Annotated in this window: 52 protein-coding genes and 1 pseudogene (1 of these 53 running past the window's edge); 21 read left to right on the top strand and 32 right to left on the bottom strand. The window is 70.9% G+C overall.

Features of this window, described 5'->3' with window-relative positions; all coding sequences use genetic code 11:
* The 4 genes and pseudogenes from E1286_RS12390 to E1286_RS12375 form a co-directional block, all read right to left on the bottom strand.
* On the bottom strand, nt 1-1907 hold the 5' portion of the coding sequence (locus tag E1286_RS12390; protein WP_132611848.1) for a UPF0182 family membrane protein. It extends 1093 nt beyond the left edge of the window; 1907 of the gene's 3000 nt are visible here — the first part of the coding sequence; the start codon lies at nt 1905-1907; the stop codon falls past the left edge of the window.
* Between the two features lie 243 nt (nt 1908-2150).
* A pseudogene (locus E1286_RS52010) lies at nt 2151-2666 on the bottom strand (PDZ domain-containing protein); the annotation flags it as partial.
* 427 nt (nt 2667-3093) lie between these two features.
* Nucleotides 3094-3519, bottom strand: a complete 426-nt coding sequence (locus E1286_RS12380; protein WP_132611844.1) for a molybdenum cofactor biosynthesis protein MoaE — start codon at nt 3517-3519, stop codon at nt 3094-3096.
* 17 nt (nt 3520-3536) lie between these two features.
* Nucleotides 3537-4613: an NAD-dependent epimerase/dehydratase family protein gene (locus E1286_RS12375; protein WP_132611874.1), complete on the bottom strand. Its 1077-nt coding sequence runs from the start codon at nt 4611-4613 to the stop codon at nt 3537-3539.
* A 130-nt stretch (nt 4614-4743) separates the two neighbouring features.
* Between E1286_RS12375 and E1286_RS12370 the strand changes: the two genes are divergently transcribed.
* The 3 genes from E1286_RS12370 to E1286_RS12360 all read left to right on the top strand — a co-directional run bounded on the left by E1286_RS12370 (nt 4744) and on the right by E1286_RS12360 (nt 7520).
* Nucleotides 4744-5952, top strand: a complete 1209-nt coding sequence (locus E1286_RS12370; protein WP_132611872.1) for a zinc-dependent metalloprotease — start codon at nt 4744-4746, stop codon at nt 5950-5952.
* A complete protein-coding gene (locus tag E1286_RS12365; RefSeq protein WP_132611842.1) occupies nt 5949-6503 on the top strand; it encodes an NUDIX hydrolase in 555 nt (184 codons plus the stop codon). The genes E1286_RS12370 and E1286_RS12365 overlap by 4 nt, the downstream gene beginning before the upstream one ends.
* A gap of 117 nt (nt 6504-6620) precedes the next feature.
* Nucleotides 6621-7520, top strand: a complete 900-nt coding sequence (locus E1286_RS12360) for an endonuclease/exonuclease/phosphatase family protein (protein WP_246074784.1) — start codon at nt 6621-6623, stop codon at nt 7518-7520.
* Here the strand turns inward: E1286_RS12360 and E1286_RS12355 are convergent.
* The 5 genes from E1286_RS12355 to E1286_RS12335 all read right to left on the bottom strand — a co-directional run bounded on the left by E1286_RS12355 (nt 7507) and on the right by E1286_RS12335 (nt 11502).
* The gene (locus E1286_RS12355) at nt 7507-8091 is read right to left on the bottom strand and encodes a DUF2064 domain-containing protein (RefSeq protein ID WP_132611838.1); all 585 of its coding nucleotides are present in this window, start codon (nt 8089-8091) and stop codon (nt 7507-7509) included. The genes E1286_RS12360 and E1286_RS12355 overlap by 14 nt on opposite strands.
* Nucleotides 8088-8603: a M48 metallopeptidase family protein gene (locus E1286_RS12350; RefSeq protein ID WP_165969702.1), complete on the bottom strand. Its 516-nt coding sequence runs from the start codon at nt 8601-8603 to the stop codon at nt 8088-8090. The genes E1286_RS12355 and E1286_RS12350 overlap by 4 nt, the downstream gene beginning before the upstream one ends.
* A gap of 67 nt (nt 8604-8670) precedes the next feature.
* Nucleotides 8671-9453: an enoyl-CoA hydratase/isomerase family protein gene (locus E1286_RS12345; RefSeq protein ID WP_132611836.1), complete on the bottom strand. Its 783-nt coding sequence runs from the start codon at nt 9451-9453 to the stop codon at nt 8671-8673.
* On the bottom strand, nt 9434-11197 hold the full coding sequence (locus E1286_RS49185; protein ID WP_425464754.1) for a PH domain-containing protein: 1764 nt from the start codon (nt 11195-11197) through the stop codon (nt 9434-9436). The genes E1286_RS12345 and E1286_RS49185 overlap by 20 nt, the downstream gene beginning before the upstream one ends.
* Nucleotides 11158-11502, bottom strand: coding sequence for a hypothetical protein (locus E1286_RS12335; RefSeq protein ID WP_425464753.1), 345 nt, complete (start codon nt 11500-11502; stop codon nt 11158-11160). The genes E1286_RS49185 and E1286_RS12335 overlap by 40 nt, the downstream gene beginning before the upstream one ends.
* A 309-nt stretch (nt 11503-11811) precedes the next feature.
* On the opposite strand from E1286_RS12335, the gene E1286_RS47775 reads away from it, so the two are divergent.
* From E1286_RS47775 to E1286_RS12320, 3 genes are all read left to right on the top strand, one after another.
* Nucleotides 11812-13395 carry a ThiF family adenylyltransferase gene (locus E1286_RS47775; protein ID WP_165969701.1) on the top strand — a complete coding sequence of 528 codons (1584 nt, stop codon included), beginning with the start codon at nt 11812-11814 and terminating at the stop codon, nt 13393-13395.
* Between the two features lie 61 nt (nt 13396-13456).
* Nucleotides 13457-14791: an ABC1 kinase family protein gene (locus tag E1286_RS12325; RefSeq protein ID WP_132611834.1), complete on the top strand. Its 1335-nt coding sequence runs from the start codon at nt 13457-13459 to the stop codon at nt 14789-14791.
* An 801-nt stretch (nt 14792-15592) separates the two neighbouring features.
* A complete protein-coding gene (locus E1286_RS12320; RefSeq protein WP_132611832.1) occupies nt 15593-15784 on the top strand; it encodes a hypothetical protein in 192 nt (63 codons plus the stop codon).
* Between the two features lie 725 nt (nt 15785-16509).
* Here E1286_RS12320 and E1286_RS12315 read toward each other — a convergent pair.
* From E1286_RS12315 to E1286_RS12295, 5 genes are all read right to left on the bottom strand, one after another.
* Entirely contained in the window at nt 16510-16692 is a 183-nt protein-coding gene (locus E1286_RS12315; RefSeq protein ID WP_132611830.1) for a hypothetical protein, read from the bottom strand.
* Nucleotides 16693-16762: 70 nt separating this feature from the next.
* Complete coding sequence (locus E1286_RS12310; protein ID WP_080045300.1) at nt 16763-17032, bottom strand: WhiB family transcriptional regulator; 270 nt, start codon at nt 17030-17032, stop codon at nt 16763-16765.
* A gap of 130 nt (nt 17033-17162) precedes the next feature.
* Nucleotides 17163-17426, bottom strand: coding sequence for a hypothetical protein (locus tag E1286_RS12305; RefSeq protein WP_132611828.1), 264 nt, complete (start codon nt 17424-17426; stop codon nt 17163-17165).
* A gap of 148 nt (nt 17427-17574) precedes the next feature.
* Nucleotides 17575-18444, bottom strand: coding sequence for an acyl-CoA thioesterase II (gene tesB / locus E1286_RS12300; RefSeq protein ID WP_132611826.1), 870 nt, complete (start codon nt 18442-18444; stop codon nt 17575-17577).
* A gap of 138 nt (nt 18445-18582) precedes the next feature.
* Nucleotides 18583-20616, bottom strand: a complete 2034-nt coding sequence (locus E1286_RS12295) for an ATP-dependent DNA helicase UvrD2 (protein ID WP_132611868.1) — start codon at nt 20614-20616, stop codon at nt 18583-18585.
* Between the two features lie 158 nt (nt 20617-20774).
* Between E1286_RS12295 and E1286_RS12290 the strand changes: the two genes are divergently transcribed.
* Both E1286_RS12290 and E1286_RS12285 read left to right on the top strand, forming a co-directional pair.
* Complete coding sequence (locus tag E1286_RS12290) at nt 20775-21677, top strand: alpha/beta hydrolase (RefSeq protein ID WP_246074781.1); 903 nt, start codon at nt 20775-20777, stop codon at nt 21675-21677.
* Nucleotides 21678-21764: 87 nt separating this feature from the next.
* Nucleotides 21765-22010: a mycoredoxin gene (locus E1286_RS12285; RefSeq protein ID WP_132611824.1), complete on the top strand. Its 246-nt coding sequence runs from the start codon at nt 21765-21767 to the stop codon at nt 22008-22010.
* 4 nt (nt 22011-22014) lie between these two features.
* On the opposite strand, the gene nudC is transcribed toward E1286_RS12285, so the two are convergent.
* Nucleotides 22015-22989, bottom strand: coding sequence for an NAD(+) diphosphatase (nudC, locus tag E1286_RS12280; RefSeq protein WP_132611822.1), 975 nt, complete (start codon nt 22987-22989; stop codon nt 22015-22017).
* A gap of 147 nt (nt 22990-23136) precedes the next feature.
* Between nudC and E1286_RS12275 the strand changes: the two genes are divergently transcribed.
* Genes E1286_RS12275 through E1286_RS12260 form a run of 4 tightly spaced genes read left to right on the top strand, consistent with a single transcriptional unit; the run spans nt 23137 to nt 28375 of the window.
* The gene (locus E1286_RS12275; RefSeq protein WP_132611820.1) at nt 23137-24273 is read left to right on the top strand and encodes an ATP-grasp domain-containing protein; all 1137 of its coding nucleotides are present in this window, start codon (nt 23137-23139) and stop codon (nt 24271-24273) included.
* Entirely contained in the window at nt 24270-25757 is a 1488-nt protein-coding gene (locus tag E1286_RS12270; protein ID WP_132611818.1) for an IucA/IucC family protein, read from the top strand. Before E1286_RS12275 ends, E1286_RS12270 begins: the two co-directional genes overlap by 4 nt.
* The gene (locus E1286_RS12265) at nt 25758-27308 is read left to right on the top strand and encodes an IucA/IucC family protein (protein ID WP_132611816.1); all 1551 of its coding nucleotides are present in this window, start codon (nt 25758-25760) and stop codon (nt 27306-27308) included. It begins immediately after the preceding gene.
* Nucleotides 27305-28375: a type III PLP-dependent enzyme domain-containing protein gene (locus E1286_RS12260; protein WP_132611814.1), complete on the top strand. Its 1071-nt coding sequence runs from the start codon at nt 27305-27307 to the stop codon at nt 28373-28375. The genes E1286_RS12265 and E1286_RS12260 overlap by 4 nt, the downstream gene beginning before the upstream one ends.
* Here the strand turns inward: E1286_RS12260 and E1286_RS12255 are convergent.
* The 11 genes from E1286_RS12255 to E1286_RS12205 all read right to left on the bottom strand — a co-directional run bounded on the left by E1286_RS12255 (nt 28335) and on the right by E1286_RS12205 (nt 45170).
* The gene (locus tag E1286_RS12255) at nt 28335-31619 is read right to left on the bottom strand and encodes an ATP-dependent helicase (RefSeq protein ID WP_132611812.1); all 3285 of its coding nucleotides are present in this window, start codon (nt 31617-31619) and stop codon (nt 28335-28337) included. The two genes, E1286_RS12260 and E1286_RS12255, sit on opposite strands and share 41 nt — an antisense overlap.
* Nucleotides 31613-35032 carry an ATP-dependent helicase gene (locus tag E1286_RS12250; protein ID WP_246074780.1) on the bottom strand — a complete coding sequence of 1140 codons (3420 nt, stop codon included), beginning with the start codon at nt 35030-35032 and terminating at the stop codon, nt 31613-31615. The genes E1286_RS12255 and E1286_RS12250 overlap by 7 nt, the downstream gene beginning before the upstream one ends.
* Nucleotides 35033-35226: 194 nt before the next feature.
* Nucleotides 35227-37974, bottom strand: coding sequence for a CDP-glycerol glycerophosphotransferase family protein (locus E1286_RS12245; protein WP_132611810.1), 2748 nt, complete (start codon nt 37972-37974; stop codon nt 35227-35229).
* 206 nt (nt 37975-38180) lie between these two features.
* Entirely contained in the window at nt 38181-38495 is a 315-nt protein-coding gene (locus tag E1286_RS12240; protein WP_132611808.1) for an MGMT family protein, read from the bottom strand.
* Nucleotides 38483-38842: a hypothetical protein gene (locus E1286_RS12235; RefSeq protein ID WP_132611806.1), complete on the bottom strand. Its 360-nt coding sequence runs from the start codon at nt 38840-38842 to the stop codon at nt 38483-38485. The genes E1286_RS12240 and E1286_RS12235 overlap by 13 nt, the downstream gene beginning before the upstream one ends.
* A gap of 23 nt (nt 38843-38865) precedes the next feature.
* Entirely contained in the window at nt 38866-40017 is a 1152-nt protein-coding gene (locus E1286_RS12230) for a S8 family serine peptidase (protein ID WP_132611804.1), read from the bottom strand.
* On the bottom strand, nt 40011-40916 hold the full coding sequence (locus tag E1286_RS12225) for a hypothetical protein (protein WP_246074778.1): 906 nt from the start codon (nt 40914-40916) through the stop codon (nt 40011-40013). The genes E1286_RS12230 and E1286_RS12225 overlap by 7 nt, the downstream gene beginning before the upstream one ends.
* 76 nt (nt 40917-40992) lie before the next feature.
* A complete protein-coding gene (mycP, locus tag E1286_RS12220) occupies nt 40993-42210 on the bottom strand; it encodes a type VII secretion-associated serine protease mycosin (protein WP_246074776.1) in 1218 nt (405 codons plus the stop codon).
* The gene (locus tag E1286_RS12215) at nt 42198-42917 is read right to left on the bottom strand and encodes a hypothetical protein (RefSeq protein ID WP_246074774.1); all 720 of its coding nucleotides are present in this window, start codon (nt 42915-42917) and stop codon (nt 42198-42200) included. Before E1286_RS12215 ends, mycP begins: the two co-directional genes overlap by 13 nt.
* 127 nt (nt 42918-43044) lie before the next feature.
* The gene (moeZ, locus tag E1286_RS12210; RefSeq protein WP_132611802.1) at nt 43045-44226 is read right to left on the bottom strand and encodes an adenylyltransferase/sulfurtransferase MoeZ; all 1182 of its coding nucleotides are present in this window, start codon (nt 44224-44226) and stop codon (nt 43045-43047) included.
* A gap of 44 nt (nt 44227-44270) precedes the next feature.
* Complete coding sequence (locus E1286_RS12205; protein WP_132611800.1) at nt 44271-45170, bottom strand: alpha/beta fold hydrolase; 900 nt, start codon at nt 45168-45170, stop codon at nt 44271-44273.
* Between the two features lie 236 nt (nt 45171-45406).
* Here E1286_RS12205 and E1286_RS12200 point away from each other — a divergent pair, with 236 nt between their 5' ends.
* From E1286_RS12200 to E1286_RS12190, 3 genes are all read left to right on the top strand, one after another.
* A complete protein-coding gene (locus E1286_RS12200; protein ID WP_132611798.1) occupies nt 45407-46372 on the top strand; it encodes a metallophosphoesterase in 966 nt (321 codons plus the stop codon).
* A 728-nt stretch (nt 46373-47100) separates the two neighbouring features.
* Nucleotides 47101-47496 carry a hypothetical protein gene (locus E1286_RS12195; protein ID WP_132611796.1) on the top strand — a complete coding sequence of 132 codons (396 nt, stop codon included), beginning with the start codon at nt 47101-47103 and terminating at the stop codon, nt 47494-47496.
* 518 nt (nt 47497-48014) lie between these two features.
* Nucleotides 48015-48344 carry a hypothetical protein gene (locus tag E1286_RS12190; RefSeq protein WP_132611794.1) on the top strand — a complete coding sequence of 110 codons (330 nt, stop codon included), beginning with the start codon at nt 48015-48017 and terminating at the stop codon, nt 48342-48344.
* 196 nt (nt 48345-48540) lie between these two features.
* Here E1286_RS12190 and E1286_RS12185 read toward each other — a convergent pair whose 3' ends face one another.
* Nucleotides 48541-49122, bottom strand: coding sequence for a TetR/AcrR family transcriptional regulator (locus tag E1286_RS12185; RefSeq protein ID WP_132611792.1), 582 nt, complete (start codon nt 49120-49122; stop codon nt 48541-48543).
* Between the two features lie 155 nt (nt 49123-49277).
* Here E1286_RS12185 and E1286_RS12180 point away from each other — a divergent pair, with 155 nt between their 5' ends.
* The gene (locus E1286_RS12180) at nt 49278-49622 is read left to right on the top strand and encodes an SDR family NAD(P)-dependent oxidoreductase (RefSeq protein ID WP_223189850.1); all 345 of its coding nucleotides are present in this window, start codon (nt 49278-49280) and stop codon (nt 49620-49622) included.
* Nucleotides 49623-49938: 316 nt separating this feature from the next.
* On the opposite strand, the gene E1286_RS12175 is transcribed toward E1286_RS12180, so the two are convergent.
* From E1286_RS12175 to ku, 5 genes are all read right to left on the bottom strand, one after another.
* Nucleotides 49939-50268, bottom strand: a complete 330-nt coding sequence (locus E1286_RS12175) for a hypothetical protein (RefSeq protein WP_132611790.1) — start codon at nt 50266-50268, stop codon at nt 49939-49941.
* 483 nt (nt 50269-50751) lie between these two features.
* Nucleotides 50752-51129, bottom strand: a complete 378-nt coding sequence (locus tag E1286_RS12170; RefSeq protein WP_132611788.1) for a hypothetical protein — start codon at nt 51127-51129, stop codon at nt 50752-50754.
* 266 nt (nt 51130-51395) lie between these two features.
* Nucleotides 51396-52130 carry an ABC transporter permease gene (locus tag E1286_RS12165; protein WP_132611786.1) on the bottom strand — a complete coding sequence of 245 codons (735 nt, stop codon included), beginning with the start codon at nt 52128-52130 and terminating at the stop codon, nt 51396-51398.
* A complete protein-coding gene (locus E1286_RS12160) occupies nt 52127-53032 on the bottom strand; it encodes an ABC transporter ATP-binding protein (RefSeq protein WP_132611784.1) in 906 nt (301 codons plus the stop codon). Before E1286_RS12160 ends, E1286_RS12165 begins: the two co-directional genes overlap by 4 nt.
* Nucleotides 53033-53116: 84 nt before the next feature.
* Complete coding sequence (gene ku, locus E1286_RS12155; protein WP_132611782.1) at nt 53117-54034, bottom strand: non-homologous end joining protein Ku; 918 nt, start codon at nt 54032-54034, stop codon at nt 53117-53119.
* Between the two features lie 62 nt (nt 54035-54096).
* Here ku and ligD (E1286_RS12150) point away from each other — a divergent pair, with 62 nt between their 5' ends.
* The 5 genes from ligD (E1286_RS12150) (at nt 54097) to E1286_RS12130 (ending at nt 57178) form a co-directional block, all read left to right on the top strand.
* Nucleotides 54097-54999: a non-homologous end-joining DNA ligase gene (gene ligD / locus E1286_RS12150; RefSeq protein ID WP_246074772.1), complete on the top strand. Its 903-nt coding sequence runs from the start codon at nt 54097-54099 to the stop codon at nt 54997-54999.
* Nucleotides 54996-55868, top strand: a complete 873-nt coding sequence (ligD, locus tag E1286_RS12145) for a non-homologous end-joining DNA ligase (RefSeq protein ID WP_132611778.1) — start codon at nt 54996-54998, stop codon at nt 55866-55868. Before ligD (E1286_RS12150) ends, ligD (E1286_RS12145) begins: the two co-directional genes overlap by 4 nt.
* A 43-nt stretch (nt 55869-55911) precedes the next feature.
* Nucleotides 55912-56118, top strand: a complete 207-nt coding sequence (locus E1286_RS12140) for a hypothetical protein (protein ID WP_111184499.1) — start codon at nt 55912-55914, stop codon at nt 56116-56118.
* 119 nt (nt 56119-56237) lie between these two features.
* A complete protein-coding gene (locus E1286_RS12135; protein WP_165969699.1) occupies nt 56238-56858 on the top strand; it encodes a TetR/AcrR family transcriptional regulator in 621 nt (206 codons plus the stop codon).
* Nucleotides 56859-56947: 89 nt separating this feature from the next.
* Nucleotides 56948-57178 carry a DUF3107 domain-containing protein gene (locus E1286_RS12130; protein WP_132611774.1) on the top strand — a complete coding sequence of 77 codons (231 nt, stop codon included), beginning with the start codon at nt 56948-56950 and terminating at the stop codon, nt 57176-57178.
* Nucleotides 57179-57383: the final 205 nt, after the last annotated feature.

Raw genomic sequence — 57383 nt, 5'->3', positions numbered from 1 at the left:
GTGCCGTCGTAGGCGTCGACCGTGGCCTTCACCGAGTTGCGGATGTAGTTGACGTGGTCGATCGGCTGCTGGGCGATCACCCGGCGGTCGGTGGACGTGTCGCGCGTCATCTCGCCCAGGCTCTCGCTCTGGGAGTACGGGTAGTCGTTGGACGTGGTGTAGCCGTCCACGATCCACTGGATGCGACCGTCGACGATGGCCGGGTACGGGTTGCCGTCGAGGGTCAGGAACGGCGCGGCCTTCTGGACCCTGTCACGCGGGTTGCGGACGTACAGGATCTTGGAGTTGTCGTTGACGTCGCCGGACAGGACGATGTTGGCCTCGCCGTACTTGGCGGCGTAGAGCAGGCGGTTGAAGAACGAGCCCACGGGGACGCCGCCGGCGCCGGTGTAGGTGGTGTTCTTCTGGCCGGTGCCGCCGGTCTCCGGGTAGTCGAGCTCCTGCGGCTGTTGCGGGTTGCCGCCGGCGATGACGTAGTCGTCGCCGATGGAGCTCTCGCCGTAGTAGACGCGCGGTTCCTTGAGCTTGGTGCTCTGGACCAGCGGGCCGGTGACCGGCATGTCCTTCGCGTCGTAGGCGGGCAGGCCGCTGGAGTCGACCTGGTTGCCGGGCGCGGCGACGAAGCCGTAGCCGTGGGTGTAGACGAGCGCCCGGTTGATCCAGTTGTCCTGGCCCTGGGGCGGACCGGTCAGCTCGCGGATGCCGACGATGTGGTCGATCAGCTTGCCGGTGCCGTCGGGGTAGCGGTCGACGTCGAGCGGGTCGGCGAAGCTGTAGAAGCCCCTGATGCGCTGCGTCTGCTCATACGTCGAGGAGACCAGGGCAGGGTCGAGCAGGCGCACGCCGGACACCGAGGTGTCGCCGTTGGCCTGAACCTTCGTCGGGTCGGCCTGCGCGTTGTAGGTCTCGACCTCGGTCTTGTCGACGCCGTACGCCTCGCGGGTGGCCTCGATGTTGCGCTGGATGTACGGCGCTTCCTTGCCCTGCTGGTTCGGCTTGACCTGGAACTGCTCGACCAGCGCCGGGTAGACGCCGCCGATCAGGATGGCCGAGAGCACGAGCAGGCCGAAGGAGACGCCGGGCAGCATGCCGCCCGAGCGGAAGACGCCGGCGAAGAACAGCACGGCGCAGATCAGCGCGATGATCGCGAGGATGGTCTTGGCCGGCAGCACGGCGTTGACGTCGGTGTAGGACGCGCCGTGGACGAAGCCCCGGTCGGAGAAGACCAGACCGAACCGGTCCATGAAGTACGCGATGGCCTTGAGCAGCACGAAGACGCCCAGCAGCACCGACAGGTGGATGCGGGCGGCCTTGGAGGCGTGCACGCCTGGGGACTGCAGGCGGAAGCCGCCGTAGAGGTAGTGGGTGATCGCCGACAGCACGATCGAGATGATCACGGCGGTGAACAGGAAGTTCAGCACCATCCGGATGAACGGATAGTCGAACATGAAGAAGGCGATGTCGTAGCCGAACTGTGGGTCCTGCCTGCCGAACGGCGCGCCGTTGATGAACTGCAGCCACGTCTGCCACTGCCCCGCGAACGAGGAGCCCGCGAAGAGCGCGAGCAGCCCCATGCCGACGATGAAGATCAGCTTGCGGTGGGGGTCGAGCGCCATGCGATAGCGGTCGGCGCCGCTGCTGCCGCCGAACATCGCGGGCCCGAACATCGGCCGCGTACGGAAGGCCAGCAACATGTTGCCGCCGGCGATGCCGACCATCAGCGCCGCTCCGACGAGGAACAGCACGATCTGGGTCAGCAGCACGCCGGAGAAGACCGACGTGAAGCCGGTCGAGTCAAACCACAGATAGTCGGTATAAATGCCCGAGAAAAAGAAAAACAGGGCAACGATCACCACGAGGGCGATCACCACAGGAAGAATCAGTCGCGGTCGGCGGGGCAAGCGCATTGCCCTGCCGGCTCCTGGGGTCCGGAAGCTCAAGGCCAACCCCTCGTCGTAATGAAGAAACGGTCCGTGTCTGGCAACCTACACCGCTGTGCCAGCCCTACGACTAACGCACGACGGTCGCCAGAAGTTTCATCCGGCCTCACACGAGGGTACATTTGCGTTTCCCGTGCGCAGCGCGTCGAGCGCCTGGACGGCGCCGTGCAGCGTGTCGGCGCGTACCAGCCACAGGCCGTCGGGCACGGCGCGCACGGCCTCGGCGCAGTTGTCGGCGGGCGTCAGGAAGATCGTGGCGCCCGACTCCTTGGCGCCGACCATCTTCTGCGCGATGCCGCCGATCGGGCCGACCTGGCCCGTCGAGTCGATGGTGCCGGTGCCGGCGATCTTCTTGCCGCCGGTCAGCGCGCCCGGCGTCAGCTTGTCGACGATGCCGAGCGAGAACATCAGCCCGGCGCTGGGCCCGCCGACCTCGCCCACGCTGATGTCGACGTCGAACGGGAACTGGTAGGCGGCCCGCATCTCCACGCCCACCAGGGCCTGCCCCTCCTCGCCCGCCACCGTCGGCACGGAGACCTCGAGCTTCTCCTGACCGCGGGTGATGCCGAAGGCCACGGTCTCACCCGGTTTGTGTGCCTTGACCGTGTCGCCCACGACGTTGACGTCGGTCGCCGGCTTGCCGTCGACGGAGTCGATCACGTCTTCCGCGCGCAGCTTGCCGTCGGCGGGACGGCCCTTCTGCGTGGTCGCGACGGTCACGACCATCTTGTACGGGATCTTCAGCTCGTTGAGCGCGGCGGCGGTCGCGGTCTCCTGGGAGTTGCTCATCTCGACGGTGTTCTCCTCCTCGACCTCCTGGGCGGTGCGGTCGGGGGCGAAGATGGTCTCCTCGGGGACCACCGCGACGGAGGGGTCGATCCAGCCGCGCAGCGCCGTCAGCAGATCGATGCGGGCGCTCGGGCCGCCCTGGTAGGCGACCGTCACGAGACTCAGCGCGCCGCTGGTCGGATAGGTCTGGCGATCCTTGATGGAGATGACCGGCTTCTTGTCGACCTCGCCGATGGTGTTCTCCGTCGGGCCTGGGCTCAGCACGACGTACGGGACCGGCTGGAACGCGCCGATCACCCCCAGCGCGAGCACGAGGAATCCCGCGATCAGCAAGGTGAGGGCGCGTGGTGACATGTCGAGAAGCTTATTCGCCGGCGCCGACCCACTCGGTCTCGCCGTCGGCGAACACCTGGTGCTTCCAGATCGGCACGCTGGCCTTGAGGTCGTCGATCAGCCGCCTGGCGGCCTTGAACGCCTCGTCGCGGTGAGGCGCGGCGACGGCGACGATGACGGCGGTGTCGCCCAGCTCCAGCTCACCCACGCGATGAACCGCGGCCAGCGCCGTCACGGGGAAGTCGGCGGCGACCTTCTCGGCCACCTGCCGCAGCTCGGCCTCCGCCGTCGGGTGCGCCGAGTAGGAGAGCCGGGTGACGGGCTTGCCGTGGTCCTGCTCGCGCACGGTGCCCACGAAGAACGTGGTGCCGCCCGCTGCGTGGTCGCCGACGGCGGCCAGCACTTCGTCGACGGAGAGCGGGGTGTCTCGTATGCCGAGCAACCGGATGACGTCCACGACAAAAAGCCTAACCTTTACTGGCGCCGCTTCTTACGAACCTGGCGGACGATCGCGGCTGTGCCGATGACGGCCACGGTGGCGCCGGCGGCCGTGAGGGTGGCCTCCTTCACGGGCAGGCGCCTGCCGACCACGGTCGTGCGGTTCTCGCCGCGCAGCTCGAGCAGCTGCTCGAAGGCGGCCTCGTTGGTCCACGCCGGCTTCCATCCGGCCTCGCGCAACGTCGTGCAGTCGACCACCCACGGATAGACGACGTAGTGCAGGTCGGTCGCGGGGGCCGGGGTGACGCCGAGGCGGTGCAGGCGCTGCGCCGTGCCGAACGTCAGCCCCGCCGGGAGCTCCAGGCTGCGGATGCCGGAGAGCTCTTCGACCTTCTCGTGCTCGATCCAGCCGTCGGAGCCGACCGCCACCACGCCGCTGATGTCGCCGCGGGCGGCCAGCTCAAGCACGGAGAGCAGGTCGTCGATGTGGCAGAACTGCCAGTGGGGGCTGCAGCCCTTGACGGTCAGGAGCCTGGGCGACTCGAAGTGGCGGGTGATCACCGTGTCGACGCCGGGCCCGACGACCGCGGCCGGGCGCAACACCGTCACCTCCAGGCCGGGGTGGCTGCGCAGCGACCTACGAGCCACGGCCTCGATCTCCAGGAAGTCGCCGACCACGCCGGTGTCGGGCTCGGCCGCCACCGGGGCGTCCTCGGGCAGCGGCACCTCGTTGTCGGGGGCGGCGCCGTACACCATCGCGCTCGTCACCAGGACGACGCGGCGCACGCGGGCGGCGGCGCAGGCCGTGAGCACGGTCTGCGCGGCGCGCAGGTTGTAGGCCCGCCGTTCGGCCGGGTCGGAGTCGACGGCGTAGTCGCCGGCCAGATGGACCAGGACGTCGATGTCGGAGATCCGGTTCGCCAAGAGCGGATCCCGTACGTCGATCTCTCTCCAGGTGGCCTCCGGGATGTCTCCACGCTGCTCGTCGATGGCCACCACCCTGCGGAAATCCGCGGAGGATACGAGCCTCGAGAGCAGCTCGCGGCCCAAGCCGGAGGCGGCTCCCGTCACTGCGACGACGGGTTGGCGCGGGCGTTTCGAGGTAGGCACCAGGTCCTCACTTTGCACTGATCCGCCGTAGGACGACTAACGTGGCGGATGTGGACTCCTCCATCCTGCACGAGGTAGAGCGGTGACTGACCTGCCAGGTCGCGAAAACGACCCCAACGAGAACCCGTTCGCCATGTTCGGCAACCCTGAGCAGATGGCTCAGGCGATGCGCCAGTTCGCCGACATGCTGTCGGCGCCTCAGGGTTCCGGCCCTGTCAACTGGGACATGGCCAAGAACATCGCCCGGCACTCCGTGGTCGCCCAGGGCGATCCGAGCGTCATGGAAGGCGAGCGCCGCCAGATCGTCGACGCGCTCAGTCTGGCCGACCTGTGGCTGAACGAGGCGACGACGCTGCCGAGCGGCGTGTCGAATCCGCAGGCCTGGAGCCGTTCCGAGTGGATCGAGAACACCATCCCGGTCTGGCGCAAGCTCTGCGAGCCGATCGCCGAGCGCATGGTCGAGACCATGGGCGGCGCACTCGGCGGGTCCGGGCTGCCCCCGGAGGCCCAGCAGATGGCCGGGCCGCTGATGGGCATGCTGAAGCAGATGGGCGGCATGATGGTCGGCCAGCAGATCGGGCAGGCCATCGGCTCGCTGGCGCGCGAGGTCGTCGGCACCACCGACATCGGGGTTCCGCTGTCCGACAAGGCCGCGCTGCTGCCCGGCGGCATCGCCTCCTTCAGCGAGGGCCTGGAGATCCCGTCCGACGAGATCCGGCTCTACCTGGCGCTGCGCGAGGCGGCCCACCACCGGCTCTTCCAGCACGTTCCGTGGCTGCGTTCCCACCTGCTGGGCGCGGTCGAGGAGTACGCCAGGGGCATCACGGTCGACACCTCGGCGCTCGAGGAGCAGATCCGCGGCCTCGACCTCAACAACCCCGCGGCCATCCAGGAGGCGCTGAGCGGCGGCGGCCTGCTCAAGCCCGAGGAGACCAAGCGGCAGAAGGCCGCGCTGGCCCGGCTGGAGACGATGCTCGCCCTGGTCGAGGGGTGGGTGGCCACCGTGGTCGACCGCGCCGCCGCGGGCAAGCTGCCCTCCGCGGGCGCGCTGGCGGAGACCGTACGCCGGCGGCGGGCGACCGGCGGGCCGGCCGAGCTGACGTTCGGCACGCTGGTCGGGCTGGAGCTGCGGCCGCGGCGGCTGCGCGAGGCCGCGGCGCTGTGGCGGGCGCTGGAGGAGGCGCGCGGCGTCGACGGGCGTGACGCGCTGTGGTCCCACCCCGACCTGATGCCGACGGCCGACGACCTCGACGACCCGCAGGCGTTCGTCCGCGGGGAGACGGCCTGGGACATCTCCCAGCTGGAGGCCAAGCCCGACGAGGGCGAGGGCGACAAGAGTTGAGCCTGCACGACGACGCGGTCGCGGTGCTGTCGGCCTGGGCCGCGCCCACGCCCGAGGAGGAGGCGCTCCGGGCCGAGTTCCTGGAGCACCTGCGGGCGCACGACGACGCGATGTTGCGCGAGTGCGTCCCCGGGCATCTGACGGCCACGACGGCCGTGCTGTCGCACGACGGCGCACAGGTCCTGCTCACGCTGCATCCGAAGGCCATGAGGTGGCTGCCGATGGGCGGTCACTGTGAGGTCTCCGACGCCTCCCTCGCGGCGGTCGCGCTGCGCGAGGCGTGGGAGGAGTCGGGGATCTCCGGGCTGGAGCTGCTGCCCGGGCCGCTCGCGGTCGACAAGCACTCCGTGTGGTGCCATCCGCCGCAGTGCTGGCATCTCGACGTCGAGTACGCGGCCGTGGCGCCGCCCGGAGCCACGGCCGTGATCAGCGACGAGTCGCTCGACCTGCGCTGGTTCCCCGTCGACGAGATTCCGGAGCCGAGCGACGAGGCCACGCGGCGGCTGGCGAAACGCGGGCAGGCCGCCATCGGCTCGCGGCCCCTTGGCTAGAGTCCACTTGCGTCGTTCCAAAAGGGGGGCCTAGTGGAGACTTCTGCCGTTGGCGGAACGATCGTGACACCTGTCCGCAAACGCCGGAAGTTTCCCGCGGCTCTCACGTGGCTGGCCGTGACGCCGTTCGCCGCGTGGGCGATCGCACGGGTGGCCGGGCTGGAGCGCGGTTCGCTGCCGACGCAGCTCATGACCGCGACCCCGTACGCCGCGGCGGGCTCGCTCGTCCCCCTCCTGATCGCCGCGCTCGGGCGCCGGCGCGCCGCCACCGTCGTCGCGCTGTTGACCACGGCCGCGCTGGGGTTCAGCGTGCTGCCCAGGGCGTTGGGGACGGCGGACGCCGTGCAGGGCCGGCCGTTCCGGGTCATGACGATCAACATGCTGTTCGGCCGGGCCGACGTTGCGACGATCATGAAGCTCATCCAGGAGTTCGACCCCGACGTGCTGAGCACGCAGGAGCTGACCCCGGATGCGGTCGCCGACCTCGACGCGGCCGGGCTCAAGACGCTGATGCCGCACCGCGTGCTGCAGGACGAGTGGAGCGCCACCGGGAGCGGGTTGTTCTCCAAGCACCCGGTCCAACCCCTGACCAACTGGACTCCTCCGCCCGGGCACCGCATGCCCGCCGCGGTGGTGCTGCTGCCCGGGGGCGAGCCGATCGAGTTCATCGACGCCCACCCGTACCCGCCGCTGGGTCCGCAGGTGAACGACTGGAACGCGGCGCTGGCGGCGCTCCCCTCGGCCTCGCCTCAGCGGATCCGCGTCATCGCGGGCGACTTCAACGCCTCCCTCGACCACGCCGCCCTGCGCGCGCTGCTGTCGCGCGGCTACAAGGACGCCGCCGACCAGGTGGGCGCAGGGCTGATCCCGACCTGGCCGGCCAACAAGCGGGTGCCGCCGATCATCACGATCGACCACGTGCTGGTCGACCGGCGGGTCGGGGTGAAGGAGGTCAGCGTGCGGGACGTGCCGCGCACCGACCACCGGGCCGTGCTGGCCCGGCTCATCGTGCCCTGATCAGGGCCCTGGTGTTGTCCCAGCCTTCCAGGCCGGGGTCGAGTCGGGCGACGTCGTCGGCGCTGCGCAGGCGGTGCCAGCCCGGGGTGGTCGCGACCCTGCGCGGGCCGGGGGCCTGGGCGCGCAGCGCGCCCACCACGTCGTCGGCGTCGAGGTCGGGCTCGGCCCAGTCGGGCGCGGGCAGCGCGCAGGCGAGGGCGACGGCTCCGCCGTTCTCCGCCGGGCAGACCGTGATCTCGGCCCTGCCCAGCTCCCTGAACAGCTTGCCGACCAGCAGCGGCGGCAGGTCGGGGGCATCAGCGCCGATCACGGCGGCCTGGTCGGCGTGCAGGCGGGCGAGCACGGCCTTCAGCGGCTCGGCGTCGTCGATCGTGACGATCTCGGTGCCGGGCCAGACGATGTCGTCGAGCCCGGAGACGCTCGTGACCAGGACAGGCGTGACGAGGTCGAGGCCGGCGGCCATCTCGTACGTGTCCTCGGCGATCGCCGCGAGGAACGTCGCGGGGTCGACTCCCGGGGGCGCGGCCTGCGCCATGGTGCGGCGTACGAGGACGGCGACGACGCGCTTCAACACTCCTCCGGCGCCGTGTGGGCGGCGGCAGAGAAGCCTTCGAGGAACCCGCGGGCCCGCTCGGCCTTCGGGTACTGCTCCACCAGCTTCCAGAACTTCGGCCCGTGGCTCGGCACCAGCAGGTGGGCGAGCTCGTGGATGATCACATAGTTGATCACCCATTCGGGCAGGCCCTTGAGCCTGGTGGAGATGCGGATCGTGCCGTTTTCCGGGGTGCAGGAGCCCCAGCGGTGCTGCTGGTTGTCGACCCAGCGCACGCTCGCGGGATCGGCCTCGCCGTCCAGGTATTTGGCCGACAACTCCCTGGCCCGCTCCAGCAGGGCCTCGTCGGTGGGCCTTCGTCGGCGTTCCTTGGCGGCCAGCCGATCCAGCATCCGGCTCACCCATTCATCCGCGTCTTCGCCGCTAAGCCAGGCGGGCAGGAGCACGATCGTCTTGTCGCCGTCGCGGTAGGCGGAAACCGTACGCCGGCGACGAGAACTGCGACGGACCTCGACTGTCTCGGGGGGCACATATGCACGGTAGCCGAGACTGGCGAAATTCCACAGGGGGCGGACGTTGTTTCTGCTGGTCAGATGATTAAGAGCCGGTGAATTTGGGAACGCGCCTTTCCCGATGTGCGGCAAGGCCCTCGATCATGTCGGCGGAGGCCATGGTCACAGGTTGGGCCAGGGATTCCCACCGCAGCGCTGCTTCCAGGTCCTGATGGTCTTGGTTCAGAGCGACTTTGGTGAGCCTTGTGGCAATGGGTGCGTTCTGGGCGATCTTCGTGGCGATGTCCCGTACGTGCGACATAAGGTCATCTTTGGGGAAAGATTGATTTACTAGACCTTTAACTTCTGCGTGCGATCCGGACAGGATCCGGCCCGTCAGGAGCATCTCCCGCGCCAGCCCGGCGCCCGCCCGCCGGGGCAGCAGGTACGTGGCCGCCATCCCCGGGTGCAGGCCCAGCGACGTGAACGGGGCCAGGAGCTTGGCGTCGTCGGCGGCGTACACGAGGTCGCAGGCCAGCGCCAGGCACAGGCCCGCCCCGACCGCGGGGCCGTTGACGGCGGCGATCGTCGGGATCTCGAGCTCGGTGATCGCGAGCCAGTCACGGTAGAAGGCGAGCATGCGGTCGCGGAGCTGGGGAACGGGCTCGACGCCGCGTTCGCCGAGCCACGACAGGTCGCCGCCGGAGGAGAACGCGCTGCCGGCGCCGGTGACGACGAGACACCTGGCCTCGCGGTCGGCGGCGAGGTCGGCCATGGTGGCGCGCCAGCGGGCGGTCATGGCGTCGGTCATGGCGTTGCGCATGTCGGGGCGGTTGAGGGTGACGAGCACGACTCCGTCGTCCGTACGGTCAACCAAGATCTCGTCCATGCCCGGAAGCGTAACCCTGCGGACTCCGCCCCTCCCAGGGCCGTCTGGTCAGGAACGGGACGAGCAGTCCCGGCACCGCCTTCTCCGCGAATCGCAGCCCCTCGCCCATCAGCACGTCCTTCACGTGGTACGCGCCCCGCCCGCCCGGCGTGGTGGCGGTGACCCGGCACAGCGTCGCACGGCGGTGCCAGGCCCACTGGGTGACCGTCCAGCCGATCACGCCGCCGCGCCTCAGCGCGATCGTGCGGCGCTTCAGGCTGCCGTGCCGCGTGACCAGGTAATTTCCCGTGATGCCGTGGCCCAGATTGCGGTAGCCGTCGCGGGCGAACAGCAGGCCGCCCGCCCACACCGCGAGCGCGCAGATCCAGCCGGCGTGGACCAGCACCGGCCCCAGCCACAGCCCGAGACCGGCCGGCACACCGCCGAGGCCCGCACCGGCGAGGAACGCCCACCTGATCCGCCGTGCCAGGGCATGCCGGGTGTGGGGGACGAGGCTCACCACCTGCCCCGGATCGTCGTCCTCGTGCAGGACCTCGGCGGCCACCCGGTGCGACTCGCCGATCGGGGCGGGCGGGAGCAGCACGCTGGTGTTGAACGTGTCGGCCTCGTCCTCGGCGCCGCCCGCGCCCGTCGCCACGGCGTAGGTGTAGGCGCCTCCGCCGAGCCGCAGCATCAGCGGCTCCGCGACCTCCACGCCGTGCAGCCGTTCCTCCTCCAGCGTCGCCGACCGGGTGACGAACAGGCCCCGCGAGGCCCGCAGCCCGCCGGACGGCTCCCGGACCAGCCGGAAGTCCCACCAGGTCTCGGCGTACCAGCCGAGCGCGCCGATCGCGCCCACCAGCAGCAGGCCCAGCACCGCCAGCACGCTCACGACGAGCGGATCCGCCTCGCCCAGCCTGTCGATCAGGTACGGGATCAGCACGTGGTCAGGGTCGTAGCCGAGGATGTCAAGGGTTTCGTACGTCGCGCCCAGCGCGCTGAGGCCCAGCACCGGCGAGGCGAAGGACAGCGGCCCGAATCTCAGCCACCGCCGGTCGAAGCGCGCGATCGTCTCGTCCGCGCCGTCGCCGTCGCGTCGGACCAGGCTGGCGCGCAGGGTCTGCGCCTCCGCCCGCCGCAGGGCGTTCAGCGACACGGCCGCCGCCTTGGAGGAGGACTCCCGGTGTCCCGTTCCGACGCGTACCACGGCCAGGCGCAGCAGGCGGTGCATCGGGTCGGCGGTGAGATCGACGCTGCGTACGCGCCCGCGTGGGATCGACCGGTGCCGGCGTACCAGGAGGCCTGTCTTCAGTTCGAGGTGCTCGGCGGTCAGCCGGTAGCGCGTCTTGGACCAGCGCAGCGCCTCGTACGCGATCACCGAGACGAGCGGCACCGGCACCGGCGCGACCAGCCACCAGGGCGCGTCCCGCCACCACATGACCGCCAGCGTCACCAGCGCCAGGCCCGAACCCACAAGGCCACCACCCCGATGGTCCGGGCGTCGAGCCGCCGCCACTCCGTGCCTTCCAGAGCTTCTGTCATGCGGCATCACCGGTCTCCGCCTGGGCTTTTCCGCCAGGTCCGCCACCACGTCCTGCGCCAGGCCGTGGTCCAGGCCCTCGATCCGCAGCGGGCCGGCCGCCGACGCCGTGGTGACCACCACCGTGGACAACCCGAACAGTTGTTGCAACGGCCCCCGTACCGTGTCGACCGTCTGGATCCGCGTCATCGGCGCGACCCGCCACTGCTGACGCACCGCACCCATCCGGCGCGGGTGAACACCGCGTTCTCCGTGGACTCCCAGCGGTGCACGCGGTATCGCCATGGGGGCATCACGATCGCGTACGCCGTTCCGGGCACGCCGATGATCGCCGCAGACAGCAGCAGCCACGGGCGAGCCGGCGGGATCAGCCAGGCCAGCAGCACCAGGACCAGCACCGGCGGCAGGACCGTCACCAGGGCCTGCGTCAGCCACCACCGTGTCGCCCGGGGGTCGCTGGGGCGGCGCGGCGGGCGTAGGACCAGGTCGGCGGAGGTCGCGGGGTCGTCGTGGGTCATGGTTGCGGCCATGTCAAAGCTCCCCGGTGCTCGTCGGAGGTCGCGGACTCTCGCCTTCTGACCGGTCGTTCCTTTTTTTGGCCAGGCGGCTAAAAAGTAGCACATGCGGCTAATCATCGTTCTTGGCCATGGATGCGCTGACCCAGGGAACAGGTGCCCGTCTGTCGCTTCGTGAAGACCAGCAGGGATCGCGTCTGTCCACAGGCGGGAGGAGAAGATGAGAGTTGTCCACAGGCGGCGGCGAAGTCTCTCGGGATCTTGCTTCGGCGTGACATCTTTCCCGCCATGAGGCCACGTCTGAAGCCGTCCCTCCGGCGCATCGTGCGGGACGAGCGCACCCTGCAATACGGCGTCCACCCCCAGCGCTCCGTCATGTTGAGCGGCCTGACCAGGAAGGTCCGGGAGTGGGTGGAAGCCCTCGACGGCACCCGCGATCTGGAGACCGTCCTGCGTGAGGCCGCCCGGGCCGGTCTCGACGAGGGTCGTGCCCGTTCCCTGCTCGACCAGCTCGCCGCCCAGGGCGTGCTCCACGACGCCTCCGCCGGCCCCGGCCGCCTCCGCGACCTGCCGCTCGCCGAGAGAGACCGGCTGAAGCCCGACCTCGACGCCCTCGACATCTCCTCCACAGCTCCCGACGGCATGTTCGCGCTGTTCGAACGGCGCAGACGGGCGCGGGTGCGTGTGTACGGGGCGGGCCGCGTCGGGGCGCAGGTCGTCGCCCTGCTGGCCGCGTCCGGGGTGGGCACCATCCGGGTGATCGACCCTGGTACGGCTCAGGCCCGGGACATCACGCCCGGCGGTCTGACATGGGCGGAGGTCGGCATGTCTCGTGAGGCCGGCGCGGTGGCCGTCGCCAGGCGGCTCACCTCAGGCGGCCCGCCACCTCTCATGGATCCTCGTGCCGACAACGCGGTCCGGGACTCACCAGGTGCCGTCGGCGCGGGTGAGCAGGGGTCGCCGTCCCGCCCCACGGCACCACGGACCGCCGCAACGGAAACCGGCCGCACGCCCCGCTCCGCTGGGACCGTGATTGCCCGCCCCGGCGTCTCCCGCGCGGTGCCCCCGCAGAGCGGCAGACCGGACGCGGCTCGCCGTGACACCCATGACGGGGTCGCCGGAACCAGTGGTGCCCTTGGCCTCCCCAAGACCGGCGGCCTCCCGCGTGATCGCGGACGAGCCCAAGGCGCGCCACCCGCCGACGGCCGCGCGCCCACGCGTCCAGAAAACGCCCGAGGCGATGGGCGGGGTGATGGAGGACGGGATCCCAGTGCGCGGCCTGATCGTGGGCGGGAACCTGCGCGGGGGCAGGATGTGCGGCGGGGTGGAGCCGTGGCGGCGAATTCTGACCACGCGGGTCAGGCCGAGGCGCGGGGACGAGGGGAGGCCGTGGAGCCGGCTGTCAACGTCCTGGCTGGTGGGCCGTTTCTCGGGGACAAGACCGACCGGCCCGATCTCGTCATCATCGCGCCGGTCGCCCCGCTCGACGGGCTACTGATCAACGACCTCAACTCATTGGGCATCCCCCACCTGCTGGTGACGGCCTTCGAGGGGTACGGCACCATCGGTCCGCTGGTCCTGCCCGGCAGCACGGCGTGCCTGCACTGTCTCGATCTGACGCGGCGCGACCGCGACCCCAACTGGCCGATGGTCACCGCCAGGCTGGGCGGCTATCCGCCGGGCGAGATCGCCTGCGCCTCGGCGCTCGCGGCCGTGGTCGCGGCGGCTGCCGTCGGCCATGCGCTTGGTCATCTCGATGGCCGGGAGTCCATTGTGACCAACGGCACAGTGGACGTAACGCCTGATTGGCAATGGAAAAGGCGGTCCTGGAGCGTTCACCCTCAATGTCGTTGTATGCGAAACAATCAATATTCGCTAAGAATGGTCATGGCACCTCACCTCGACTGACGTGCTCAGGGGACGACCACGAAGGGGGGAAGCGGATCTCATCGAGGTTCCGCGCATCGATGTGAGCGATCTTCCACGTCGTGCAGTCACGCGTTCGGCCAAGCTGGCCACCCTTCCACTCGGGTTCGCGGGGCGCGCGGCCCTGGGGCTGGGCAAGCGCATCGGCGGCAAGTCGGCGGAGATCGTCGCACAGGAGGTCCAGCAGCGTACCGCCGAGCAGATCTTCAAGGTCCTGGGCGAGCTCAAGGGCGGCGCGATGAAGGTCGGCCAGGCGCTGTCGATCTTCGAGGCCGCGTTGCCGCAGGAGATCGCCGGCCCCTACCGTGCCACGCTGACCAAGTTGCAGGACTCCGCGCCGCCGCTGCCCGTCGCCACCGTTCACAAGGTGCTGACGGAGCAGCTGGGGGACGACTGGCGTGACCACTTCCTGTCGTTCGACGACAAGCCGACGGCCGCCGCCTCGATCGGGCAGGTGCACCGCGCCGTCTGGCGGGACGGCAGGGAGGTGGCCGTCAAGATCCAGTACCCGGGGGCGGGCAAGGCACTGCTCGGTGACTTCTCCCAGCTCGCGCGGCTGGGCAAGATGTTCGGCGCGCTGCTGCCCGGCCTCGACATGAAGTCCTTGCTGAACGAACTGCGTGAGCGCATCGCCGAGGAGCTCGACTACCTCAGCGAGGCCGAGGCCCAGCACGCCTTCGCCCTCGAGTTCGACGGCGATCCCGACTTCCACGTGCCCGACGTGGTGGCGGCCAACGAGATGGTGCTGGTCACCGAGTGGATGGACGGCACACCGCTGTCGCGCATCATCACCGGCGGCACCCAGGAGCAGCGCGACCGGGCGGGGCTGCTGTTCGTACGGTTCCTGTTCTGCTCCCCCGCGCGCGTCGGCATGCTCCACGCCGACCCGCACCCGGGCAACTTCCGGATGCTCGACAACGGCAAGCTCGGCGTGCTCGACTTCGGCGCGGTCAACCGGATGCCCGACGGCTATCCGAAGGTCTTCGGGCAGCTGATGCGGATCTTCAACCAGGGCGACATGGACACCGTCATGGCCGGTCTGCGGCGTGAGGGCTTCATCCGCGAGGACGTCGACATCGACCCCGACGCTTTGCGCGCCTTCCTGGCTCCGTACGTGGAGCCGACGGCGGTGGAGGAGTTCACGTTCAGCCGGGCGTGGCTGCAGACGCAGGCGGCCAGCGTCGCCGACCTCCGGCCGACCAACGTGGTCCGGCAGCTCAACCTGCCGCCGTCGTACGTGCTGATCCACCGGGTGCATGCGGCGGGGATCGGCGTGCTGTGCCAGCTCGGCACCACGGCGCGCTTCCGCGACGAGGTCATCCGCTGGGTACCCGGCTTCGCCGACGACCCCGACGACAAACCCCTGCCGATCAGCTGACCTCCTGTCCCACCGCCCCGGTCTCCCGCCGCCCCGGTCCCGGGAGAGCCGACTCCGAAGGAGCCGAACCACCCCGCCGTCTCAGGACCCACCGACCAGTCGCCCAACGCGCTTCAGGCGCCATCGCCAGCCCCCTGCCGCGGCCGGCGCTCGTGGTCGCACACGGTGGCCGCGGCGGGGGTAATGCGGTCATGATGGCGGGATGGCTACCGCGAAGTTCAGCGATGACAAGAGATAGGTCTTCGTCGCTGTCGCATACTTCGGACACCTCGGCACTTCGGGTCCTCTGGTACTTCGCGCACCTTGGCACACCTCGGCACCTCGGCGCTTCGGCACCTTCGCCCTTTGAGCACCTTGCTATCAAGCGCCTCCGGCACCTCCTGCACCTCGGGCACCTCCTCTACCTCGCCGCTTCGGGCACCTCGTCACCTCGGCACCACTTCGCGCCTCGTCACCTCGGCACGACGGCACCTCCGCCCTTTGAGCACTCCGCTATCAGGCGCCTCGGCACCTCCTGCACCTCGCGGACTTCGGCACGGCACTTTGAGCACCTACGGCACTTCGGGCACATCGCGTACTCCGGCACCTCATGTACTTCATGTGCAGAGAGCGGGGTGGGCGTTCGGCACTGTCGGCTGGCTGGTGTGCACGATGTGGATATTTCCCCCCGCAGGCCGAAGAGGGAGCGAACGTGGCGGGGGTTATGAGGCGGAAGTGACACACCGCCCCATGCGCTACCGATCCTTTACTACTGCGTGTAGTGTTGCGGACGCAGACCGTAACTATTCCTGGAGGATGCACATGCGTCGACCTGCCCGCCTGATCGCCGCCGCTGCCGCACTGGCGACCGCAGGCCTGTTCGCCGCGGCCCCTGCCGCGAACGCCGTCGTCGATCCGGTCGCTCTCCTCGAGTGCGTGACCAGCAGCACCACTGAACTCACCACCCTGGCAGTGCCCACGGAGATCCCGCTCACCGGTTGCCTCGCTCCCTGAGCCGGCGTCCCACAGCGGAAACGCGCCGACCTGCCGCCGCCGCCGTGCGATCGCGGCAGGGACCATGCGTGACCAGGTGATCTGATCTGCACGTCCACGCCGTTCGGCCGGGCCCCCGGTTCTCCCCCGTGGACCTACTTGAGCGTTGCGGCGGGCAGTTCGTGGCCGGCAGGGCGCTTCGCTCGCACAGGCGCCCTGCCTCACCACCTTGATCCCAACTGTTCGCTCGTGGTGCACGTACTCGTTGTCGACGGTGGTGGATCCGCCGAACGTGGTGGATCCGCCGAAGGTGGCGGACTCGCCGACGTAGTGGGGCCGCCGAACGTGGCGGATCCACTGGACGTGGTGGGTTCGCTGGACGTGGTGGGTTCGCTGGACGTGACCAATCTGCTGGACGCGGCCGTCCGAGGGCGCGGCCCGGTGATGTCGCCGACGCGATTGCTGCGACGCGGGGTCGCTGGGCCAGGGGAAGGGCCGTTCGACTGCCTCTGATGGCGGCGGGGTGGGGCGCCGGCCGCGGGCCTGAACGCCGTTGCCTATGGGGACAGACCGCAGTGAAAAGAGCAGGGAGCGAAGCGGCCCGGCGTTGTGGTGGAAAGGGAAAGCCGGGCGCTACGGGAGCGCCCGGCTTTCATGGAGATCCTGCGTCGACGCCGGGATCTCCCCTGATCAGAGGTGATGGGCCTGGGCCCGCTGGGTGGTTGCGCCGGTCTGCGGTGAGGCCGTTAGGAGAGGCGGGTCAGGGCTTCCAGGCGGTCATGCGCTTGCTTGACCTTGGCCCGCGCCCGCTGTACCTCGGCTCTCGCCCGCTGGACGCGGCGGACGCGCTCCACGAGGCGGAGTTCGGCCGCCTCCCGGTGGAGGGTTTGTATTCGGTCGTTGACCATTTCATGGATCAGATCCGGCACGGCGAGGCTCCTGGTGTGCTGGTGGTTTCTCATGGGTTCGTTCTCTTTCTGGTGCGTAGTGCGGAAGAGGTCAGGCAGCGACCGGGTGCTTGCGAGGACGCCCGCGCGGACGCTTGCGGGGGACGATCGTCCCCCTGAGGATCAGCTCGCCACCCCAGACGCCCCACGGCTCCTCGCGCTCGAGCGCGCGGGCCAGGCAGGCCTTCTGGATCGGGCAGCCGCCGCAGAGTGCCTTGGCGAATTCGACGTCCTCCGGCGACTCTGCGAACCACAGGTCAGGGTCGGTACGACAGGGGATCTTGGCTTCGTCGATCAGGTCCATGATCGTCTTGGCCCCCATCTGCTTCTCCTTTTGAATCGATCTGGTGATCTTGGTCGGGCACCTCGTAGGTGGTCGGGGATCACGGACAAACAAGAAGGCCGCGGATCCTGTGTGCGGATCCGCGGCCTGGAGGCTGCTGCTGTGCCGGTCAACTTATGACCGGAGCATCCCTCCAGGGTTGCGGACCGCACAGTCCACCCTTGGTGAGCTGGCTGGCCGGCAGTGCGATACGTGCGATGTAGACAGGAGCGGCTTCCGTCACGGCGGCGAAGTGCTGACGCGAGGAGAAGGCGACGGCCTGGCTACGGACAGGGCGCTCCTGCCGCAGCTTGGCGGGGCCATAGACGGGCCTCACCGAGTCACGGCATGCGGAGGCGAGCCACATCGTGGCCGACATCTTGATGCTGATCACTGGGACTCACCTCCACTCTGGGATCGTCGGGCAGGACTTGCCCGACTCGCTTGACCTTGACCCTAAACCGGGAAGCCTGGAAGGGGCAACATATTTTCTACCTGCGATTTCGTGTCGATCTCCGCTACTCGCGGCAGCGGAGATCGCACTACTTGATCGGCCGGATCATGGCCTCCTGGACGACCGAGACCACGAGCTCACCCGACGCGGTGTACATCTCGCCACGCGCGAGCCCCCGCGCCCCCGCCGACCACGGCGACTCCTGGGCGTACAGCAGCCACTCGTCGGCGCGGAACGGGCGGTGGAACCACATGGCGTGGTCGAGCGAGGCGCCCATGATGTTCGAGGCGCCCCAGGCCATGCCGTGGGCCAGCAGGATCGTGTCGACCAGGGTGAAGTCGGAGGCGTACGCGGCCAGCACGACGTGCAGCAGCGGGTCGTCGGGCAGGTCGGCGTCGTAGCGGAACCACACGTTGGTGTTGGCGCTGCGCAGCTCGGGATTCTGGAACGCCTCCCAGGTGAGCGGCGAGGCGTAACGCGCGTCCACCGGCCGGGGGCGGGCGAGCATGTCGCGCAGCGAGGGGTTCTCGCCCACCAGCTCGTACATCCGGTCCTGGAACGTCGGAAGCGTCTCCGGGTCGGGCACCTTCGGCATCCGCAGGGCCTGGTGATCCACGCCCTCCTCGGGGATGTGGAACGACGCCGACATCGTGAAGATGGCCTTGCCGTGCTGGACGGCCTGGATGCGGCGGGTGGTGAACGACCGCCCGTCGCGCAGGCGCTCGACGTTGTAGACGATCGGCACGGACGGGTCGCCCGGGCGGATGAAGTAGGCGTGCAGGGAGTGCACGTTGCGGTCCTTGGGGACGGTACGGCCGGCCGCGACCAGGGCCTGGGCCGCCACCTGGCCGCCGAAGACGCGCTGGATGCGCTCTTCCGGGCTACGCCCCCGGAAGATGTCGAGCTCGATCTGCTCCAGGTCGAGCAGGTCGAGCAGCTCCTTCAGCGCCTCGTTCACGTGTCTGTCCCCTCCATGCCGTCCCGTACTGGGACAAAGTCTGATTTTTCGCCTCTATGCCCCTGAGGTGGGATGAGGCTTAATAATTCCCCCCTGCAGTTTCGCGGTTGTTACGCGCGAGTAGGTAATCGGGGTGGCCTAAGCACGGCAGAGGGCGAGCACTGCGTCGCCGTAGCGGTCGACCTTCACCTTGCCGATGCCCGCGATGGACAACAACTCCTGCTCGGTCACCGGCGCGCGTTCGGCGATCGCCTGCAGTGTGACGTCGGTGAACACGACGTACGGCGGCACCTTGGCCTCCTTGGCGGTGGCCGTGCGCCAGGCCTTGAGGCGTTCGAGAAGGGCCTCGTCGTAGTCGGCGGGGCAGGTCGAGCAGCGGCCGAGCTTCTGCTCGGCCGCCGCTCGCAGCGTCTTGGCGCACACCCGGCAGCTGACCGGCGCGGCCACCCGGGGACGTTCGCGAGCAGGCGCGGTCATGCGCGGCGGCGCGGAGACCCGCCCGGTGAGGCCGTCGAGGAAGCGGGACGGGCGGCGGCTCTTGCGGCCCCCCGGCGCGCGGGCGAGGGCCCACGACAACGACAGGTGCTCGCGGGCGCGGGTGACGCCGACGTAGAGCAGGCGGCGTTCTTCCTCGATCTGCTCGGGGGTCTCGGCATAGATGATCGGGAGCATGCCGTCGGTGAGGCCGACGAGGAAGACGGCGTCCCACTCCAGGCCCTTGGCCGCGTGGAGCGAGGCCAGCGTGACGCCCTCGACGGGCGGCGCGTGCTGCTCGGAGGCGCGGCGCTCCAGCTCGGCCACGAACGCGGGCAGGTCGGCGCCCTGGGCGGCCATGTCCTCGGCCAGGTCGGCCAGGGCCTTGAGCGACTCCCACTTCTCCCGGGCCTTGCCGCCGCCGGAAGGCGAGGCGGTCAGGCCGATGCCGGCCAGGATGTTGTGGACCTCCGCGGCCAGGGGCTCGCCGGCCGCCGAACGTGCCGCGCCGCGCAGCAGCACGACCGCCTGGCGCACCTCGGGACGTTCGAAGAAGCGCTCGGCACCGCGCAGGACGTACGGGATGTCGGCCTTGGCCAGGGCCTCCTCGTAGGCCGCCGACTGGGAGTTGACGCGGAAGAGCACGGCGATCTCGCGCGAGAGCACGCCCTTGTCGAGCAGTTTCCCGATGGCCCTGGCCACTCCGGCGGCCTCGGCGGGCTCGTCGTCGTAGTCGGAGAACACCGGCTTGGGGCCCTCGGGGCGCTGCGCCACGAGCTCGAGCCGGTGCGGCGACCTGCTCTTGGCGATGACGAGGTTGGCCAGGTCGACGACCTGGGGGGTGGAGCGGTAGTCGCGGATCAGCTTGATGACGGCGGCGTCGGGGTGCTCGACCGCGAAGTTCGTCAGGTAGCGCGGACTGGCCCCGGTGAAGGAGTAGATCGTCTGGTTGGGGTCGCCCACCACGCAGATGTCGTCGCGCCCGCCGAGCCAGGTGTCGAGCAGCAGCTTCTGCAGCGGGTTGACGTCTTGGTACTCGTCGACCACGAAGTAGCGGTACTGCTGGCGGATCTGCGCGGCCACCTCCTGGTGCTCGGTCATCACCGCCGCGGTCAGCTCCAGGATGGTCTCGAAGTCGAGGAGGTGGCGTTCGCGGCGGATCTGCTCGTACGCGTCGTAGAGGGCGGCCAGCTCGTCGGCGGGAAGGGGCGGCGTGCGGTGGTGTTTGGCCGCGGCGGCCGGGTAGTCCTCGGGGCCGATCTGGACGACCTTGGCCCACTCGACCTCGGAGGCGATGTCGCGCAGCTCGGAACGGTCGGGGCTGCGCCGCAACCGCCGGCACGCCTCCCCGAGCACCGGAAGCTTCGACTCGATGACCGAGGGGGCCTCGCCGCCGATCACCCGCGGCCAGAAGTAGGTGAGCTGGCGCAGCGCCGCGGCGTGGAACGTGCGGGCCTGCACCCCCGGGGCGCCGAGGGCGCGCAGGCGCTGGCGCAGCTCGCCCGCGGCGCGTGTGGTGAACGTCACGGCGAGCACGCTCTGCGGCTCGACCACACCGCTGCGGACCGCGTACGCGATGCGGTGGGTGATCGCCCTGGTCTTGCCCGTGCCGGCGCCGGCCAGGACGCACACCGGCCCGCGCACGGCCTCGGCGACCGCGCGCTGCTCGGGATCGAGACCGACCAGGACGTCGTCCACGCTGTTCACCCGTACATCCTCCCAGCCTGCCGGCGGTCAATGACTCTTTATTCTGGCAACATGCGGGCGGAGGTACGTTCATAGCGTTCGAGATGCGAACAAGTGCTCTCTTCCCCCACAATGGGGCCCGACCAAATGCTTGTGGGGAAAGGAAGCCCGTGCGAACAGCGGTTTTCGTGAGCGCCCTCGCGCTCGCTGCCGTCGTGCTCACTCCCGTCGCCGCGAGCGCGTCCAAGGAGCCGACGCCGGCGCCCACGGTGGACTATCCGGTCGACGTCAACGGCCTCGGCGGGCTGGCCCTGGAGACCGTCCCGTACGGCTCCCACAAGCGTCAGACGATGGACGTCTGGTGGACGCCCGACGGGCAGGAGCGGCCGGGGGTCTTCGTCATCCACGGCGGCTGGTGGTCCAGCGGCGACAAGAAGTCCATGAAGGAGATCGCACGCGGCTACGCCGACATGGGCTACACGGTCTTCAACCTCAACTACCGCCTGTCGGGCGACGCGGCCTGGCCGGCACAGCGCGCCGACGCCGTGGCGGCGATCGCCCTGGCGCGCAAGAACGCCGACCAGTGGGCGTTCGACCCGGGCAACTACGTGGTGGTCGGGTTCTCCGCGGGGGGTCACATCGCGGCGGCCGTCGGCACGTACGGCGACGGCATCAACGGGCTCAAGGGTGTGGTGGGCATGTCGCCGATCATCTCGCCGCTGCGCGCCTACTCCGACGGCGAGAAGACCACCGACGCCGCCAAGCGCAAGCTGCGCACGGCCGCGATCAAGCTGGCCGGCTGCGGCGCGCCCAAGGGCAAGTGCTCGCGGGTCTGGGCCAGCATGGAGGTGGCCTGGCACGCCAGCGCGAAGGACGCTCCGATGCTCACCGTGCACTCCGACAAGGAGTTCGTGCCGCCGGTGCAGAGCCAGCTGCTGAAGAAGATGATGGGCCAGGTCGGCGTGCCGGTGACCGTCATCACGGCGCCCGGCGTCAACCACAGCACGGAGGTCTACCGCGAGCCGGGCATGGCCGAGCGCGTGCAGGCGTGGATCGCCGGCCGCATCGGCTAGACGCCCATACGGGGTATGGGATTAACGGCGATCGTCGGGTTGTTGCACCCAACGCCCGTTTTCTTGACCTTGGAGGGTATCCCCAACATGGCGCTCACCGTTTACAGCACTACCTGGTGCGGCCCTTGCAAGCGGCTCAAGTCCCAGCTGAAGCGCGACGGCATCGTTTTCGATGAGATCGACATCGAGAAGGACCCGTCGGCCGCCGAGTTCGTGATGAGCGTCAACAACGGCAACCAGACGGTGCCCACCGTGGTGATCGACACCCCCGACGGGCGTGTGGTGCGGACGAACCCCTCCGCCCTCGAGGTCAAGGCGCTCCTCGGGGTCTGACCCCTCACCAGTCGCCGACGAGCTCGCCGCCGTACCAGGTCTCGATCAGGCGGCGGGCGATCGACACGCGGGGCGGCAGGCGCAGCTCGCCCGAGCTGAGGGCCTGCGCCAGCTGTTCCCGCGTGAACCACCGGGCCTCGGCGATCTCCTCGGCGTCCGGCGTGAGCGTGGTGGTCGTGGCGTCGGCGAAGAAGCCCAGCATGAGGCTGCGCGGGAACGGCCAGGGCTGGCTGCCGAGATAGCGCGGCCGGGTGACGGTGACGCCGACCTCTTCTGCGACCTCGCGCACGACGGCGGCCTCCAGCGACTCGCCCGCCTCCACGAAGCCCGCCAGGATCGACAGCCGACCCTCCGGCCACTGCGGGCCGCGGGCCAGCAGGCAGCGGTCGGCCTCGTCGCGAATGAGCATGATCACTGCGGGGTCGACGCGCGGGAAGTGCTGGCTGCCGTCATTCGGGCAGACCCGGACGTGGCCGCCGGACTGCATGGTGGTCATGGCGCCGCAGCGCGGGCAGTACTGGTGGGTCGAATGCCAGGCGTCCAGCGCGACGGCGAAGACCAGCAGGCCCGCGTCGCGGTCGCCGAGCAGGCCGCCGGCCTGGCGCAGCCCGGCCGCGACCGGCTGCCCATCGGGGGTGTCGCGCAGGCTCATCGGGACGGTCACGCGGCCGTTGACGTCGCCCTTGGGGATGCCCGGCAGCGGCGCGACCACCGCGAAGTAGGCGACCCCCGCCTCGACGCCGAGCAGGAAGCGCGGCCCCGGCGGGGCCTCGGCCGTCGTGTAGAGCACCGCGTGCACCTCGTCGCCCGTGCGCCGCACCAGCGTGTGACCGTTGTCGATCACGAGCACCCGCGTCGCCGGGTCGGACCAGGCCCGCTCCAGCCACTGCTCGTCGGCCCGCAACGCCGACGACCTGTCGATGGTGCCGCGTGCGAGAAGCAGTGGTCCGATGAGTTGTCCCTCCGCGGTCGTCTCCACTGGCCGCCCCCTCCCAGAAGTCCCCTGTCATCCTATGACCACCCGGTTAGCCGCCGATTACGGTATCCGGCCCCCGAGACGATCTCCGTGAGGCTAGGATGCGTCGAGTTAGGTTAGCCTTACCTGATCTCCGGGGGTGCTTTCGCGTTGCGGCTCTACCTGACCGCGCTCAAGCCGACCGACTCGGTGACGGACGGCTTCCTGCCCGCGGCGCGGGCGCTCGGCTGCGAGGTGACCGTCCTCACCGACCGGCCCGAGCGGCACCCGGGGGCGGTGGGCTGCGACGTACGCGACCCGCGCGCCCTCATCGACGCGATCGAGCACCTGGGCAGGCCGGACGCGATCTTCTCCAACTCCGACCACCTGCAGGCCGAGACCGCGCTGGCCGCCGACTACTTCGGGCTGCCCGGCAAGGACTGGCGGGCGTGCGCGGCGGCCAAGAACAAGTTCCTGATGCGCCGCAGGCTCCGTCAGGCGGGCGTCGAGGAGGTCTACTCCGTACGGCTGGGGCCGGGCGACCCGGTGCCGGAGCGGGTGCCGTACCCGGTGGTGGTCAAGCCGCGCGAGGGCGTGGCCAGCGAGGACGTCGTGCTCGTCGAGGACGACCTGGCCGGGGCCGTGGCGGACATCAGCAAGCGGCGGCCCGGAGAGGCGCTGGTCGTGGAGGAGTACCTCGACGGGCCGCTGCGCACGCTGGAGACCCTGGGGGACGACTCGGGTCTGCGGGTGCTGGGCGGGTTCGCGACGACGCTGGGGCCGCTGCCGCACTTCGTGGAGGAGCGGCTCGACTGGGCGCCCGACGGGCCGCACGAGCACGTCCTCGCGGCGCTGCGGGCACTCGGGGTGGGGTTCGGGGCCTGCCACACCGAGTACGTCCTCACCTCACGCGGGCCGCGCATCGTCGAGGTGAACTACCGGGTGATCGGCGACCACTGCGACTTCCTGCTCGCCGAGGTGCTCGGCGTGCCGCTGTTCGAGTGGATCCTGCGGGTGCACCTCGGTGACCGGGCGCCCGCCCCTCCCCCGGCGACCGCGTACGGCAGCGCCGTCAGCCTGGTCGCCGACCGGCCGGGCACGGTCAAGGAGGCGCCCGGGCACGAGTCGGCCGAGACCGGCGGCGTACGGCTGTGGCACCGGCCGTTGCGCGCGGTCGGCGACGTCATCTCCCTCACCCACACCAACCGCGACTACCTCGGCGTGGTCCGCGCGGTCGGCCCCGACCGGGAGCGGGTGGACGCCGCCATCGCCGGCTACCGGGCCGCCAAGCCGTGGGTGGTCGAATGAGCGGTCGGGAGGCGTACCTGGCCGCCCGGGTCCTCGACGCGCTGCTGCGCGAGGACTACGGCGGGCTGGCCTCCCGGATGGCGCGGACCAAGGACGGCGTCGGCGTGACGCTGGCCGACGGGCGCTGGGTCCGCCTCGTGCCTGGCCTGCTGTTCCAGGACTTCGTGGTCGCGCCGGACGAGCGGCTGGGGCTGGAGCAGGTGCTGCAGACCCTGGCCGAGGTGGCCGACCCGGCCGACGCCGAAGGGGTGGCGGCGTTCTTCGAGGAGTGCCTGGCGGCGCTGACGGCGCTGGAGCTGCACGACGCGCGGGCGGAGGAGGTGCTGCGGGCGGGGCCGTCGTACGAGACGCTGGCGGCGTTCGCCGACCATCCGGTCTATCCCACGTCGCGGGCGCGGGCAGGGCTGTCGGAGGACGACCTGCTCGCGTACGCGCCGGAGTTCGGGCCCTCGTTCGCCCTGCGGTGGGCGGCAGTGCCGCGCCGCATGCTCGGGCCGGGCGCCGCGGAGCTGCCCGCCGGCCTCGCGCCCGGCGGGATCACGCCCGGCGCCGACGAGGCGCTCTTCCCCGTGCACCCGCTGACCGTGGACGAGGTGCGGAAGATCGACGGGGTGCGGATGCTGGACGGCGAGGCCGTCACCGTGCGGCCCACCCTGTCGATGCGCACGGTGGCAGCCGGCCCGCGCCTGCACCTCAAGCTGCCCCTCCCGGTCAGCACCCTCGGCGCCAGGAACCGGCGCTCGATCAAGCCGGGCACCCTCGACGACGGGGCCAGGGCCGAGCTGCTGCTGCGCGAGCTGGCCGACCCGGACGTGGTGCTCGCCGACGAGCAGACGTACGCGCACGCCGGGCACGAGTACCTGGCCTGGATGGTCAGGCGGCTGCCCGAGGGCACGATCGTGCCGGTCGCCGCGCTCAACGCGCCCGGGGTGCTCGGCGGGCTGGGCGACGTGCTGCCCGCCTATCTGAAGCTGCTGCTGCGCTGGAACGTACGGCTCTTCGTCAGGTACGGCATCGCCCTCGAAGCCCACCAGCAGAACCTGGCCCTGCTCCTCCAGGGCGAGCGGCTGCGCCTGCTCGTCAAGGACAACGACGGCCTGCTGGCCTCGCCCGCCCGGCTCTCGGCCGCCGGGATCGCGGTGCCGGACTTCGCCGACGAGCGGATGCTGACCGACGACCCCCACGCGCTGGCCGACGTGTTCGTGACCATCACCCTGCACCTGGCCGCGGCGGCGGTGACGTTCGCGGCGCTGCCGCACGACGAGGCCGCCGCGCTGTTGCGCGACACCCTGGCCGAGGCGCTGGACGCGTACGGAGACGACCCCATGGCGCGGCTGCTGCGGGCCAGGACGCTCGACGCGGCCCGGCTCACCGGCAAATCCATGATCACTGCCGGGACGCTCGTGTCGAAGGAGCGCTCCGGCGCGCGTGACGTCAACAAGTTCTACGGCACCAGCGGGCCCAACTACCTGAGGAGAACGTGAATGCACGGACTGACCCTCGACGCGGCCTCAGGCCCGGCCGTCGAAGACGACCTGGCCGAGGAGGCGACGCTGGCGGCGCTGCTGCGGTGCTGCGTGCGGGAGGTGGCCGGGCCGCGCGGCCTGGTGTGGCCGGCGCCGCCGAACCTGCTGCTGCGGGTGGCGGGCACGCTGCTGCGGGTGCGTACGCACGGGGGCGCGGCGCTGCGGTTCGACGGCCCGGCCGAGCGCCTGGAGTCGGGCGTGTGGCGGCCGTTGACCACCGAGGAGCTGGTCGAGCTGGTCGAGGCGGAGTTGCGGGGCCACAACGGCGAGTTCGCCGGGCAGGTGGCCGCCAGCAAGGAGGCGGTGGCCGCGATCGTGCGGGCTCGGGCCGAGGCGGTGCCGCCCGCCGATCCGTGGCTGGAGTCGGAGCAGGCGCTGGTCCATGGGCATCCGTTCCATCCGAGCCCGAAGGCGCGCGGCGGGGACGGCTGGCTGCGCTACGCCCCCGAGGCGCACGCCGAGTTCCCGCTCCGGCTGCTCGGCGTACGCGAGGACGTGCTCGCCGAAGGCGGCGAGGTGGCCGCGCTCGACGCGCTCGGCCGGGCACCCGCCGGGTACCGGCTGCTGCCCGCCCATCCCTGGCAGCTCGACCTGCTGCGGCCCGCGTTCGGGGCCGATCTCGTCGATCTGGGGCCCGGCCCGGTGGCGACCCCGACGTCGTCGGTGCGCACGGTGTACGCCCCGGAGGCGGGGGTCTGCCTGAAGTTCTCCCTCGACGTGCGGATCACCAACTGCGTGCGCAAGAACGCCTGGTACGAGCTGGCCGGGGCCGTCGAGCTCACCGAGCGCCTGGCGCCGATCTTCGACGAGGTCGTGCGACGGCATCCGGCCACCCGCTGGCTTCCCGAGCCGGGCTACCGGACCGCCGCTCTCGGCACCCGGCTGCACGAAGGGCTGGGCGTGATCGTCCGGCGCAGCCCGTGGGCCGTCTGCTCCCCCGGCGTCACGCCGGTGCTGGCCGCCGCCCTGGCCCTGCGGGCTCCCGCCGGGGATCCTCGGGCGTGGTGGCGGGCGTACGTGTCGGTGGTGGCGCTGCCGGTGCTGGAGCTGTACTTCGCGTACGGCGTGGTGCTGGAGCCCCATCTGCAGAACGTGCTCGTCGGCCTGGACGCCGCCGGCCTGCCCGTCGAGGCGGTCTTCCGCGACCTGGAGGGCACCAAGCTGGTCGCCGGCCGCCACGACCTCGCCGCGCTCGACCCGGACGTGGCCGGGGCGCTCGCGTACGACGCCGAGCGCGGCTGGGCGCGCGTGGTCTACTGCCTGCTCGTCAACCACCTGACCGAGATCGCCGCGACGGTCGCGGGGCCGGACGACGGGCTGCTGCGGGAGCTGTGGCGGATCGCCCGCGACCTGTTCGCCCGCCAGGCCGCCGAGCTGGGACGGCCGCTGCCGCTGTCGGACCTGCTGGCCGGCGCGCCGCTGCCCGCCAAGGCCAACCTGGGCGTGCGCTGGGCCAGGGCGGCCGACCGCGCCGCCGGGTACGTGCCGATCGCCAACCCGCTCGCGTGATCGGCCCGCGCGTCCGTGAGGCCGCCCTCGGGCTCGCCGAGGTGCCGGCCTACCTCTACGACCTGCCCGCCCTGGACGAGCACGTCGCCTCCGTGCGACGGGCGCTGGAGGGCGTGGAGCTGTACTACGCCGTCAAGGCCAATCCCGACCCGGAGCTGCTGCGTGTGCTGGCCGCGTACGTGGACGGGTTCGAGGTGTCGTCGGCCGGCGAGCACGCGCACGTCACCGCGTTGTTCCCCGGCATGCCGGTGGCGCTGGGCGGGCCCGGCAAGACCGACGCCGAGTTGCGGCTGCCGCACCACCGCATCCACGTCGAGTCGCCGAACGAGCTGCGCCGCCTGCTCGGCACCGGGCTGGAGGCCGACGTGCTGCTCCGGCTGAACCCGGACCTGCCGGTCGAGGGCGCGGCGCTGACGATGAGCGGGCCGTTCGGGATGGACGAGGACGATGTCGCCGCCTGCCTGCCGTTGTTCGGCGACCGGGTGCGGCTGCGCGGGCTGCACGCCCACCTGGCCAGCGGGCTGGCGGCTCCCCAACTGCTGGAGCTGGCGCGGGCGCTGCTGGAACAGCCGTACGAGGAGGTCAACCTGGGGGGCGGGATGGCGGTGTCGTACGCGGCGCCGGAGACCCGGTTCGACTGGGCGGCGTACGGCGCGGGCCTCACGTCACTGAGGCGGGGCAGGCGGCTGCGGATCGAGCCGGGCCGGGCGCTGACCGTCTACTGCGGCTACTACGCGACCAAAGTGGTGGACGTCAAGCGGGTGCGCGGCCAGGCGTACGCGGTCGTGCTCGGCGGCACCCACCACCTGCGCACCCCGGCGACGAAGGGGCACGACCAGCCGTTCACGATCCTGCCCACCGGCGGCGGGCCTGGCGTGACGGACGAGCCGGTCACGTTCGTCGGCCAGTTGTGCACCCCGAAGGACGTGCTCGCCCAGCGGATCGTGACGTCGGCGCGCGTCGGCGACACCGTGGTGTTCGAGATGGCCGGGGCCTACGCCTGGAACATCTCCCACCACGACTTCCTCATGCACCCGAAGCCGGCGTTCCACCATCTGCGCGCCTGACGCGCTCGATCAGCGCGACCAGGCCGTCGCCGTCGAGCAGGTCGACCGGGCGGACGGTGCGGTTGGCGCGGACGTAGTGGAAGGCCGCCCCCACCTCCTCCAGCGGCACCCCCGCCAGGTGTGACCAGGCCAGCCGGTACGCCGCCAGCTGCACCGACGCCGCCCGCGCCGCCTTGCCCCTGGGCGGCTCGCCGGTCTTCCAGTCGACCACCTCGTAGCCGCCGCCCGGCCGCTCGAACACGGCGTCCATGCGGCCGCGCACCAGCCGGTCGGCGATCATGGTCTCGAACGGCACCTCCAGGTCGATCGGCCGCCGCTCGGCCCACTCGCTCTGCTCGAAGCGCTCCTGCAGCTCCGCCAGCCGCACGTCGGTCTCTTCCAGCTCCTCGTCGTACAGCTCCAGGTCGTCGATGAGCCGCTGCTGGTCCCACCGTCCCTCCAGCCACTTGTGGAACGACGTGCCGCGCCGGGCCAGCGGCGCCGGCTTGACCGGGACAGGGCGGCGGATGCGGCGGGCCAGCTCGCCAGGGTCCTGCGCCAGCGTGACCAGCGACGACACGGTCAGCTTGGCCGGCAGCTCCACGATCGTCGCGGGGCGGCGGCGGTGCCGCTCGCGCTCGCGCAGCAGCAGGTCGGTGTCGCGCTCCCAGGCCCGCAGCCGCTCCTCCTCGAAGGCGCGCAGCGGCTCGTCGTCGTCTTCGTCCTCCGCGAGGCTGCCCGCCAGGGCGTCCTCCACCAGACGGGCGCCGTCGAGGACGGACTCGTAGCGCAACCCCTCGGGCGTGACCGGCCAGGTGGCCTCGGGCGGCTCGGCCAGCAGCGGGTTGGACGCGCCCGCCGGCTCGTCGGCCGCCCAGACCGTGACGCGGTCGGCGACGTCGCGGATCTCCAGCAGGAAGTCGGACGGCTCCAGCGGCTTGGTGGCCGTGCCCCAGCGGTAGCCGGAGGCGATCAGCTGGTAGTGGGCGCGGGTGACGGCGACGTACGCGAGCCTGCGCTCCTCCATCAGGTCGCGCTCGCGGCAGTGCTCCTCGAACGCGGCCAGCTCCTCCTTGCTCAACCCGGACAGCCTCGGCAGGTCGGCGGCGTCGCCGCGCAGCGAATAGGGCAGCTTGCGCGGGTTCTCCGTCCAGCGGCCGTTCATGACCGGGGTGGCGGGGAAGATGCTGCCGCTCGCGATCGTCCCCTTGGAGCTGACCAGCTGCGACAGCCCAGGCACCACCACGACCGGCCACTCCAGGCCCTTGGAGGCGTGCACGGTCATCAGCTTGACGCTGTTGCTCTCGCCGACCCGGCCCGCCTCCAGCCCGAACTCCTCGCTCTCCGCCGCCTGCAGATAGGCCAGGAACGCCCCCAGCGTCGGGTCTTCCGCGTCGCCCGCGAACCTGGAGGCCGCGTCGAGGAACGCGTCGAGGTCGGCCCGCGCGGCGAACGCCCCCGCCGTGCCGCTGCGCGCGGCCACCTCGATGTCCAGGCCGAGCCGGCGCTCCACCTCGCTGATCAGGTCGGGCAGCGGCTGCGCGGTGTGGGCCCGCAGCTGGCGCAGCTCGTGGGCGAAGGCCACCAGCCGGGTGCGGGCCAGCGGGCTGTACTCCTCCAGCCACTCCGGCCGGTCGGGCAGCTCGTCGAGCGCGTCGACCAGGCTGCCGCGCTCTTCGGCCATGTCGGCCACGACCTGGTGGAGCGGGTCTTCCTCGCGGTGGCTCTCGCTCAGCTCGCGGGCCAGCTGCCTGGCGTGCTCGCCGAGCGCCCGCAGGTCGGCCGGGCCGATCCGCCAGCGCGGCCCCGCCAGCAGCCTGGCCAGCGCGTCGCCGGCCGTGGCGTCGTACAGGACGCGCAGCGTGGCGACGATGTCGTTCACCTCCGGCACGGTGAGCAGGCCGCCGAGGCCGACCACCTCGACCGGGATGTCGCGATCCTCCAGGGCGCGGCGGATCGCGGGGAACTGCGAGCGTTTGCGGGCCAGGATGGCGATGTCCTGAGGCTGGAGGGCGAGGGTCTTCTTGCGCTCCCTGTCACCCCAGGGCAGGCCGTCGGGGGCGGTCTCCTGGCCGAGGATCCTGGCGATGCCGTCGGCGATCCACCTGGCCTCGTCGTCGGCGGTCTCGTGGAAGGCGCACGTGACGCGGCCCCGATCGACCCTGTTGGGGCCGGGCACCAGCACGGGCACCTCGCGGGCCTCCATGCGCAGCGGCAGCTGCACGCGGGCCGCCACGTCGAGCACGCGGTCGCCGTTGCGGAAGCTCACGCTGAGCTGGCGGACCGGCGCGGGCTCGCCCGTACGGGCCGGGAAGTCGCGCGGGAAGCGGCGCAGGTTGCCCGCCGAGGCGCCGCGCCAGCCGTAGATCGACTGGCAGGGGTCGCCGACCGCGGTGACCGGGTGGCCGCCGCCGAAGAGGGAGCGGAGCAGGACGAGCTGGGCGTGGCTGGTGTCCTGGTATTCGTCGAGCAGGACCACGGAGTAGCGGCCGCGCTCGATCTCGCCGACCTCCTTGTGGTTCGCCGCGATCCTGGCCGCCAGCGACATCTGGTCGCCGTAGTCGATGACCTCGCGCCGGCGCTTGAGCCGTTCGTACGCCTCCACCAGCGGCAGCAGCTGTTCCCTGGCCGCCTGGACGGTGACCGGGCGCTTCTGGGCGACGATCGGGCGGCCGGGCAGCGCGTCGAGCCGCTCCCGCAGCCACTCCCCCACCCGCCGAACGTCGGCGGGCGTGCGCAGGTGCTCCGACAGCTCGCCCGCCAGCTCCAGCACGGCGGCCGTGACGGAGGGCGGGCCCAGCTCGATCTTGTCCATCGGCCCGTCGTACATCGCCACCACCCGTGAGGCCAGCTGCCACGACACGGCCGGCGTGACCAGGCGCATGGTCGGCTCCAGGCCCTCGCGCAGCGCGTGGTCGGTGACCAGGCGGGCGGCGTAGGAGTGGTAGGTGGACACCGTCGGCTCCTCGTCGAGGGCGCCCGGCGCGAGCAGGCCGGCCTCCACCAGGCCGTTGAGCCGCTCCCTGACCCGGGTGGCCAGCTCGGCGGCGGCCTTGCGGGTGAACGTCAGGCCCAGCACGTTGGCCGGGCTGACCAGGCCGTTGGCGACCAGCCAGACCACGCGGCCGGCCATCGTCTCGCTCTTGCCCGAGCCGGCGCCGGCCATGACGACCATGGGCTCCAGCGGCGCCTCGATGACCTCGCCCTGTTCGCGAGTGGGGGGCAGGATGCCGAGTTTCTCGGCGAGCTCGGCGGGGGTCAGCACACCTGACCCCCGCTGTCGTTGACCGGGCAGCTCGCCCGGGCCGCGCACGTGCGGCAGCCGTCGTTGACCTTCGCCTGGAAGAACGGGCCCGACATGCCGGTCGCGACGGTGTCGACGAGCTCCTCGGCCCACTGCGGGTTCTTGTCGTCGGCCAGCGCGCCCTGCTGCTGCTCCAGCGCGGCGTTCTTGCCGCCCGCCTTGCCCAGCTGCACCAGCGCGGCGCCGCCCGGCTCCGTCATGCCGTGGCGGGCGAAGGCCCCGAGCAGGGCGGCGAGCTGGTAGACGCCGAGTTGCGGATGACGGTCGATCTCGCCCGCCTTGGGCTTGGAGCCGCCGGTCTTGAGGTCGATGATCACCGCCCGACCCTGGTCGTCGGCCTCCACCCGATCGACCCTGCCCTTGATCTGCACGCCCTCGGAGACCATGGCGGTGAACGACTCCTCGATGGCCTTGAGCTCGCGGGGGTTCTTCTCGTGCCAGACCAGGAACTTGCGGATCATCTGCTCGGCGACCTTGCGTTGCTTGCGGTTGTACCAGGCGCCGCCGAAGTCGAGCTCCTTCCACACCTCGTCGAGGCGCTTGCCCAGGAGGTCTTCGCTGGGCAGGTCGGTGGCCGCCAGCACGGCCAGGGCGTGGATGACGTTGCCGAGGCCCTGGGCGGTGCTGGTGCCGGCCGCGCCGACCGCCGTCTCCAGCAGCCAGCGCAGGCCGCACTTGGTGAAGCTCTCGACCGCCGAGGGGGAGACGTTGACCACGCCGTCGGGCCAGCTCAGCGGGCGGTCGTCGGAGATGGGGGTGAGGGCGTACCAGTCGTTGGGGTGGGCGCCCTGCACTCCGGCGGCAGCCAGGCGGGCCAGTTGCCGGGCGGCGCGCTGCCGCAGCTTCCCGGGCTTGGTCGGATCGGTCACCGCGCTGCGCAGGTCGGCCACCAGCGCCGACATGTTGAGCCAGCGGGCCCGGTCGTCGACCGTGGCCTGCTCGACCGCGCCCGGCATCAGCTCCTCCAGGTGCCTGGACGGGCGCTCGTCGGTGTCCTCCCCGCCCACGGCCGTGACCACCAGCCTGCGCCTGGCCCTGGTCACCGCCACGTAGAACAGCCGGCGCTCCTCCGCGAGCATCTTGGAGTGCAGCGAGGCGGCGTTGGGCTCGGCGCCCTCGACCACCTCGACCAGGTCCTCGATGCCCAGCAGGGAGCCGCGCAGCCGCAGGTCGGGCCAGACGCCCTCCTGCACGCCCGCCACCACGACGACGTCCCATTCGAGGCCCTTGGCGCGGTGGGCGGTCAGCACGCGCACGGCGTCGCCGTCGGGGGCCCGGTCGGCGAGCGTGTCGCCGGGGATCTCCTGGGCGGCGAGGTCGTCGAGGAACACCTCGGGGCCGGCCATGGGCATGCGGTCGACGAACCTGGCCGCGTGGTCGAACAGCGCCACCACGGCGTCGAGGTCGCGGTCTGCCTGGGCGCCTCTGGGGCCGCCCTGCAGGCTCAGCTCCGTCCAGCGTTCGGCCAGGCCGCTGCCCTGCCAGATCGTCCACAGGACGTCCTCGGCGGTGCCCTGTCCCGCGGCGGCCTCACGAGCGGCGGTGAGCAGCCTGGCCACCCGCTCGGCCGGAAGCGCGATGTGCGGCTCCACTCGGGTGAGCTCCCGGGCGTCCTTGACCGCCGCCACCAGCAACTCCCCCGACGACCGCGCCGCGGGCCGCCGCACGACCGCACCGTCGAGCACCGCGCCATCGGCGCGCTGCCCCGACTCGTCCTCATCGACCGCGTCCGTCGCCGCCGCCCGGCCTTCGGGAGCGCCCGCGGAGGCACGTTCGCCGGCATCGCCGCCGACGGGCGCGGGATCACCGGGAACGCCCTGGACCGGCGCGTCGGGGCCGGAGCCGCCGGAGACCGCGGTGTCGCCCACCCCTGACGCGCCGTCTGCCGCGTCGTCGCTTTCGGGGGTGCCGTGTACGGCTTCGTTCTCGGCGATCTTGAGGGCGCGGCGGAGGCGGCGTACGCCGATCATGTCGGTGCCGCCGAGCGGGCCCGTCAGCAGCTCCTCGGCCACCCCCTCGTCGAGGCTGGACGGATCCAGCGCCACCCGCAGCATCGTGAGCAGCGGACGCACGCCCGGCTCCTGCGCGATCGGCACCTCGTCGCCCGCGATCATCGTCGGCACGCCGGCGTTGACCAGCGCCCGCCGCAGCAGCGGCACCTGCCGCCGGGCCGAGCGCACCAGCACCGCCATCCGGTGCCACGGCATCCCGTCGATCAGGTGGGCGCGGCGCAGCGTGTCGGCCACGATCGCGGCCTCCTGGCTCGTGCTGTCGGCCAGCAGCACGCGCGCCTCGCCTGGGTCGGCGTCGGGCAGCGGCGCGAGGTCGCGGTGGCCGTGGCGCTGGTCGTGCTCGGGAGCCGGCGCGACCGGCAACCGGGCCGCCACCCGTCTCGTGGCCTCCAGCAGGTCGGCCCCGCTCCTGTGGGACACCCGCAGCGCCAGCACCGGCGCCTCGCTCCCGTCGAGCCTCCTGAACCGCTCGGGGAAGCGCATGATGCCCTGCACGTCGGCGCCACGGAACCCGTAGATCGACTGGTCGGGGTCGCCGACCACGACGAGGTCGCGCCCGTCGCCCGAGAGCTGCGACAACAGCAGCTCCTGCGCCGGATCGGTCTCCTGGTATTCGTCGACGAACACCGCGTCCTGCGCCGCCCGCTCGCGCTCGCGCACCTCCGGGTCGGCCAGCAGCGCGGAGGCGCCCCTGACCAGCTCGGCGTAGTCGTAGGTCTCCTCGGGGGCGAGGTCGAAGCGGTCCTGGTAGCGCTCGGCGAACCGGCCGGCGGCCACCCAGTCGCCCCGCCCGTGCACCCGGCCGAGCGCGATCAGCCGCTCGGCGTCGAGCCCGCGCTCGTTGGCCCTGGACAGGAAGTCGCGCAGCTCCTCGGCGAACCCGCGGGTCTTGAGCGGCTCGCGCAGCGACACGGGCCAGTCGAGCGCGCCGCCCTCCAGCTCGCCGTGGAGCAGCCGCCGGATCTCCAGCAGTTGCTCGGGGCCGGTGAGCAGGCGCGGCGGGGCCTTGCCCGCGAGCACGCTCTCGCGGCGCAACAGCGCGTAGGCGTAGGAGTGGAACGTCAGGGCCAGCGGGGTGCGGGTGGTGCGGCGCAGCCGGCCGGTGACGCGGCGGCGCAGCTCCTCGGCGGCCCTGCGGCTGAAGGTGAGGATGAGCACGCGCTCCGGGTCGACGCCGCGGCGCTCGATCCGGTCGACCACGCTCTCCACGATCGTCGTGGTCTTGCCGGTGCCGGGGCCGCCCAGGACGAGCAGCGGCCCGCGCTCGTGCCGGACCACGGCACGCTGGTGCTCGTCGAGCACAGGGGGCGCATCGGGCCCCCCGGATCCGCTGCGCACCAACCGCCAGGTCTGAGCACTCACAGCTCTAGATTCCACCAGACCACAGGGGTAGATCGTGCCGACTTGCCCCGTCTCCCCACGCGATCCGCCTACCGTATCGGCGCAGATATCGGGATTCTTCGCGACACGCCGACGCTCGTGTTCGCCCGCAGCGTCACGACATCCCCGACTGCGGCACGGTTCGGGCAGGCCCTATGCCCGCCCGGACCGGCCGGTCAGCCGAAGAGGTGGTCGACCACCCTGGCCGTGGCCTTGCCGTCGTCGCGGGGGGCGAACGTGGCGCGGAAGGCGTCGTAGCGGTCGGCGTTGGCGGCGGCCACCTGGTCGATCGACCGCAGTGCCTCGATCACCTCGGCCGACGTCGACAGCAGCGGGCCCGGGCCCTGCTCCGCCAGATCGAGGTAGAGGCCCCGCTTGGCGGAGTATTTCGCCACGTCGTAGCCGTACAGGACGATCGGGCGGCCCGTGCTGGCGAAGTCGAACATGACGGACGAGTAGTCGGTCACCAGCACGTCGGTCACCAGCAACAGCTCGGCCATGTCCGGATAAGTCGTGACGTCGCGCGCGATCTCCGGCACGGCGGGCGCGGCCTGCATCGGGTGGGCGCGTACCAGGATCTCGTGGTCGGCGCCCAGCGCCTGGCGGGCCTTGGCCAGGTCGAGCTTGACCATGGCGTTCTTGCGGTCGTAGTCGCGGAAGGTCGGCGCGTAGAGCACCACGCGCTTGCCCTCGGCCAGCCCGAGCCGCTCGCGCACGGCCGCGGCGAGAGCGTCGCGGTCGGGCGAGTTGAGCAGGTCGTTGCGGGGCAGCCCGCCCTCCAGCACCTCGCCCTTGTAGCCGAACGCCTTGCGCAGCACCGGAGTGGCCCACGGCGACTGCGACAGCAGCAGGTCCCACCCGCGCACCTCGGCCGCCTGGCGGTGCCAGACGGGCGGCTTGGGGTCACGGTTCATGTGGGCCTGGTCGTTGCCGATGAACTTGGCCGGGGTGCCGTGCCAGGTCTGCACGACCACCTGGTCCTCGCGGGCGCGGAACCACACCGGCAGGAACGCGTTGGTGATGATGTGGCGCGACCTGGCCAGCGCCTCGTGGTGCTCGCGGCTGCCGGCGCGCACGACCGTCGCGCCGCCCGGCGGCACGAACGCGCCGTCCTTGACGATCCAGATGTGCTCGCGGTCGTCGCCCCGGCGCAGCCGCTCCTCGTAGACGGCGCGGATGTTGTCGGCGTAGAGGCGGCCGTCGTTGACGACGTAGACGGTGGACTCGCGCAACGGCTCGGTGCGCTGGGCCGGGTAGAACACGCGGCGCAGCACGTGGGTGCCGGCCACGCCGCGCTCCTCGGCGGGCCTGTCCTCCTCGACCGTGATCACCGGCACGTCGAAACGCGTCGAGATCATGCGGAAGACGTGGCCGCCGATCGTGCGCGGGTCTTCGTCGAGCCCGGGCAGGGCCGCGTGGTCCATCCGCAGCGGCACGATCTCGCCGGACGGGTGGCGCAGCGACATGCTCCAGGTGCCGGAGGCCAGCGGCACCGGCTCACCGAAGCGGTCCATCGCCCCGGGCTCCACGCGTACGGAGAACTCCGCGCCGGAGCGCTCCATCGGCAGCTGGTAGGACAGCCCGGACCGGTGGCGCAGCGTGAGCGTGCGCGGCCCCGGCGCGTCGGGATAGTCGCCGCGCAGCACGAGCGCGGAGCCGTCCCAGACCGCCGAGGTGATCACCGGGCGGATGCGGTGGGCCGAGATCACGATCCGGTCGCGGCGGTCGCCCAGCACGGTGATCTCGCGGTCGCCCACCGTCGAGCGGGTCTCGGTGGAGTCGCCCAGCATGACGGAGGCCGCCGGGTCGCCCTTGGGCTCGACCCAGAGCCGCCGGCCGTCCTTCTCCTGCAGCAGCGCGGGCACGGCCAGGCCGACCACGACGTCGGTGCCGTCGCCCGACGGGGTGAAGTCGGCGGCGATGCGGTGGCCGCCGAGCCGGGCGTGGCCCTTGGTCACCGTGCGGCCGGGCAGGTTGATCTTCAGCTCCAGGCGCTCGCCGTCGAGCGTCACGCCGGTCAGCTCGGCCCGGTTGGGCTGGAGCACGACCTGCAGGGCGCGGTCGGACGTCCAGACCGGCCTGACCCACCAGCCCTGCTTGACGCGGAGCCCGGCGGGCCGCTCGGGACGGCCGATGGACGAGCCGCGCAGCAGGCCGGTCGCCAGCGCGCCACGGCTCCAGAACACGATCTCGGCGCGCCACGTCGTGGCGTCGGGCACCGACGGCCTGCGGCGCATGCGGCGGCGGGCCCCGGAGACGAACCCGCGCACGCCGCCGCGCCAGCGCAGCGACCACGGGCGCAGCTCGGCGGTGAAGCCGGACCAGTCGTAGTTGCAGCCGGGCTCGCGCGCGCCGTGGGTGGCCTCGGGGGCGAGCACCCGGCGGGTGCGCATGCGGATGGGCGGCAGCCAGCGCGGCCCGCGCAGCACCACGGTCGCCATGTTGAACCGGCGACTGCGGACGGAGAGCCCGGCGAGGTAGGCGAAGCCGGTGACGCGCAGCTTGCCGTCGACCCAGACGATGTCGTCGATGTGGGTGACCGGCGTCAGGTCGGCGCGGCGCAGGCGGTAGAGGTCGGCCGGCAGCTCGTCGCGCAAGGGCAGGTCGGCGTACCAGCGCAGGCCCTTGCGGATGCGCTGGGCCGGCTCGGCCGCGGCGGCCACCACCGAGGCGAGCGTCTCGCCCTCGACGAGCTCGTCGTCGGGGCGGTGCTCGATCAGGTGGCAGATGAGGCGACGGGCGACGGGCAGGTCGCGTTTGACGCGGGCGTCGACGCCCGCGAGGTAGGGGCGTACGAGGTCGAGCATCTCGCGACGGCGCGCGGGGCCGCGTTTGACCGCCAGGTCGATGCGGGCCCCGAGGGGACCGCTGAGGACCTCGCCGTCGAACGCGGCGTCGCGACCGCCGGGGCCGACCGCTCGCATGACCGCTTCGAGAGGCTCGCCACGATCGCACAGATCCTGGACAGCCTTCAGGCGGTCGGCGAGCGTATCGCCGCCCTGGCTTCGGGCTGTGACGCCGGTGGCCATGGGAGGCACCGCCTTTCGGGCCGCCATCAGTGTTCAGCCCATGGTAATGGGAGTCACATGCGACGGAATCGCGGGTTCGCCGTAGGCGCAGGTCAGCGTCGTTACTGAAAATCGCCTGAACGCCCGTCCCAGCGCGCCTGGCGCATGTCCACCCGTTCGCCGCGCAGCGGAGTGCCCTCCTCGCGCCAGTGGGCCAGGCATTCCCGCAGGTGGTCGGGGGCGGCTCCGGTGCCGTCGGCGTGCACGACGCGCCACCACGGCACGCCGCCGCCCCAGGTGGCCATCACCTTGCCGACCTGGCGCGGGCCGGCCTCGCCGAGGTATTCGGCGATGTCGCCGTAGGCCATGACCTTGCCGGGCGGGATGCGCTCGACCAGGTCCAGCACCCGCTCGACGAAGGGGTTCACGGACTCCATGCCGTGGGGCCCGCGTCGATGATCTCGCCGAACTTGCCCAGCTCCGTCACGGCGCCGGCGGCCTCGACCTCCATGACGCCGTCGCGCAGGGTGTAGACCTCGCCGTCCTCGCCCACGAGCCGGGCGCCGAGGGCGGTGGACAGGCGCAGGAGCTGGGCCACCTGCCAGTCGGAGCCGGGCTCGCCGACCAGCTGGTCCCGCCATCGGGCCACGGGGTGCACGTCGCCGCCGTGCCCGATCACGATCTCGTCAGATCCGCGCAGCTCGAATCCGGCCGGCGCGATGGCCTTCGCAAGCTCCGCGAAGGCGAGTGGCGATTCCCGCACCACCCGCAGCTCGTATCCCATGACGCGGGACCATAGCGGATCTTTCACTCTTTTCGCTGATTGAGCAGGACGATGGCTCCGCAGAACATGGCGAGCGCCACCAGCACGCCGCCTCCGTACAGGCCCAACCGCAGCGGATCGGGCCCAGGACGGGTCGGCACGGGTGAGTCCTCGCCCTCCCCGAAGTGCTTGACGCCGGCCTCCACGCTGCGCTTGGCGCCGGTCAGCCGCGCGGCGGCGTCGAGCGCGGCGGCGGCGTCGACCACGCCGAAGCCGGTCTGGTCGTCGTATCCGGCGGCGGGCCCTCCCTTGGAGCCGGCCACGAGCGCCTGGGCGACCTGCTCGGGCGGCAGGGTGGGATGGCGCGACTTGATGAGCGCGGCCACGCCCGCCACGAGCGCGGCGGCCGAACTCGTGCCCTCGGACAGCTCGTAGCCGCCGCCGCGCTTGACCACGGGCACCTCGACGCCCGGCGCGGAGACCAGCACCGACAGGTTGTCGCTGCTGAACGACGCCCTGCGGCCCTGCTTGTCGGTGGCCGCCACGCCGATGACCCCCGGGTAACCGGCCGGGAAGCTCCAGTAGGAGGTGCTCTTCTCCCTGGCGTACGCGGTCTGGCCGTCGTTGCCCACGGCGGCGACCAGCACGACGCCCTTGCCCAGCGCGTACGAGACGGCCTCGCGCTCGGACCTGAGCGGCCCGTACGAGCCGATGGACATGCTCACGACCTGGGCGCCGTGGTTGGCGGCGTAACGCAGCGCGCGGGCGAGCGGGCTGTCGGCGGCCGGGCCGTCCTCCTCCATGGGCGGCATGGAGAAGCCGGGCTCGTCGTCGATGGCCATGGGCAGCGACAGGATGCGCGCGGCGGGCGCGACGCCGACCAGCCCGTCGTCCTCGCCGGAGCCGGCGATGAGCCCCGCCATGGCTGTGCCGTGCCGGCCGGGCCGCACCTCGCGCTGCACGGCGCCCGCCGACATGTCGGGGCCGGAGCTGACGCGGCCCTTCAATTCCTTGACGTCGGGGTCCACGGCGCTATCGACGACGGCGACGGTGACGCCCTCGCCCCTGGTCGACGCCCAGGCCTGCTCGACGTTGAGCGCGTCGAGCACCCACTTCTGCTGGTCTCTGACGGGGTCGGCGGCCGTGCCCGTGAACGCGAGGACGGCCGCCGTGACCAGGCGTACGACGGTCAGCACACGTTCCCCTGAGTGCAGGGCGGCACCTTCGGCGGGTCCGCGAGGAAGTAGGCGATCTGGTTGCCGATGGACTTGGCGGCCGGCCACAGCTCGCTGTGCAGGATCTCCTCCGGCGGGATCGCGGCGCGGGTGCGCCCGTCGGCGTAGCCGCCCGTCGAGAAGACGATGTACGGCCCCGCGCCCACCCAGCTGGTGCGCTGACGCTGGTCGGGGCCGAAGCGCTCGGTCACCGTCCCGGGGAAGGCGACCGGCAGCACGCCCACCCGGTCGTCCTGGGTGAGCTCGTCGGTCGCCGAGACCCTGGACTCCTCGTCCTCCAGCACGGCCACCCCGACCGTGAAGACGAACGAGGCCGTCTGGTCGATGTACGTCGCCCGCAGCAGCGTCCGGCAGCCGTACTCCCGCAGGATGCCGGCCACGGGGGCGTCCACGCCCTTGGCGCACTCGGTCTCGGGGGCGATGCCGACGCGGCGGGCGTACTGCTGGGCACGGTCGAGCCCGAAGTACTTCACCTCTTCGGGGAAGACGCCCGTGGCGGGCCAGGCCTGCCAGCGCCGGGCGATCTCCTCCTGCTTGTAGCGGTCCTGTTCGGCCGTGGTCAGCGGGCGGGAGCGGGTCTCGGCGAACAGGCCGACGGTGCCGAGCAGCACGACGACGGCCGACACCACGATGACGACGCTGAGCAGGGCCACGAACATGCGGCGGTAGCGCACCCCCTGCTGGAGGGAGGTGACCTCGGCGCGCTGCCGGGCGACCGTACGCGCACGGGAGTCGGCCGCCGGCCACGTGCGCACCCGCGGCCGGCGGCCGGGTGCGGCGCCGAGCGGGTTCCGCCGCCCCTGGGCGGATCCTCCCCCGGCGCGCGGCAGCCCTCCTGTCGTCGACCTACGGTTCTTCACCACCGCCTCGTTCCCGCGTCTCCGTCGCCCCCACTCCCGTGGGAAGTCGTCTATTTCGTCCCCCTTGATAGGCGGATCATGCGTCTTGTGACATCTGTGCCCGCCGTACCCGTCTGACCAGGACGAAGATGACGGACAGCGAGGCCAGCGCACCGGCTCCCGCCGCGGCGGAGATCGCCGTGTAGAGCGTGACGAGCCGGTCGTCCCGCACGATGACCGTGACCGGGCCCTCCTGCCCGCCGGCCAGCGGGCGGGCAGGGTCGTGGACGTCGAGGCCGGTCGCGGCCTCGGTGTGGCCGGCCAGCCGGGCCGCCTCGGTCAGGGCCCTGGCGGCGTTGACGACGCCGAAGCCGGTGGCGGTGTCGTAGCCGCCCGGGGGCCGGTCGGTGGCGCTGTCGGTCAGGGCCCGCGCCACCAACGGCGGCGACATGTCCGGATATTCAGCCTTGATGAGGGCGGCGACGCCCGACACGAGGGCGGTCGCCTGCGACGTGCCGCGGCCCACCCAGTACTCGTCGCCCGGCCCGGCGCCCATGATGTCCACGCCGGGCGCGGCCACCAGCACCGAGGAGTTCCAGTTGGAGAACGTCGCCCGTCGCAGCCGCCGGTCGGTCGCCCCGACCGAGACGACCCCGGGGAAGGCCGCCGGGTAGGAGTAGGGGGCGAAGGCGCCGTCGGTCTTCCTGTCGCCTTCGTTGCCCGCGGCGGCGACCAGCACGACGCCCCTGGAGATGGCGTAGCGGATGGCCGCACGCTCCTCCCGGGTCGCCAGCTGCTTGGAGATCGACATGTTGATGACGTCTGCTCCCTCGTCGACCGCGTAGCGGATGCCGCGGGCCACCACGTTCTCGAAGCGCTCGTCGGAGTTGAACTCCCGGAACCCCGGCTCCTCGTCCTCCAGGATGACCCTTACCGACAGTACGTCCGCCTCGGGCGCGACGCCGATGATCCCCCGTTTTCCTCCAGGCCCGTGACCGTGCCCGGCGATCAGCGAGGCCATGTACGTGCCGTGCAACCTGCTCGGACTCGTGCCGGGCGGGTTTGCGCCCTCGGTGAAATCTTTACCGACGCGTACCGAGCCGGCCAGGTCGCGGTGGCGCGGGTCCACACCCGAGTCGAGCACGGCCACCGTCACCCCGGCGCCCTTGCTGGTGCGCCACGCCTCGGGGAGCCGCAACGTCTTGATCACCGCCCGCTGCCCGCCGCGTACGTCGTCGGCCTGCGCGGGCGGGGCCGTGAACAGCAGCACGCCCGCCAGCGCGACGCCCACCCCGAACCGGCTCAGCACTGCCACTCCCGCGAGGTGCAGTCGGGCATCCGCGGCGTGCTCAGCCTGGTGAGCACCCGCTCGGAGATCTCGGTGGCGAAGGCGAAGATCGCGGGTCGCGGCTCGCTCGCCGCGTCCGCCGGCCGCCCGTCCACCTGACCCGCCGTGGTCAGCACGAGGTACGGCCCCGCCTGGCGTACCGACCCCGACTGGCGGACGTCGGCGGTGAACCGGTCGGCGACCGTGCCGGGGAAGGCGAGCGGCCGCAGGCCGGGCACGGGCCTGCCGCCACCGGCGAAGGCCGACTTGGCGCGTACGGCGCTCAGCTCGTCAGGGAATGCCGCCACGCCGATGGTGACGAGGACGCCGCGCAGCGCGTCGATGTACGTCGCTCGCAGCACGCCCTTGCACCCGGCCTGGCGCAGCGCCTTGGCCGCCGCGGCGTCCACCGCGTCCTCGCACGAGGTGTGCGGCGAGATGCCGATCCGGCCGGCTCGTTCGCGCCCGCCCTGCTCGGCGGAGTACGGCAGCGTGGCGGGGAAGACGCGGCCCGCGGGCCAGTTGCGCCAGCGTCCGGCGATCTCCCGCTCGGCCGCCGCGTGCAGCTCGGCCGTGCTCGGGCCGCGGGTCAGCTCGGTGCCCGCCGCGCTGCCCGCGACTCCGGCGGCCACCGCGCAGACCAGCGTCAGCGCGGAGGCCGCCACGAGCGTGGGCCACGGGCGGGCGGAGTTCACCGGTCTGACCCCCTGACAGAGAACCTGCGCATCTGACCGCCGCCCGTCGTGCTTCCCGCAAGACCCCGGCGGCAGTCCTCAGCGCAGATTTTTCCCTGCGGATCAGGGGAGCATCCCCCCATCCGCGTCAGTAGGAGGGCAGGCTCGGATCGATGGTCTTGACCCAGCTCAGCACGCCGCCGCCCACGTGGACGGCGTCGGAGAAGCCGGCGTTCTTGACGATCGCGAGAGCCTCGGCCGAGCGGGCGCCCGACTTGCAGTGGAGCACGATCTTCTTGTCCTGCGGCAGCTTCTCCAGGGCCGAGCCGTTGAGGAACTCGCCCTTCGGGATCAGCGTGGCGCCGGGGATGTTGACGATGTCGTACTCGTTGGGCTCGCGGACGTCGACGAGGAAGATGTTGTCGCCGCGGTCCTGCATGGCCTTGAGCTCCTGCGCGGTGATCGTGGAGCCGGTGGCGGCCTCGGCGGCCTCGTCGGAGATCGCGCCGCAGAACGCCTCGTAGTCCTCGAGCAGCTCGGTGACCGTCGGGTTCTTGCCGCACAGCACGCACTCGGGGTCCTTGCGGACCTTGACGTCGCGGTACTTCATCTCCAGGGCGTCGTAGATCATCAGCCGGCCGACCAGCGGGTCGCCGATGCCGGTCAGCAGCTTGATGGCCTCGTTGACCTGGATGGAGCCGATGGACGCGCACAGCACACCGAGCACGCCGCCCTCGGCGCACGACGGCACCATGCCGGGAGGCGGGGGCTCGGGGTAGAGGCAGCGGTAGCAGGGCCCGTGCTCGGCCCAGAAGACGCTCGCCTGACCGTCGAAGCGGTAGATCGAACCCCAGATGTAGGGCTTACCGAGCAGCACCGCGGCGTCGTTCACCATGTAACGCGTGGCGAAGTTGTCGGTGCCGTCGACGATGAGGTCGTAGCCCGAGAAGATCTCCATGACGTTCTCGGTGGTCAGCGCCGTGTTGTGGAGCACGACGTCGACGTACGGGTTGATCTCGCGGACCGACGCGGCGGCGCTCTCCGCCTTCAGCTTGCCCACGTCGGACTGACCGTGGATGATCTGGCGCTGCAGGTTGGACTCATCGACGACGTCGAAGTCGATGATGCCGAGGGTGCCGACACCCGCCGCCGCGAGATACATCAGCGCGGGCGAGCCCAGGCCCCCGGCGCCGACACACAGCACCTTGGCGTTCTTCAGCCGCTTCTGCCCCGCCATACCCACATCGGGAATGATCAGGTGGCGCGAGTAGCGGCGCACTTCGTCGACGGTCAGCTCTGGAGCCGGCTCGACCAGCGGTGGCAACGACACGTTCTACGCTCCCGTTTTCAGGGGGTCTTATCTCCAGTTGAAACCTAGCCGGGCAGTGGGGCATTCCCCAATCGCGTCTCACCGATCAGACGGCGCGCCTCGGCGGCCACGACCTGCGGCATCTCCATCATCGCCACATGTCCCGCGGTCGGCAGCAGCACCAGCCGTACCTGGCGGAACGCGCGGTGGGCCTTCCTGGCCATCGCCGGCCGGACCAGGCGGTCGTGGCGGCCGTGGACGATCAGCGCGGGCGCCTGGACCTTCTCCGCCTGGTGCCACAGGTTGTCCTCACCGCGGCGGAAGTACTCGGCCACGATGCCGCGCGCCGAGGCGACCATGGCCTGCCCCGCGTGCGGCAGGCCGTCGCGCCTGCGTTGCTCCTCGATGGCGTCCTTCAGCCGCATGGGATGGACGGCCTCCATGTTGGCCCAGACCATGGCGAACGACGCCTGTATGCGCTGCTCGACCGGCAGCATGCGCAGGTGGTCCGCCACCCATTCGCCCAGCATGGGCACGGCGGCGGCGGCCACGCGGACGGGGCCGTACCTCGGCAGCAGGTCGGGCAGGGCCGGGGAGATGAGCGTGAGCGTGCGCACGAGGTCGGGACGGCTCGCGGCGACCCGGACGGCGACCGCGCCGCCGAGCGAGTTGCCGAACAGGTGGGCCGGGCCCGTCCGCTCCAGCAGGCCGACCACCGCCCGCGCGTGGGCGGGGACGGAGTAGTCGCCGTCGTCGGGCGCGGGCGAGAACCCAGCGCCGGGAAGGTCGAGCGCGTGCCCCTGGACGGTGTCCTTGAGCTCGTCCATGAGGTCGGTCCAGTTGGTCGCCGCCCCGGCCAGCCCGTGCACGAACACCGCCTGCTCCGCGGGACCCCCGGGGGTCGATCGCACGTGCACCGAGCCGATCATGCGTCCTGGCCAGTGCGGGATCGGCTCCGCCATCATGGGTCCTCCTCCTCGCTCTCGCGTACGCCTCTTCCCGGTTCCCACACGATAATCATCGTCGCCGGCCACTCTCGGATTCCCCCACCTGGTACGACGGCCTCTTCTCTCCGACATTACGGACATCACCCCCCGGCGCCGCAAATCACCCCACCATGATCGACGTCGTTCGCGGCCCCTTCTCCGGGGCTTCTGCTCCGCGTCACCGGGCGATGGCCGGGGACGGACAGGGTGCGTCCATGCGTAAATCCCTTCTCATGGCCGCGGCGATCGCCGCCGCCCTGGCCGGCGGCCTCGCCGCACCCGGCACGGCCGGCGCCGCGTCCCGTCCCGGGCCCTCGTTCACGTTCGCGTTGCTCGGCGACACCCCGTACGGCGAGGCGCAGGAAGCCGCGTTCCCCGCCCTGGTCGACGACGTCGACTCCGACCCGGACGTCCGGCTCGTCCTGCACGCGGGAGACGTGAAGAGCGGCTCCACCTCCTGCGACGACGCGCACCTGACCGCGACGGCGAAGCTGTACCAGACGTTCGACGACCCGTTCGTGCTGACGCCCGGCGACAACGACTGGACCGACTGCCACCGCGTCGCGGCGGGCGGCTTCCTGCCCACCGAGCGGCTGGAGGCCGTCCGCCGGATCTTCTATCCCGCCCCCGGGCGCACGATCGGCGGCCGGGCGATGAAGGTCGAGACCCAGGCCGCCGATCCGAGGCACCGTGACTACGTCGAGAACGTGCGCTTCACCGAGAAGGGCGTCGTCTTCGCCACGGCGCACGTGGTGGGCAGCTCCAACGGCCTGGCGCCCTGGAGCGAGCTGCCCGGCGGCGACCTGCCGGAGCCGCGCACGGCCGAGTACGAGGCGCGCGAGGCCGCCGCGCTCGACTGGATCGACGCGGCCTTCGACACCGCCCGGCGCACCCGCGCGCCGGGCGTGCTGCTCATGCTGCAGGCCGAGCCCGTGCAGGCCGCCGGGTTCACCGAGATCCGCGAGCGCATCGTGGAGCACGCTCGCGCGTACGGCAAGCCGGTGCTGCTGGTGCACGGTGACGAGCACGTGCAGGAGGTGGAGCCGGGCTACGCGGGGGTGCCGAACCTGACGCGGCTGGAGACGTTCGGCGACACCGCGAGCCAGTGGCTGCGGGTGACCGTCGAGCCGAAGTCGCCGCAGGTGTTCTCCTGGGAGCAGCGGACCGTGCCGGCGCGGTGACACCCGTGGGTGCGCCGCCACCCCGGCGCACCCACGGCGCCCGACTGAAGCGCGGTTTTTAGCGGTGTATACCGCGACATAGGGGTCTAAGCGATCTCTTGACACGCCGTGATCCCGGCAAAACCTGTCGTATGCCGTTTATGGCAACCATGGTCGGAAAGCATGTCTCCAGCGGCACCCACCGTGACGACACCGGCACTCACCGTGATGAGCGGCCCAGGCCGGCGAATCGGACCGTGGGCGGGGGCCGCACTTTCGCGGAAGGCATTTCTCCGGAGCGGCCGGTCTGGCGCACCTCCGGTCAAATGGCGAACGCCGCCGTACCCTTTGACGACAAGTCGCGCGATTCTCGCGCGCGGGGGGCGGGGAAAATCGGCGCCGTAACGCATCCGCGCGCTTTCGCATTTTCGGAGCAGTACGTACGGGGCGCCGCGGTTTCGCCTTTCAGGCATGGATTCGACAGGTCGGTCGACCGAGGCCACCCACATCCGCTAGAGCCGTTGCACAGTTCCGCCCTAATCGGACATATCATGTCATTTCGTGAGATAGATCTTTAAGCCAAGCAATAAGACTCTTAATGTACTGCAAAATAGAGTGATCCCCGTTTGCTGGGTCACAGCCCCGGAAATGACATTCACCGGATGACTCACCGTAGCCATCCAAAACCTGGTTACAGGTACCCGGAAACGTCGAGAACGGGGCAATCGATCCTTTAGGGGGAAAACGCAATGCCCAAGCTCAAGAGTGTTATCGCAGGAATCGCCATCAGCACTGGCATGGCCGGTGCGCTGGTCGCTGGTGGTGCCGCCACCGCCACCGCCGCTACGCCCACCGTCATGAGCGACGACTTCGGCGACGACGTCTTCGACAACGACGACAACTTCACCCACCTCCTTCCCTTCCTTACGGACCGGGGCAGGCACCACAAGTGTGGCCGGGGACACCACGGCGGCTGGGGCGGCGGGGGCGGCTGGGGCCGTCGCAGCCACCGCAACGACCACGTCTGCATCGTCGTGCGGAATCACAACTTCAACGACAACGAGGACCGTCGCGCCGAACGTCGCGACGAGCGCAAGCGCCACAACAACCACCACCACCGCGGCCTCCTGGAGCAGGCCCGCTGACAACGCTGACAGCGTGGGAATGAGTGCTCGTCTTCTCTGATGGTCGTCGCCACCCGATGGGGTGTGCGGTTTTGCGGCCGACGGTGAATCGCGGGCTCTCGCGGACGGGCCGCGTCGAAACAAGGCGCGGTCCGTCCTGAGATTCATTTCTCCACGTCTCCGCGACATTTCAAAGGGCTCCGCCGGCATTTACGCCGGCGGAGCCCTCGTCATGTCGCTGCACGGGTGATCCGTGGCGGCGGAGATTTTCGCATGCCCGGGTTTCGGCACGCGTGTTGGCCGGGTGTTCTCACGACCCTGGCAGGTGTTTTCGAGCGAGAGGCGTCACGGCGCGGAATGGTGTCGGTTAAGAGAGGACAATCGCCGTTTCTGACGGTTCTGTCCGGTTATATCCATAGTGCGGATGGTTGATTATCAATCGTCCACCGTATGACTCCGGATAACGTCCGGCGGGCCCGCCGGTCACTTTTTCGGAGGGGTACGGAGTATCGGGCAATCGATCCTTTAGGGGGAAGGCAATGCCCACGTTCAAGTCTCTTGTCGCAGGTCTCGCCATCAGCACGGCGATGACCGGAGCAGCGGTCGCCGGTGCCGGCGCCATGACGACGGCCGAGGCCAGCACGACCACCAAGTTCGGCGCGGCGACCGCTCCGGTCGTGGCCTGGGGCAGGTGCCACAAGATCCGTCGCTGCGGCTGGGGTGGCTGGGGGCACCGTCGCCACCACCGTCACCACAACCGCGTCAACGTCCGGGTCGACAACTTCAACATCAACAACAATGAGCACCGCGAGCACCGCCGCCACGACCGCCACCACGACGACTTCTTCAAGGACGACTGGGACTGGTAAAGAGTCGACGCCACCCCCGATAGGCGGTGGTGAGCCGGTGGCGTCAGGATCCGCGCCACCGAGGAGTCCGCTCAAGCGATGAACTCCGACAGCCCATGAGTGCCCGTATTCACCGGAGACCCGCCTCCACGAGGCGACCCGCTGAATACGGGCACTCTTCATGTTCGCCGTCCTGGCCGGCCGCCCACCGCGCCCCCTAACGGGGCCGCGATCCGCGCGCGAACTGGTCGACGGCGGTCTCCACGATCCCGTCGAGCAGTTCCGGCGCCACCAGCTTCCCGTTCATCAGTGTGGCGATGCCCTGCAGCGTCGCGAACAGCACGACCCCCACGCGCTGCGGATCGCCGTGCTCCAGCACTCCCCGTGCCTGTCCCTGCGCGATCAGGTCGTGCATCAGCCCGAACGGCGCGGCGGCGGCCGCGACGAGCCGGTCGGCGCCCCCGCGGTGCTTGCCGGCGAACATCAGCTCCAACAGCGCCGCGTCCTCGGTGGCGAACCGCAGGTAGGCCGCCGCCATGGCGTGCAGGCGCGGCTCGAACTCCTCGCCCGCGGCGGTGAGCGCCGTGCGCAGCTCCTGGTCCAGCCGGGCGAACCCGGCCTCGGCGAGCGCGTCCAGCAGCGCCTGACGGTCCGCGAAGTGCCGACGCGGCGCGGCGTGGCTGACGCCGGCCTCTCGGGCCAGCTCACGCAGCGAAATCTGGTCGGCGCCGTGCCGGCGCAGGCTGCGTTCGGCGACGGCGAGCAGCGGCGGGCCACGGATCCGGGAACGGGTCGTCACCGTCTCGTCCAACGGACACCGGACGGGCACGATCGACTTCGGCGATCTCAACTGGGAACGCCGGCCCTACCGAGCGTTCGCCGCGTACGCGCAGTCGAAACTGGCCAACCTGCACCTCGGAACTGCAGCGCCGCCTCACCGAGGTCGGCTCACCGGTGCTCGCGACCGCCGCGCACCCCGGCATGGCGGCCACCGGCCTCCTCGGGCACCTCGGTGACGAACGCCCTCTGCTCCGCCTGCTCCGCACGACCATCACGAGCCGCTTCGCGCAGAGCGTCGACGACGGCGCCCTGCCCACGCTCTACGCGGCGGTGGCGGACGTCCCCGGCGGCGGCTACGCCGGCCCGGGCGGCTTCCTGCAGGGGCGCGGTGCGCCGAAACTCGTCGGGCGGTCGAGGGCCGCCTGGGACGCCGCACTCGCCCGTCGTCTGTGGACGGCCTCCGAGGAACTGACCCGCATCACGTTTCCGCTGACCGCGACGAAGGCCACGAAGCGGTGACCGCGACCCCGGCCGGCGAATCCCGGCACCGGGCCTGCGGCCGTGGCGACCGGCCGTCCCGGCGGGTGCCGCCCCATACGGCCCGACCCGCGCACAGCGGAGCCCGGCCGCGCCGCTCGAAGGAGCTGGACGACCTGGGCGCTGTCCGGACACGAAGATGCCCGCATTCATCGGGCGGCCTCCTGGCGAAGGCGGGTTCCGGTGAATGCGGGCACTTGATGGGCTTGGTCGGAGTTCATCGCTTGAACGGACTCCACGGTGGCGCGGATCCTGACGCCACCGGCTTACCACCGCTCATCGCGGTGGCGTTCGCTCTTTACCAGTCCCAGTTGTCGAAGTCATCGTGGTGGCGGTGATGACGGCGGTTGTCGTTGTCGTTGTTGTTGATGTTGTGGTTGACGACGATCACCTTGATGCGCTGCTTGTGGTGGTGACGGCGCCAGCCGCCCCATCCTCCACGTCGCCAGCCCCAGCCGCAGCGGCGGATCTTGTGGCACCTGCCGGCGGCGACGACCGGAGCGGTCGCCGCGCCGATCTGCGCCGCGCTGGCTTCAGCCGTCGTCATGGCGCCGCCGCCGGCGACCACTGCGCCGGTCATGGCCGTGCTGATGGCGAGACCTGCGATGAGTGTCTTGAGCGTGGGCATTGCGCTTACCCCCTGAAGGATCGATTGCCCGATACTCCACACTTCTCTGAAATCGCATTCCGGAGAAATGTGGCGGACGATTGGTAACCAACCATCCGCACTATGGATATAACCGGACGAAACGGCCACAAACCGCAATTGCCCTCTCTTAACCTATATCAGGCATCACCCTGACAAATCGCCTCTCAGGGCCCGTCCAGAACGCCGTGTGAATCCGGGCATGCGAAAATCCCCGCCTCCACGGATCGCCCGTGAGACGACATGACAAGGGCTCCGCCGGCGCCAATGCCGGCGGAGCCCTTGTTCAATGCCGTGGAGACGAGGAGAAATAAAGCTCAGGACGGGCCGCGCCTTGTTTCGACGCGGCCCGTCAATGTTGGCCCGGAATTCACCGTCGGCCGTGAGATCGCACCCCCCGTTGGGCAGCGACGGCCATCAAGGAAAACGAGCACTCATTTCTGCGCTATCAACCGATGGGCCGGTTCAGTCCGTGACGGTGTCCGAAAGAAGCTCCGGCGCCTCCATCACGCGGGGGTGGACCAGGTGGTCGTGCCGGTGGTGGTCGTGCCGACGGTGCTCCTCAAGGTGCCGTCGCGGGTTCCGGTTGTGGTTGAAGTTCTCGATGATGATCCGCAGGTGCTTGCGCTCGTGACGGTGGTGGCGACGGCCCCAGCCGCCCCAGCCGCAGCGCCGCGCGCGGAAGCACCCGTGGCCGGCGAGGACCGACGTACCGGCGCCGACCTTGGTGGTGGTGGTGGCGGCGGCGCCGGTGGTGGTCGTGGCCGCGCCGGCGACCAGGGTGCCCCCGGCCATGGCGGTGCTAAGGGCGAGCCCTGCGATGACACTCTTGAGCTTGGGCATTGCGCTTTCCCCCTAAAGGATCGATTTGCCCCGTACTCGACTTTTCTCGTTCCCCTGAGAAAAAGTCCTGGATGGCCACTGAAGAGTCATCCGGTAAGTGTCTTTTCCGGCACTGTGGGTGAGCAAACAGCAATCTCCCCATTTTGCTATGCATTAGCATTACTATTGCTCGCATTAAACATTTATAGAGGGGATTATCATGATTTATCCCAGTATGTCCTATTTGATGATCGCCAACGAGTCAGAAAACGCGCCGGCACCCCCGGTCACTCCCAGCGGAACAGCCGTACGGCCAGCCCCGAGAAGAGCACCAGACCGGCCGCCATCACCGCCAGATGCGGCAATTGCGGCCATTCCCCCGCCCACGTGTCCCGCATGGCGTTCACGAACGGACCGACCACCGAGAAATCGCTGATCACGCGCAACGCGTCCGGCATGACCTCGCGCGGAATCCACATGCCGGCCACGAACAGCAGCGGGAACATCGAGATCGACCCGATGGTGGACGCGGTGGTGCCGTTCGGCGCGACCGCGGCGATCACCAGACCCAGCGCCAGCATCGCGGCGGCGCCCAGCAGGAAGACCAGCACGAAGCCGAACACCTGGGCCGGGAGCTGCGAGCCGAGCACCAGCCACCCGGAGAGGATCACCACGACGGCCGCGATCGAGGCGACGACCAGGTTGAGCGCCAGCTGCGCGCCGAGCAGCCGCGCGGGGTTCACGGGCGTGGTCGACATCCTGCGCAGCACACCCCTCTCCCGGTACGTGGCCAGCGCGTTCGGCAGCACCGTGAACGACGCCGTCAGCAGCGCCAGCAGGATCATCTGCGCGGGCAGCTGCGCGTCCACGACCCGCTCGCCGCCCAGGTTCGGATCGGCCTTGCGCAGGTCGGGGATCTGCCCCAGGAGCAGCAGCAGGGCGACAGGGAGCGCCAGGGCGAGCAGGGTCGCGACCCAGTCGCGCAGGAGCAGCTTCGTCTCGACGACCATGATCTTCTTCATGCGAGCTTCCTTCCGGTGAGTGCGACGAACGCGTCGTCGAGCGAGGCCTGCTCGACACGCAGGTCTTCAGGGACGATCTGCCGCTCGGCCAGCGCGAGCGTGACGACGGCGGCCAGGTTGCCGGTGCCGGTCACGACGACCTGCTCACCTGTGCGCCTGACGTCCGCGACCTCGGGCAGGGCCAGCAGCACGGCGTCGTCGACGGGGACGGAGGGCCGGAAGCGCAGGCGCTGCTCGCCGCCCACCCGTCCGATGAACCCGGCGGGCGAGTCGACGGCGACGACCCGGCCCGTGTCGATGAGCGCGATCCGGTCGCAGAGCCGTTCGGCCTCCTCCATGAAGTGCGTGACGAGCACGATCGTCACGCCGGAGTCGCGCACCTGCTCCACCAGCTGCCAGGTGTCGCGGCGGGCCTGCGGGTCGAGGCCGGTGGTCAGCTCGTCGAGCACCGCGACGCGCGGCCTGCCGACGAGCGCGAGCGCGACGGACAGGCGCTGCCGCTGGCCGCCCGAGAGCTTGCCGAACGCGCTGTCCCGCTTGGGGCCCAGCCCGACGCGTTCCATGAGCTCCCGCCAGTCGGCGGGGTCGGGGTAGAAGGAGGCGTACAGGTCGAGCGCCTCCCACACCTTGATCTGTTCCGGCAGCGCGGCGCTCTGCAGCTGGACGCCCAGCACGCGGCGCAGGGCGTCGCCCTCGGTGACGGGGTCGAGGCCGGCGACGCGCACCGTGCCGCCGTCGGGGATGCGCAGCCCCGACACGCACTCCACGGTCGTCGTCTTGCCCGCGCCGTTCGGCCCGAGGATGCCGAAGATCTCACCAGCGCGGACGTCGAACGACACGTCGTCCACCGCCACGTGGTCCCGGTAGCGCTTGTGGAGGTTCTGGACCTCGATCACGTTCATGCTTCGACGCTAGGGACGCGCGCGCCGGCGCAGAATCGTGCTAGATCCAGGAAGGGGTGTACCTAGGTACAGAAGCGGCGACCCTCAGGCCGACTTGCGGGCCTTCCGCTTGGCGGGGGCTTTCTCCTCGGCCTTCTCCTGAGCCTTCTCCTCGGCCTTCTCGTCGTCCTTGGCCTTCTTGCCGCCGGCCGCCCGCTTGGGCTTGGCCTGCGGCCGGCCGGCGCCCTCGCGCTCCCGCTTGGCCGCCTCGACGCTGGCCCGCAGCGCGGCCATGAGGTCGACCGCAGGGCCGGCCTCCTCTTCCTCACGGGCCGGGACGACCTCCTTGCCCGCCACCTTGGCCTCGATCACCTGCTGCAGCGCCTCGCGGTAGGTGTCGTGGTACTCGCTCGCGTCGAAGTCCGACTCCATGGTGCTGATCAGGGACTCGGCCATCTTGAGCTCCTGGGCGCGCACCTCGATGTCCTCTTCGAGGAAGGCGAAGTCGGGCGTGCGGATCTCGTCCGGCCACAACATGGTCTCCAGGACGAACACGCCGTCCCTGACCCTGAGCGTGGCCAGCGACTCCCGCTGGCGCAGCGCCACCTTCACCACCGCGACCTGACCCGAGCTCTCCAGCGCGTCGCGCAGCAGTACGTACGGCTTCGCGCCCTGCGCGTCCGGCTCCAGGTAGTACGACTTGGCGAAGTAGATGGGGTCGATCTGCTCCGCGGGCGTGAACTGCAGCACGTCGATCCGGCGGGAGGTGCTCAGCGGCAGATCCTCGAAGTCCTCGTCGGAGAGCACGACGACCTCGCCGCTCGCCAGCTCGTAGCCCTTGGCGATGTCCGCGTACGGGACCTCCTCGCCGTCGACCGTGCACACGCGCTTGTAGCGGATCCGACCGCCGTCCTCCCGGTGCACCTGGTGGAACGTGACGTCCTTCTGCTCGGTGGCCGAGTAGAGCTTGACCGGGATGGTGACCAGCCCGAAAGAGATCGCACCCTTCCAGATGCTGCGCATAGGTCACCCCTCAAGCTCTCGATGGCCCGCCAAAGGGGCACATACCCGTCATGGGGCAACCAATGCCATACCCGGTCGAACCCATGCTGGCCGTAGCAGGGGAACTACCCGCCGACCGTGATCGGTACGGCCTGGAAGTCAAGTGGGACGGCATCCGCGCCCTCGTCCATCTCGACGGCGGGATGAGGGTGACAGGACGCCACGGCGTGGAGTACACCCGCCGCTACCCCGAAATTTCGGGGTTCGGCATCAAGAACGCCATCATCGACGGCGAAGTCGTCGCGCTCGACCTCCACGGCAGGCCCAGCTTCATCCGCCTCCAGCACCGCATGCACCTGACCGACCCCGACCCGGCCATGCTGCGGCTCTACCCGGTCACGTACATGCCGTTCGACCTGCTCTACCTCGACGGCATGCCGCTGTTCGACCTGACCTACCGCGACCGCCGGGCACTGCTCGACGAGCTGGACATCGGCGCGCCCCCGTACTTCCCCGGCGCGTCCGACCTGCTCACGGCCACGTACGAACAGGGGCTGGAAGGCGTGGTTGCCAAACGGCTGGACTCCCCTTACCGGCCGGGCACGCGGTCGCCCTGGTGGATCAAGGTGAAGAACCTGACCGCGCGCGAGGTCGTCATCGGCGGCTGGAAACCCGGCAAAGGCCGCCGTTCGGGCGGCATCGGCTCGCTGGTCATGGGGGTGTTCACGCCGGCCGGCCTGACGTACGTCGGCCACGTGGGCACGGGCTTCACCGACACCGCCCTGGACGATCTGTACGAGGCCCTGCGGCCCCTGGAGATCCGCCACAGCCCCTTCTCCAACCAGGTCCCGTGGCGGAATCGGTGGGTTAGGCCTGATCTGGTCGGGGAGGTGGCCTACACGATGTGGACGGACGAGCAACGACTGCGGCACCCCGTGTGGCGCCGCCTGCGCCCCGACAAGCTCCCCGCGGAGGTGACGCTGTGAAAGTGCCGGTCAAGGTGGACGGGCGCGAGCTGACACTGAGCAACCTCGACAAGGTCCTCTACCCCGAGTACGGCTTCACCAAGGCAGAGGTCATCGACTACTACAGCCGCATCGCCCCCGTCCTGCTCCCGCACCTGCGCGGCCGCCCCCTGACCGTCAAGCGCTACCCGAACGGCGTCACCGGCCAGTCGTTCTTCGAGAAGAACGCCCCGGAGCACACCCCGGACTGGGTCAGGCGGGTGAACCTGCCCGCCCCCGGCAGCACCAAGAACCGCGAGACCATCGACTTCGCCGTGGTGGAGGACCTGCCGACGCTCGTCTACTACGCCAACCTGGCCGCCCTCGAACTGCACGTGCCCCAGTGGCGGGTGGACGACGACGGCCGGGCCCAGCCGCCCGACACCCTCGTGTTCGACCTCGACCCGGGGCCGCCCGCGACGATCGTCGAGTGCTGCCGGGTGGCGCTGCGGCTGCGCGAGGTGCTGGAGGCCGACGGGCTGACCGCCGTGCCGAAGACCAGCGGCAGCAAGGGCATGCAGCTGTACGCCGACTGGGACTGCCGCGAGGAGCCGTCGGCGTACGCCAAGAGGCTGGCGCAGCTCCTGGAGAAGGAGAATCCCGAAGAGGTCGTCAGTGTGATGACGAAGAAGGCGCGACCTGGCAAGGTGTTCATCGACTGGAGTCAGAACAACCCGGCCAAGACCACCGTCGCGCCCTACTCGCTGCGGGCACGCGAGCGGCCCACGGTCTCCACTCCGCTGACGTGGAAGGAGGTCGAGGGCTGCGAACGCGCCGAAGACCTCGTCTTCGCGGCGCCGGACGTGCTCGCCAGAGTGGAGAAGCGTGGCGACCTTTTCAGCCGGGCGTAGGCTGGGTGCGTCCACACCAGAAGGGGGACCGATGATGTCGGAGATGGACGTTCGCGGGGACGAGGGCTCCTACGACGAGGAGTCGGGTGAGCTGTCAATCGAGGCTCCGGAGGCCGACGCCGCCGAGCAGCACCGCGAGATGCTCCAGACGGTCGGACGACTGCGCAGGGAGTTGCCGTTCGACGCCGATCCCGCCGACGCGGCCGACCAGGACCGGGTGGTGGATCTCGACGACGACGACTACCGCTGAGCCCGGCGGTGGTGCTGACCTGCGTAAAGGAGAGTCACCGCTGACGGGTGCCGCTGTGGCGCGGCCTACCCGCACGTAGGATGTCCGCACTGCCCGCTGAGAGACCAATGGAGACCCGCGTGACCGCAACCCCGGATGCCAAGCCCCGGGGCACCCGGCTGCCCCGCCTAGCCCGCCGCCGGCAGTTGCTGAGCGCCGCGCAGGAAGTGTTCGTGGAGAACGGCTACCACGCGGCCGCCATGGACGAGATCGCCGACCGGGCGGGTGTCAGCAAGCCGGTGCTCTACCAGCACTTCCCCGGCAAGCTTGAGCTCTATCTGGCGCTGCTCGACCTGCACGTCGACGACATGGTCAACCGCTGCAGGGAGGCCCTGGCCTCCACACAGGAGAACAAACTGCGCGTGCAGGCCACGTTCAGCGCGTTCTTCGACTTCGTCTCCACGCAGGGCGAGGCGTTCCGCCTGGTCTTCGAGTCCGATCTGCGCAACGTCGCGCCCGTGCGGCAGCGGATGGAGCGGTCCCTGCGCGAGTGCGCCGAGATGGTCAGCGTCCTCATCCAGGAGGACACCGGCTGCACCAGCGACGAGGCCCACCTCCTAGGCGTCGGCCTGGTCGGCATGGCCGAGGTCAGTGCCCGTTACTGGGTCACCACGCACGGCTCGATCCCCAAGGACGCGGCCGAGCAACTCATGGCCCGCCTCGCCTGGCGCGGCATCAGCGGTTTTCCGCGTACGGCATAACCCGTTCGCTGGGCGCGATCATTCGCGTCATCGTGGGTCATGGCGCGCCACGATGGAGGTGAGCCAGCCCGTCGACTAGGGAGCCCACGATGGAAGTCAAGATCGGCGTACGCTCAGTACACCGCGAACTCGTTGTCGAGACCGACCTGTCCGCCGATCAGGTCGAAGAGCAGATCAGAGAAGCCCTGGCGGTCAACGGCGGCGTGTTCGCGCTGACCGACACGAAGGGCAGGAGGATCGTGGTGCCGGTGGCGTCGCTCGGCTTCGTCGAGATCGGCGAGGACGAGGCCCGCCCAGTCGGCTTCGGCGGCACCCTCTGACACCGGCCCGGGAGGGTACGGCGCACCCCGCCGTACCCTCCCGGCGCCGCTTCCCGCCCGGCCCGTACGGCTCCCGAAGAGACGGGCGCTCCCGTGCGGCAGGCGGTCTGTACGGCTACTGACCGCGTGCGGAAGACGCACCTGCCCGATCCCTACGGCTCCCGGCCGCGTGCGCGCGTGGGTGGATCAGGCGGGAGCCTTGGAG

The sequence above is a fragment of the Nonomuraea terrae genome, from assembly GCF_004348995.1.
Lineage (GTDB): Bacteria > Actinomycetota > Actinomycetes > Streptosporangiales > Streptosporangiaceae > Nonomuraea > Nonomuraea terrae.
The sequence above is the reverse complement of the archived record's forward strand: the minus strand, read 5'-3'. Positions and strand labels throughout refer to the sequence as shown.

What these genes read in the sequence shown, in the direction of transcription:
- E1286_RS12370 (WP_132611872.1), top strand. Translation starts at nt 4,744, where the DNA reads ATGTTCGGCAACCCTGAGCAGATGGCTCAGGCGATGCGCCAGTTCGCC.
- E1286_RS12345 (WP_132611836.1), bottom strand. Translation starts at nt 9,453, where the DNA reads ATGGACGAGATCTTGGTTGACCGTACGGACGACGGAGTCGTGCTCGTC.
- E1286_RS49185 (WP_425464754.1), bottom strand. Translation starts at nt 11,197, where the DNA reads ATGGGTGCGGTGCGTCAGCAGTGGCGGGTCGCGCCGATGACGCGGATC.
- E1286_RS12335 (WP_425464753.1), bottom strand. Translation starts at nt 11,502, where the DNA reads ATGGCCGCAACCATGACCCACGACGACCCCGCGACCTCCGCCGACCTG.
- E1286_RS12320 (WP_132611832.1), top strand. Translation starts at nt 15,593, where the DNA reads ATGCGTCGACCTGCCCGCCTGATCGCCGCCGCTGCCGCACTGGCGACC.
- E1286_RS12310 (WP_080045300.1), bottom strand. Translation starts at nt 17,032, where the DNA reads ATGGGGGCCAAGACGATCATGGACCTGATCGACGAAGCCAAGATCCCC.
- E1286_RS12285 (WP_132611824.1), top strand. Translation starts at nt 21,765, where the DNA reads ATGGCGCTCACCGTTTACAGCACTACCTGGTGCGGCCCTTGCAAGCGG.
- E1286_RS12270 (WP_132611818.1), top strand. Translation starts at nt 24,270, where the DNA reads ATGAGCGGTCGGGAGGCGTACCTGGCCGCCCGGGTCCTCGACGCGCTG.
- E1286_RS12265 (WP_132611816.1), top strand. Translation starts at nt 25,758, where the DNA reads ATGCACGGACTGACCCTCGACGCGGCCTCAGGCCCGGCCGTCGAAGAC.
- E1286_RS12245 (WP_132611810.1), bottom strand. Translation starts at nt 37,974, where the DNA reads ATGCGAGCGGTCGGCCCCGGCGGTCGCGACGCCGCGTTCGACGGCGAG.
- E1286_RS12240 (WP_132611808.1), bottom strand. Translation starts at nt 38,495, where the DNA reads ATGGAGTCCGTGAACCCCTTCGTCGAGCGGGTGCTGGACCTGGTCGAG.
- E1286_RS12235 (WP_132611806.1), bottom strand. Translation starts at nt 38,842, where the DNA reads ATGGGATACGAGCTGCGGGTGGTGCGGGAATCGCCACTCGCCTTCGCG.
- E1286_RS12205 (WP_132611800.1), bottom strand. Translation starts at nt 45,170, where the DNA reads ATGATGGCGGAGCCGATCCCGCACTGGCCAGGACGCATGATCGGCTCG.
- E1286_RS12200 (WP_132611798.1), top strand. Translation starts at nt 45,407, where the DNA reads ATGCGTAAATCCCTTCTCATGGCCGCGGCGATCGCCGCCGCCCTGGCC.
- E1286_RS12195 (WP_132611796.1), top strand. Translation starts at nt 47,101, where the DNA reads ATGCCCAAGCTCAAGAGTGTTATCGCAGGAATCGCCATCAGCACTGGC.
- E1286_RS12190 (WP_132611794.1), top strand. Translation starts at nt 48,015, where the DNA reads ATGCCCACGTTCAAGTCTCTTGTCGCAGGTCTCGCCATCAGCACGGCG.
- E1286_RS12175 (WP_132611790.1), bottom strand. Translation starts at nt 50,268, where the DNA reads ATGCCCACGCTCAAGACACTCATCGCAGGTCTCGCCATCAGCACGGCC.
- E1286_RS12170 (WP_132611788.1), bottom strand. Translation starts at nt 51,129, where the DNA reads ATGCCCAAGCTCAAGAGTGTCATCGCAGGGCTCGCCCTTAGCACCGCC.
- E1286_RS12165 (WP_132611786.1), bottom strand. Translation starts at nt 52,130, where the DNA reads ATGAAGAAGATCATGGTCGTCGAGACGAAGCTGCTCCTGCGCGACTGG.
- E1286_RS12160 (WP_132611784.1), bottom strand. Translation starts at nt 53,032, where the DNA reads ATGAACGTGATCGAGGTCCAGAACCTCCACAAGCGCTACCGGGACCAC.
- ku (WP_132611782.1), bottom strand. Translation starts at nt 54,034, where the DNA reads ATGCGCAGCATCTGGAAGGGTGCGATCTCTTTCGGGCTGGTCACCATC.
- ligD (WP_246074772.1), top strand. Translation starts at nt 54,097, where the DNA reads ATGCCATACCCGGTCGAACCCATGCTGGCCGTAGCAGGGGAACTACCC.
- E1286_RS12140 (WP_111184499.1), top strand. Translation starts at nt 55,912, where the DNA reads ATGGACGTTCGCGGGGACGAGGGCTCCTACGACGAGGAGTCGGGTGAG.
- E1286_RS12130 (WP_132611774.1), top strand. Translation starts at nt 56,948, where the DNA reads ATGGAAGTCAAGATCGGCGTACGCTCAGTACACCGCGAACTCGTTGTC.